The organism is Aquisalimonas lutea, assembly GCF_030409225.1.
GTDB lineage: Bacteria > Pseudomonadota > Gammaproteobacteria > Nitrococcales > Aquisalimonadaceae > Aquisalimonas > Aquisalimonas lutea.
This window is the reverse complement of sequence record NZ_JAUFPK010000001.1, coordinates 2,082,944-2,137,794: the sequence shown is the minus strand read 5'-3', so window position 1 is coordinate 2,137,794 and position 54,851 is coordinate 2,082,944. Positions and strand designations below refer to the sequence as shown.

At 69.9% G+C, this 54,851-nt stretch carries 57 protein-coding genes and 1 tRNA gene (2 of these 58 running past the window's edge); 21 read left to right on the top strand and 37 right to left on the bottom strand.

Going from position 1 to position 54,851, the window contains the following annotated elements:
* Positions 1-478, bottom strand: partial view of a TRAP transporter small permease subunit gene (locus QWY84_RS10050; RefSeq protein WP_290202452.1) — the 5' portion only. Its footprint begins 104 nt before the window's first position; 478 of the gene's 582 nt are visible here — the first part of the coding sequence; the start codon lies at positions 476-478; its stop codon lies beyond the left edge, outside the window.
* 154 nt (positions 479-632) lie between these two features.
* Between QWY84_RS10050 and QWY84_RS10045 the strand changes: the two genes are divergently transcribed.
* Together QWY84_RS10045 and QWY84_RS10040 are read left to right on the top strand one after the other, a co-directional pair.
* Positions 633-1,823: a lytic murein transglycosylase gene (locus QWY84_RS10045; RefSeq protein ID WP_290202451.1), complete on the top strand. Its 1,191-nt coding sequence runs from the start codon at positions 633-635 to the stop codon at positions 1,821-1,823.
* The gene (locus QWY84_RS10040; RefSeq protein WP_290202450.1) at positions 1,795-2,805 is read left to right on the top strand and encodes a hypothetical protein; all 1,011 of its coding nucleotides are present in this window, start codon (positions 1,795-1,797) and stop codon (positions 2,803-2,805) included. Before QWY84_RS10045 ends, QWY84_RS10040 begins: the two co-directional genes overlap by 29 nt.
* Here the strand turns inward: QWY84_RS10040 and QWY84_RS10035 are convergent.
* A complete protein-coding gene (locus QWY84_RS10035; RefSeq protein ID WP_290202449.1) occupies positions 2,775-3,548 on the bottom strand; it encodes a helix-turn-helix transcriptional regulator in 774 nt (257 codons plus the stop codon). The two genes, QWY84_RS10040 and QWY84_RS10035, sit on opposite strands and share 31 nt — an antisense overlap.
* Positions 3,549-3,598: 50 nt before the next feature.
* Entirely contained in the window at positions 3,599-4,012 is a 414-nt protein-coding gene (locus QWY84_RS10030; RefSeq protein WP_290202448.1) for a PA2779 family protein, read from the bottom strand.
* A gap of 149 nt (positions 4,013-4,161) precedes the next feature.
* On the opposite strand from QWY84_RS10030, the gene QWY84_RS10025 reads away from it, so the two are divergent.
* The 3 genes from QWY84_RS10025 to QWY84_RS10015 all read left to right on the top strand — a co-directional run bounded on the left by QWY84_RS10025 (position 4,162) and on the right by QWY84_RS10015 (position 5,993).
* Positions 4,162-4,923, top strand: coding sequence for an NUDIX hydrolase (locus tag QWY84_RS10025; protein ID WP_290202447.1), 762 nt, complete (start codon positions 4,162-4,164; stop codon positions 4,921-4,923).
* Positions 4,924-5,028: 105 nt separating this feature from the next.
* Positions 5,029-5,514, top strand: coding sequence for a cupin domain-containing protein (locus QWY84_RS10020; protein WP_290202446.1), 486 nt, complete (start codon positions 5,029-5,031; stop codon positions 5,512-5,514).
* Positions 5,511-5,993 (top strand): CDP-archaeol synthase, encoded by a 483-nt coding sequence (locus QWY84_RS10015; protein WP_290202445.1) that lies wholly within the window; start codon positions 5,511-5,513, stop codon positions 5,991-5,993. The genes QWY84_RS10020 and QWY84_RS10015 overlap by 4 nt, the downstream gene beginning before the upstream one ends.
* A 27-nt stretch (positions 5,994-6,020) precedes the next feature.
* On the opposite strand, the gene QWY84_RS10010 is transcribed toward QWY84_RS10015, so the two are convergent.
* The gene (locus QWY84_RS10010; RefSeq protein WP_290202444.1) at positions 6,021-6,977 is read right to left on the bottom strand and encodes a metallophosphoesterase; all 957 of its coding nucleotides are present in this window, start codon (positions 6,975-6,977) and stop codon (positions 6,021-6,023) included.
* Between the two features lie 100 nt (positions 6,978-7,077).
* The gene (locus tag QWY84_RS10005; RefSeq protein WP_290202443.1) at positions 7,078-7,557 is read right to left on the bottom strand and encodes a magnesium and cobalt transport protein CorA; all 480 of its coding nucleotides are present in this window, start codon (positions 7,555-7,557) and stop codon (positions 7,078-7,080) included.
* A 268-nt stretch (positions 7,558-7,825) separates the two neighbouring features.
* Between QWY84_RS10005 and QWY84_RS10000 the strand changes: the two genes are divergently transcribed.
* Positions 7,826-8,200: a fluoride efflux transporter FluC gene (locus tag QWY84_RS10000; protein ID WP_290202442.1), complete on the top strand. Its 375-nt coding sequence runs from the start codon at positions 7,826-7,828 to the stop codon at positions 8,198-8,200.
* Positions 8,201-8,608 carry a fluoride efflux transporter CrcB gene (crcB, locus tag QWY84_RS09995; RefSeq protein ID WP_290202441.1) on the top strand — a complete coding sequence of 136 codons (408 nt, stop codon included), beginning with the start codon at positions 8,201-8,203 and terminating at the stop codon, positions 8,606-8,608.
* 19 nt (positions 8,609-8,627) lie between these two features.
* Here crcB and QWY84_RS09990 read toward each other — a convergent pair whose 3' ends face one another.
* The 3 genes from QWY84_RS09990 to QWY84_RS09980 are packed head-to-tail and all read right to left on the bottom strand — an operon-like array spanning position 8,628 to position 10,127.
* Positions 8,628-8,792, bottom strand: coding sequence for a hypothetical protein (locus QWY84_RS09990; protein ID WP_290202440.1), 165 nt, complete (start codon positions 8,790-8,792; stop codon positions 8,628-8,630).
* Positions 8,782-9,216 (bottom strand): PAS domain S-box protein, encoded by a 435-nt coding sequence (locus QWY84_RS09985; protein WP_290202439.1) that lies wholly within the window; start codon positions 9,214-9,216, stop codon positions 8,782-8,784. The genes QWY84_RS09990 and QWY84_RS09985 overlap by 11 nt, the downstream gene beginning before the upstream one ends.
* Positions 9,217-9,263: 47 nt before the next feature.
* Positions 9,264-10,127: a DMT family transporter gene (locus QWY84_RS09980; protein WP_290202438.1), complete on the bottom strand. Its 864-nt coding sequence runs from the start codon at positions 10,125-10,127 to the stop codon at positions 9,264-9,266.
* A 111-nt stretch (positions 10,128-10,238) separates the two neighbouring features.
* Here QWY84_RS09980 and fadI point away from each other — a divergent pair, with 111 nt between their 5' ends.
* Positions 10,239-11,555 (top strand): acetyl-CoA C-acyltransferase FadI, encoded by a 1,317-nt coding sequence (fadI, locus tag QWY84_RS09975; protein ID WP_290202437.1) that lies wholly within the window; start codon positions 10,239-10,241, stop codon positions 11,553-11,555.
* Positions 11,555-13,723, top strand: a complete 2,169-nt coding sequence (gene fadJ / locus QWY84_RS09970) for a fatty acid oxidation complex subunit alpha FadJ (protein ID WP_290202436.1) — start codon at positions 11,555-11,557, stop codon at positions 13,721-13,723. Before fadI ends, fadJ begins: the two co-directional genes overlap by 1 nt.
* 203 nt (positions 13,724-13,926) lie before the next feature.
* Here fadJ and QWY84_RS09965 read toward each other — a convergent pair whose 3' ends face one another.
* On the bottom strand, positions 13,927-14,973 hold the full coding sequence (locus QWY84_RS09965; RefSeq protein WP_290202435.1) for a CobW family GTP-binding protein: 1,047 nt from the start codon (positions 14,971-14,973) through the stop codon (positions 13,927-13,929).
* Positions 14,974-15,190: 217 nt separating this feature from the next.
* On the opposite strand from QWY84_RS09965, the gene QWY84_RS09960 reads away from it, so the two are divergent.
* The gene (locus QWY84_RS09960; RefSeq protein WP_290202434.1) at positions 15,191-15,763 is read left to right on the top strand and encodes a hypothetical protein; all 573 of its coding nucleotides are present in this window, start codon (positions 15,191-15,193) and stop codon (positions 15,761-15,763) included.
* 99 nt (positions 15,764-15,862) lie between these two features.
* On the opposite strand, the gene QWY84_RS09955 is transcribed toward QWY84_RS09960, so the two are convergent.
* The 4 genes from QWY84_RS09955 to dctP are packed head-to-tail and all read right to left on the bottom strand — an operon-like array spanning position 15,863 to position 20,106.
* Positions 15,863-17,131 carry a hydroxymethylglutaryl-CoA reductase, degradative gene (locus QWY84_RS09955; RefSeq protein ID WP_290202433.1) on the bottom strand — a complete coding sequence of 423 codons (1,269 nt, stop codon included), beginning with the start codon at positions 17,129-17,131 and terminating at the stop codon, positions 15,863-15,865.
* A 19-nt stretch (positions 17,132-17,150) separates the two neighbouring features.
* Complete coding sequence (locus tag QWY84_RS09950; protein ID WP_290202432.1) at positions 17,151-18,473, bottom strand: TRAP transporter large permease; 1,323 nt, start codon at positions 18,471-18,473, stop codon at positions 17,151-17,153.
* Positions 18,470-18,997, bottom strand: a complete 528-nt coding sequence (locus QWY84_RS09945) for a TRAP transporter small permease subunit (RefSeq protein WP_290202431.1) — start codon at positions 18,995-18,997, stop codon at positions 18,470-18,472. Before QWY84_RS09945 ends, QWY84_RS09950 begins: the two co-directional genes overlap by 4 nt.
* A 53-nt stretch (positions 18,998-19,050) precedes the next feature.
* Positions 19,051-20,106 carry a TRAP transporter substrate-binding protein DctP gene (gene dctP, locus QWY84_RS09940; protein ID WP_290202430.1) on the bottom strand — a complete coding sequence of 352 codons (1,056 nt, stop codon included), beginning with the start codon at positions 20,104-20,106 and terminating at the stop codon, positions 19,051-19,053.
* Positions 20,107-20,316: 210 nt separating this feature from the next.
* On the opposite strand from dctP, the gene QWY84_RS09935 reads away from it, so the two are divergent.
* Positions 20,317-21,726, top strand: a complete 1,410-nt coding sequence (locus QWY84_RS09935; RefSeq protein WP_290202429.1) for an aminotransferase-like domain-containing protein — start codon at positions 20,317-20,319, stop codon at positions 21,724-21,726.
* Positions 21,727-21,927: 201 nt separating this feature from the next.
* Here the strand turns inward: QWY84_RS09935 and QWY84_RS09930 are convergent.
* Positions 21,928-22,015: transfer RNA gene (locus QWY84_RS09930), tRNA-Ser, on the bottom strand.
* A 95-nt stretch (positions 22,016-22,110) separates the two neighbouring features.
* On the opposite strand from QWY84_RS09930, the gene mltF reads away from it, so the two are divergent.
* On the top strand, positions 22,111-23,589 hold the full coding sequence (mltF, locus tag QWY84_RS09925) for a membrane-bound lytic murein transglycosylase MltF (RefSeq protein WP_290202428.1): 1,479 nt from the start codon (positions 22,111-22,113) through the stop codon (positions 23,587-23,589).
* Positions 23,590-23,605: 16 nt separating this feature from the next.
* Here the strand turns inward: mltF and tadA are convergent, their stop codons facing one another.
* The 3 genes from tadA to guaB form a co-directional block, all read right to left on the bottom strand.
* Positions 23,606-24,091, bottom strand: coding sequence for a tRNA adenosine(34) deaminase TadA (gene tadA, locus QWY84_RS09920; RefSeq protein ID WP_290202427.1), 486 nt, complete (start codon positions 24,089-24,091; stop codon positions 23,606-23,608).
* Positions 24,092-24,095: 4 nt separating this feature from the next.
* Positions 24,096-25,673, bottom strand: coding sequence for a glutamine-hydrolyzing GMP synthase (guaA, locus tag QWY84_RS09915; RefSeq protein ID WP_290202426.1), 1,578 nt, complete (start codon positions 25,671-25,673; stop codon positions 24,096-24,098).
* A gap of 73 nt (positions 25,674-25,746) precedes the next feature.
* Positions 25,747-27,210 carry an IMP dehydrogenase gene (guaB, locus tag QWY84_RS09910; RefSeq protein WP_290202425.1) on the bottom strand — a complete coding sequence of 488 codons (1,464 nt, stop codon included), beginning with the start codon at positions 27,208-27,210 and terminating at the stop codon, positions 25,747-25,749.
* Between the two features lie 185 nt (positions 27,211-27,395).
* Here guaB and xseA point away from each other — a divergent pair, with 185 nt between their 5' ends.
* Both xseA and QWY84_RS09900 read left to right on the top strand, forming a co-directional pair.
* Positions 27,396-28,775, top strand: coding sequence for an exodeoxyribonuclease VII large subunit (gene xseA, locus QWY84_RS09905; protein ID WP_290202424.1), 1,380 nt, complete (start codon positions 27,396-27,398; stop codon positions 28,773-28,775).
* Positions 28,772-29,608, top strand: a complete 837-nt coding sequence (locus QWY84_RS09900) for a peptidoglycan DD-metalloendopeptidase family protein (RefSeq protein WP_290202423.1) — start codon at positions 28,772-28,774, stop codon at positions 29,606-29,608. The genes xseA and QWY84_RS09900 overlap by 4 nt, the downstream gene beginning before the upstream one ends.
* Positions 29,609-29,630: 22 nt before the next feature.
* Here the strand turns inward: QWY84_RS09900 and QWY84_RS09895 are convergent, their stop codons facing one another.
* Both QWY84_RS09895 and QWY84_RS09890 read right to left on the bottom strand, forming a co-directional pair.
* The gene (locus tag QWY84_RS09895; protein ID WP_290202422.1) at positions 29,631-30,593 is read right to left on the bottom strand and encodes a glutathione S-transferase family protein; all 963 of its coding nucleotides are present in this window, start codon (positions 30,591-30,593) and stop codon (positions 29,631-29,633) included.
* A gap of 145 nt (positions 30,594-30,738) precedes the next feature.
* Positions 30,739-31,347, bottom strand: a complete 609-nt coding sequence (locus QWY84_RS09890) for a hypothetical protein (protein WP_435372976.1) — start codon at positions 31,345-31,347, stop codon at positions 30,739-30,741.
* Positions 31,348-31,930: 583 nt separating this feature from the next.
* On the opposite strand from QWY84_RS09890, the gene QWY84_RS09885 reads away from it, so the two are divergent.
* Positions 31,931-32,893, top strand: a complete 963-nt coding sequence (locus QWY84_RS09885; protein WP_290202421.1) for an ABC transporter ATP-binding protein — start codon at positions 31,931-31,933, stop codon at positions 32,891-32,893.
* Between the two features lie 93 nt (positions 32,894-32,986).
* Complete coding sequence (locus tag QWY84_RS09880) at positions 32,987-33,760, top strand: ABC transporter permease (RefSeq protein WP_290202420.1); 774 nt, start codon at positions 32,987-32,989, stop codon at positions 33,758-33,760.
* Between the two features lie 84 nt (positions 33,761-33,844).
* Here QWY84_RS09880 and QWY84_RS09875 read toward each other — a convergent pair whose 3' ends face one another.
* The gene (locus QWY84_RS09875; protein WP_290202419.1) at positions 33,845-34,159 is read right to left on the bottom strand and encodes an H-NS histone family protein; all 315 of its coding nucleotides are present in this window, start codon (positions 34,157-34,159) and stop codon (positions 33,845-33,847) included.
* Between the two features lie 300 nt (positions 34,160-34,459).
* On the opposite strand from QWY84_RS09875, the gene QWY84_RS09870 reads away from it, so the two are divergent.
* Both QWY84_RS09870 and QWY84_RS09865 read left to right on the top strand, forming a co-directional pair.
* Entirely contained in the window at positions 34,460-35,695 is a 1,236-nt protein-coding gene (locus QWY84_RS09870; protein ID WP_290202418.1) for a hypothetical protein, read from the top strand.
* A gap of 18 nt (positions 35,696-35,713) precedes the next feature.
* A complete protein-coding gene (locus QWY84_RS09865; protein WP_290202417.1) occupies positions 35,714-36,880 on the top strand; it encodes an MFS transporter in 1,167 nt (388 codons plus the stop codon).
* A 69-nt stretch (positions 36,881-36,949) separates the two neighbouring features.
* Here QWY84_RS09865 and pdxH read toward each other — a convergent pair whose 3' ends face one another.
* The 3 genes from pdxH to adk all read right to left on the bottom strand — a co-directional run bounded on the left by pdxH (position 36,950) and on the right by adk (position 39,778).
* Positions 36,950-37,540 (bottom strand): pyridoxamine 5'-phosphate oxidase, encoded by a 591-nt coding sequence (pdxH, locus tag QWY84_RS09860; protein ID WP_290202416.1) that lies wholly within the window; start codon positions 37,538-37,540, stop codon positions 36,950-36,952.
* Positions 37,524-39,017 carry an NfeD family protein gene (locus QWY84_RS09855; protein ID WP_290202415.1) on the bottom strand — a complete coding sequence of 498 codons (1,494 nt, stop codon included), beginning with the start codon at positions 39,015-39,017 and terminating at the stop codon, positions 37,524-37,526. The genes pdxH and QWY84_RS09855 overlap by 17 nt, the downstream gene beginning before the upstream one ends.
* Before the next feature lie 104 nt (positions 39,018-39,121).
* Positions 39,122-39,778, bottom strand: coding sequence for an adenylate kinase (gene adk / locus QWY84_RS09850; protein WP_290202414.1), 657 nt, complete (start codon positions 39,776-39,778; stop codon positions 39,122-39,124).
* A 259-nt stretch (positions 39,779-40,037) separates the two neighbouring features.
* Between adk and QWY84_RS09845 the strand changes: the two genes are divergently transcribed.
* On the top strand, positions 40,038-40,841 hold the full coding sequence (locus tag QWY84_RS09845) for a pentapeptide repeat-containing protein (protein ID WP_290202413.1): 804 nt from the start codon (positions 40,038-40,040) through the stop codon (positions 40,839-40,841).
* Between the two features lie 33 nt (positions 40,842-40,874).
* Here QWY84_RS09845 and QWY84_RS09840 read toward each other — a convergent pair whose 3' ends face one another.
* From QWY84_RS09840 to QWY84_RS09780, 13 genes are all read right to left on the bottom strand, one after another.
* Positions 40,875-41,636, bottom strand: coding sequence for an NRDE family protein (locus QWY84_RS09840; protein WP_290202412.1), 762 nt, complete (start codon positions 41,634-41,636; stop codon positions 40,875-40,877).
* 5 nt (positions 41,637-41,641) lie between these two features.
* Complete coding sequence (gene bamB, locus QWY84_RS09835) at positions 41,642-42,808, bottom strand: outer membrane protein assembly factor BamB (RefSeq protein WP_290202411.1); 1,167 nt, start codon at positions 42,806-42,808, stop codon at positions 41,642-41,644.
* A complete protein-coding gene (locus QWY84_RS09830; RefSeq protein ID WP_290202410.1) occupies positions 42,805-43,437 on the bottom strand; it encodes a YfgM family protein in 633 nt (210 codons plus the stop codon). The genes bamB and QWY84_RS09830 overlap by 4 nt, the downstream gene beginning before the upstream one ends.
* The gene (gene hisS, locus QWY84_RS09825) at positions 43,434-44,729 is read right to left on the bottom strand and encodes a histidine--tRNA ligase (RefSeq protein WP_290202409.1); all 1,296 of its coding nucleotides are present in this window, start codon (positions 44,727-44,729) and stop codon (positions 43,434-43,436) included. The genes QWY84_RS09830 and hisS overlap by 4 nt, the downstream gene beginning before the upstream one ends.
* A gap of 96 nt (positions 44,730-44,825) precedes the next feature.
* Positions 44,826-46,076 carry a RodZ domain-containing protein gene (locus tag QWY84_RS09820; RefSeq protein ID WP_290202408.1) on the bottom strand — a complete coding sequence of 417 codons (1,251 nt, stop codon included), beginning with the start codon at positions 46,074-46,076 and terminating at the stop codon, positions 44,826-44,828.
* Complete coding sequence (pilW, locus tag QWY84_RS09815) at positions 46,069-46,812, bottom strand: type IV pilus biogenesis/stability protein PilW (RefSeq protein ID WP_290202407.1); 744 nt, start codon at positions 46,810-46,812, stop codon at positions 46,069-46,071. The genes QWY84_RS09820 and pilW overlap by 8 nt, the downstream gene beginning before the upstream one ends.
* Positions 46,809-47,894: a dual-specificity RNA methyltransferase RlmN gene (gene rlmN / locus QWY84_RS09810; RefSeq protein WP_435372985.1), complete on the bottom strand. Its 1,086-nt coding sequence runs from the start codon at positions 47,892-47,894 to the stop codon at positions 46,809-46,811. Before rlmN ends, pilW begins: the two co-directional genes overlap by 4 nt.
* Before the next feature lie 46 nt (positions 47,895-47,940).
* A complete protein-coding gene (gene ndk / locus QWY84_RS09805) occupies positions 47,941-48,366 on the bottom strand; it encodes a nucleoside-diphosphate kinase (protein WP_290202405.1) in 426 nt (141 codons plus the stop codon).
* 187 nt (positions 48,367-48,553) lie between these two features.
* Complete coding sequence (locus QWY84_RS09800; RefSeq protein ID WP_290202404.1) at positions 48,554-48,877, bottom strand: HesB/IscA family protein; 324 nt, start codon at positions 48,875-48,877, stop codon at positions 48,554-48,556.
* 16 nt (positions 48,878-48,893) lie between these two features.
* Positions 48,894-49,271 (bottom strand): iron-sulfur cluster assembly scaffold protein, encoded by a 378-nt coding sequence (locus QWY84_RS09795; RefSeq protein ID WP_290202403.1) that lies wholly within the window; start codon positions 49,269-49,271, stop codon positions 48,894-48,896.
* 6 nt (positions 49,272-49,277) lie between these two features.
* On the bottom strand, positions 49,278-50,531 hold the full coding sequence (locus QWY84_RS09790) for an aminotransferase class V-fold PLP-dependent enzyme (protein ID WP_290202402.1): 1,254 nt from the start codon (positions 50,529-50,531) through the stop codon (positions 49,278-49,280).
* Entirely contained in the window at positions 50,515-51,339 is an 825-nt protein-coding gene (gene cysE / locus QWY84_RS09785) for a serine O-acetyltransferase (protein WP_290202401.1), read from the bottom strand. The genes QWY84_RS09790 and cysE overlap by 17 nt, the downstream gene beginning before the upstream one ends.
* A 168-nt stretch (positions 51,340-51,507) precedes the next feature.
* Complete coding sequence (locus QWY84_RS09780; RefSeq protein WP_290202400.1) at positions 51,508-52,248, bottom strand: RNA methyltransferase; 741 nt, start codon at positions 52,246-52,248, stop codon at positions 51,508-51,510.
* A gap of 238 nt (positions 52,249-52,486) precedes the next feature.
* Between QWY84_RS09780 and suhB the strand changes: the two genes are divergently transcribed.
* Positions 52,487-53,287 (top strand): inositol-1-monophosphatase, encoded by an 801-nt coding sequence (gene suhB, locus QWY84_RS09775; RefSeq protein ID WP_290202399.1) that lies wholly within the window; start codon positions 52,487-52,489, stop codon positions 53,285-53,287.
* Positions 53,288-53,367: 80 nt separating this feature from the next.
* On the top strand, positions 53,368-54,429 hold the full coding sequence (locus QWY84_RS09770; RefSeq protein WP_290202398.1) for a polysaccharide deacetylase family protein: 1,062 nt from the start codon (positions 53,368-53,370) through the stop codon (positions 54,427-54,429).
* A 42-nt stretch (positions 54,430-54,471) separates the two neighbouring features.
* On the opposite strand, the gene QWY84_RS09765 is transcribed toward QWY84_RS09770, so the two are convergent.
* Positions 54,472-54,851: the 3' end of a M48 family metalloprotease gene (locus QWY84_RS09765; protein ID WP_290202397.1), read on the bottom strand. It continues 913 nt past the right edge of the window; only the last 380 of its 1,293 coding nucleotides appear in the window; its start codon lies beyond the right edge, outside the window; the stop codon is at positions 54,472-54,474.

The window sequence follows — 54,851 nt, the reverse complement described above, 5'->3', positions numbered from 1 at the left end:
TGCCGGCCTGCAGCAGGAGCATGGCGAAGGCAACGAGAATCACCGTCTTGAGCGGATACCGCGGGAGCCCGCCCGGATTGGGGCTTGACTCCATCACCTCCCAGGAATGGGCCACGTAGTCGACGCTGAAGTACAGCGCGAAGACGCAGAACGGGATCAGCAGCAGGGCCGTGCCGATCAGGTCCACCCAGGCGCGCGTGCGCTGGCTGCAGGCGGCGTAGATGATATCCACGCGGATGTGGCCCTCGCGCCGCAGCACATACGCGGCGGCCAGCAGGAACACCAGCGAATAGGCGTAGGTCTGCGCTTCCAGCAGGCTGTTGCTGCTGAGCTGCATGCCCAGGTAGGCCCCCAGGTAACGGCCGACCACGTTGATCACGCCGATGGCCACCATGAGCAGGGCGACCCAGCCCATGGCGCGACCAACAAAGCTGTTGCACGCGTCGATGACGCGCGCGACCCGCAGCAAACCAAGCATGCCCATCCCCGAGGCTGTTCAAACCGACGGCAAAGCGGGGATCATAACGGTCGCACAACAGGGGTGCAAAAGTGCCGGGGCATGGCCCCCGGGATGTTTCCCGCGGACGATGGCAGGGTATGATCCATGCTGTCCCTACCGAGGAGTGCCACCGATGGCGTATTGGCGCAGTCTGCTGCTGGTCCTCCTGCTTGCGGCAAGCACCGCTCATGCAGATTTCAATGCCTGCCGCGACCGGCTGCGGGACCAGGCGCGCGAAGCAGGGATCACGTCCGAGGCCGCCATGCAGGCCGTGGCAGGGGTGCAGCAGCGGGAGCGCGTCATCGAGCTGGATCGCAGCCAGCCCGAGTTCCTCCGCACCTTCCGCGCCTACCTGGATCGCCGGGTCACCGACGAGCGCGTCGAGCGGGGGCGCCGCCTGCTCCGGGAGCATGAAGCGCTGCTACGGCGGGTCCACCGCGACTACGGCGTACCGCCCGCCTACCTGGTGGCGTTCTGGGGGCTGGAGACCAATTTCGGGGATCACTTCGGCGGCCTGCCGGTGCTGGATGCCCTGGCCACGCTGGCATGCGATCAGCGCCGCTCGGAATTCTTCACCGAGCAGTTCCTGGAGGCGCTGCGCATCGTCGACGCCGGCGACATGCAGCCCGAGCGCATGCGCGGCTCCTGGGCGGGCGCCATGGGCCACATGCAGTTCATGCCCTCCACCTTCGCCGCCCATGCCGTCGACTACGACGGCTCCGGGCGCATCGACATCTGGAACAGTCTCGCGGACGCCTTCGGCTCCGCGGGCAGCTACCTGCGGGCCGCCGGCTGGCAGCCCGGGGAGCGCTGGGGCCGGGAGGTGCAGCTGCCGGGCGACTTCGACTACAGCCAGGCGTCGCTGGACACCCGGCGCCCGATCCGGGCGTGGTCCGGGCTCGGGGTCCGCACCGCCGCCGGCGACGCGCTGCCCCGGGCCGACATGGACGGCAGCATCGTCCTGCCCGCCGGCCACGACGGCCCGGCCTTTCTCGTCTACGACAACTTCCGGGTCATCCTGCGCTGGAACCGCTCCGTTTCCTACGCCATCGCCGTGGGTCACCTGGCCGACCGCATCCGCGGGCTCGGCGGGCTGCACACACGCTGGCAGGAAGAGGCCCTGAGCGTCGACGCCGTCCGGGAAACCCAGGAGCTGCTCAACACCCTGGGTCATGACGCCGGCGAACCGGACGGCCTGCCCGGCCCCAGCACGCGGGCGGCCATCCGCTCCTTCCAGCAGGCGGCGGGCCGGCCGGCCGACGGCCACCCCGACCCGGCGCTCCTGGAGGCACTGCGTGAGGCGGTGGACACCGACGACGATTGACGACGACCAGGGGCTCGTCCCCCTGCGGGCGCCCCTGGTCGCGGCGCCGGCGGCACTGGCTGCCGGTATCGCTCTCGCCTGGCTCCTGCCCGCGGGCGCCGGGCGGCTGGAGCCCCTCCTGTTGCCGGTGCTGGCACTGCTGCTGTTCACCGTCTTCACACGCATCACCTGGCGGGACCTGCGCCCGGCGGCGGACGGCCGGCGGTTCCTGGGGGTGCTCGGCATCATCCACGGCGCGGCCATCCCCCTGCTGGTCGCCGCCCTGGTGCTGCCGCTGGCCACGGATGTCACCGCGCGCGTCACGCTGCTGCTCGTCCTCCTCGCGCCGTCGACGTGGTGGTTCGCCACCTTCGCCCACGGCGGCGGCGGCAGCGTCCAGCAGGCCACACTGGCCCTGCCCGTGCTGCTGGCCGGGCAGCTGCTCCTGGTCCCGCCCTGGCTGGTGGTGCTGGCAGGGGGAGCGGGGCGCGCCGCCGTCGCCACGGACGAGGTCCTGGTGATTCTGGCCGCGATCATCCTGGCGCCGCTGGCGCTGGCGATGCTGCTCGGCACCCTGGCGCGCACGGTGCGGGGCGTGGCCCCCGTGCACCGGTACGCCCCCCGCTGCACGGCGCCGCTGGCGATTGCCGCCGTGTTCCTGCTGGCGGCCGGCCACGGCCGGGCGTGGCTCGACCAGCTACCGCAACTGGCCATGGCCGCCGGCATTTGCGCCACCTACGCCGTTGCAGCGCCTCTGCTATCGGTGGCTGCCGCGCGCCCGCTCGGGCTGAGCGCCGTCGCCGGGCGAACCCTGCTGTTCAGCATCGCCGCCCGCAACGGCGTGGTGGCGCTGCCCTTCGCGCTGACCCTGCCCGAGCCGGCGCTTGCCACAGGCATCCTGGTGGTCCAGGCGTTCGTCGAGCTCGGCCTGCTGTGCCTGCACGCACGACTGGCGCCGGTGCTCCTGCCGGATCACCCGTCCGGCCCCTGGAACAGGGAATGAACCGCCAGCGGCTGGGCGTTGCGCAGGATGCTCGACGGATTGAGCCCGAACAGCATGCGGAAGTCCCGGGCCAGCTGCCCCGGATCCCGGAACCCCGCCTGCTGGGCCGCCTCGGTGATACTGCCGCTGCTGCCGATGGCCATGGCCAGCCGCTGGATCCGCGTCCAGAGCCGGTAGCGGCCCAGGGATACGCCGAGCTCGTCCCGGAACAGCTGCCCGAGCCGTTCCTGCGACACGCCCACGCGCCGCGCCAGGTGCTCCTGATCCAGGGGCGGCCCCGGGGCGTCCATCAGCAGCCGGACGGCCCGGCTGACCCGCGGGTGCAGGGGCTGCGGCTGGGGACCGGGGAGGTGCGCGTTGAGCCGCTCCAGCAGCTTCTCCGGGACCACGTCGCCCAGCGCGGCCCGGGCCATGATTTCGGGAAGCTCCGCGCTCAGGACCGCCGGAAGCCCGTCCATCGCGAGCGGGTCCGCGCCCAGCTGCCGGGCGTGACGCGCCACCGGATGGTGGGGCCCGAGCAGCAGCTGACCGATGCGTGTTCCCTGGTACCGGCTGGGCGGCACGGTCGCCCCGGGCAATGCCCACACGCTGCGCACGAGCCGGGCGCCGTCAGCGCCCATGGTGAACGGCCCGTCGATCCCCAGCAGCAGCGTGTGGGCCGGGTTCCGGTGCGCGTCCACCGCGTCCAGGCGGCCGGTGAACAGCGTCCAGTCATAACCGATGAACAGCTGGGCCGATTCCATGGGCTGCGCCACTCCATCCGTTACTGAACCGGCGCGCCCCGTCCCGGCAGCTAGCGCACCGTTCGCTCGACAAACGGGAACACGTTGGTAAACCCGAGAATATCGGTAATCAGCAGGACGAGAAAGACGAACACGGCCGCCCCAACGACCGAGCCGACCCCGGCGCCCGCCGGCTGCTCGTCCATGCGCGCGCTCAGCTCCTCCAGCTCCGCCGCGGTGAGCGCGTGCACGCGCGCCTCGGCGTCCTCGGGATCCACGCCCCAGCTCACGAGCCGGTCGCGTACCTCCTCGCGCTCGAGCAGTGCGAGCACCTCCTCCCGCGTTTGCTCCAGCTCCTCGGCGCCGGCCACCGAACGGGTGTCGATCATGCTCGCCTGAGCGGCGGGCAGCCAGACGGTGACGGCCAGAAACAGCCCGGCCAGCAGCGCCGCCAGCCCCCGGAAAGTCGTTCCTCGCTGCACCATAATAACCCCCTGTATCCCGTGGTATGCCTGTCCGGGCACTATTGCCGTGTGCAAGCCGTGACGCAAGCCCGGTTTCCGATTTCATCAAACCAGCTATGCTGTGCTCCGTCCACGTGTCACCGCTGGCAGACAGATCACTGCAGGAGCCCATGCCCGCCGAACCGCACCCCGCTGCCACGATCATCCTGCTCCGCGACGGCCGCCCGGCGCCCGAGGTGCTGCTGCTCAAGCGTACCGCCACCACGCGTTTCGGGCCGGGGGCATACGTGTTTCCGGGGGGAGCCGTCGACGCCCAGGACGCCGGCGACGGCCAGGCGCCCTGCGCTCTCGGGGACACCGTGGCCAGCAACGAGCTGGGGGTACGCTCGGGCGGCCTCGCCTACCGGCAGGCAGCGATCCGCGAGTGCTTCGAGGAGGCGGGCGTTCTGCTCGCCTGCTCCCGGCACGGGGTTCCGCTGGACATGCGCGAGCCAGACCTGGCACGGCGGTTCGCGGACCACCGGTATGCCCTGCGCCGGCAGCAGCTGACCTTCGCAGCGCTCTGCCACCGCGAGGACCTGCGGCTGTACGGGCCGTCCCTGCACTACGTCAGCCACTGGATCACACCGCCCCACTCGCCCCGGCGCTTCGATACCCGGTTCTTCCTGGCGGTGGCGCCGCCGGGCCAGGACGCCACGTGCTGCGGCGAGGAGACCGTGGCACACGCCTGGCTGACGCCCACCGCCGCGCTGGCGGCGCAGCGCGCCGGGGACATGGAGCTCATGACACCGACCCGTCACACCCTGGAGCGGCTGCGCCACTACGGCAGCGTCCCGGCCCTTCTGGAAGCCATCGCCGGCGCCGGCGGCCCCTCCGGCGAGCAGCTCCCGGGACACGGCCTGGTGGAGCAGCGCATTCCCGCCCCTGCCTGACACCCCCTGCCCAGGATCGACACGATCTCGTGCCCGCCGGCGGCGTTGTCGTGCACAATACCGGTAAGCGACGATAGCGAAGAACAATCAAGGGTGCGCACCGCCGTGAACGAACTCCCCCGCGACGCTGCGCGGCTGATCGACGAACTGGGACTCGCCCCGCACCCGGAGGGCGGCTGGTATCGGCGCCTGCACACGGGCACAGTGAGCGTCCGCCGCCCCGACGACGAGCAGCGCCCCGGTGTCACGCTGATCCACTATCTGTTGCCCGCGGGGGCACACAGCGCCTGGCACCGGGTCGACGGCGACGAGATCTGGCACTATCTCGGCGGCGATGCCCTGGAGCTGCTGCACCTGGATCAGCGCGGGCGCTACCGGGCGACGCGGCTGGGACCGATGCCGGAGGCTTCCCCGGTCACCGTCATTCCCGCGGGTGACTGGCAGGCGGCGCGCCCCCTGGGGCAGTGGACCCTGGCCGCCTGCGCCGTGGGCCCGGGATTCGCCTTCCACGGATTCGAGCTGCTGCGCGAGCGCGATGACGCGCCGGCATGGCTCGCGGGCCATGAGCAGCATCTCCGGGAGCTGCTGTGATCGGGGCCATCCACGTGCTGCTCGTCATCACCGCGGCCAACGCGGCGCCGGTCCTGCTCGGCCTGCTTCTCGGACAGCGCCCGGGCACGCCAGTGGACGCCGGGCGATACTGGCGGGATGGCCGGCGCGTGTTCGGTCACGCCAAGTCCGTCCGTGGCCTGCTGGTGGCGGTGGCGGCCGCCGGGCTCACGGCGGCGGTGCTGGGCCTGCCGCTGCTAGCGGGGCTTCTCGCCGGAGCGCTGGCGATGGCCGGCGATCTGCTGTCCAGCTTCGCCAAGCGCCGCATGGCCCTGCCGCCCAGCAGCCGTTTCCTGGGCCTGGACCAGACACCGGAAGCACTGCTGCCGCTGCTGGCGCTCATGCCACTCGCCAGCATCAGCGCCGCCAGTGCGGTCACGGGCGCGGCGCTGTTCATCATTCTCGGGCCGCCGGTCTCCTGGCTCCTGTTCCGGGCGGGCATCCGCCGGGAACCGCACTAGCTGAACAAGCTCGCGCGGCCGCCGCGCTCAGTCCTGCGGCCGATGATCCAGCCGGTGGATCACGGCTTCCGCCGGGCAGTTGAAGCGCACGTCCAGGACCGACGATCCCGCCCCCACGGACGTGTAGCCGCGCAGCTCCTGCCACGTCCAGGCGCCGCCGGTGAGCGCGCGCGGGCAGACCGCGTTGGTGACCAGCGGCAGCCCGCCGGGCAGCCGGATCTGGCCGCCGTGGGTGTGGCCGCAGAGCATGGCGTCGACGCCGGCATCCGCCGCCTCGCGGTAGGCTTCCGGCGAATGGGCGAGAAGGAGCACGGGCATGGACGCCGGGCGCTGCTCCAGGGCCCGGGCGATGTCGTGCTGGCGATAGTAGTGGGGATCGTCGATACCGGCCAGCCAGATGCCGCTGCCCTGGCCGTCGCCCAGCACGACCCCCTCGTTCAGCAGCACCCGGATACCGAGGGCCTCGATGGCCGGGACCATGCGGATACTGTCGTGGTTGCCCAGAATGGCGTAGACGGGGCCGTCGAGGACGCGGCGAACGCGCTCCAGCCCCGCCAGAGCGGGCGTCGGGTCGCCGTTAGTCTGGTAGCGGAAATCGCCGGTGATGACGCAGGCGTCCCACTCCAGGCCGACCAGCTGCCCTGCCAGCTCGTCGGCGAACGCGGCGTCGACGTCAATGTGCAGGTCGCTGAGATGCAGCAGCCGGAAGCCGCGCATGCCGGCGGGCAGATTCGGCAGGCGCAGGGCGTGATCGCGGACATGGAGACGGCGGGCGTTGCGCTGTCCGCGACGATACAGGCCGCTGACCCGGAGGAATAGCCGCAGCCCGGCGCGGCTCAGCGCGAGATTTTCCGGGTGCAGCGTCCCTGCTTCCCTGTCGAACACCGGCTCGCCGCCACCGTTTTCCCGCTCCAGCCTGGCGGTGAGATAGCCGTTCCGCACGCGCCCGTTGAGGTAGCGGCCCAGTGCATCGTTGTCCTGCATGCATGCCCCTGCAATCTGCGCAACCGCACCTTGTGCCGGTGTCGCTCTCCAACGTATCACGGTTCAGCGGGCGGTGCCGGCACCGCCGGGACAAGCGGCTTCAGGCCGCCGGCGTATGCCGCCGCCCACGCCGCCGGAGCATGCGGCCGACCGCGCCGCCCCAGGTCTTGCGCCGGCCCTTGCCCTGCTGGCCGGCCAGGGCGGCTTCCTGGGCCGCCAGGGCCTCGAGCCGCGCCTCCACCTCGCCCCTGCGGGTCTCGGGCAGTTCCGCCAGCACCGCGGTCCGGGTGGATGTGTCGGCATTGCGCAGCGTTTCCACCAGGCTGTCCACGCCGGACAATACGGCCAGTCGCCGCCGGTTGTCGCCGTTCAGGGCACCCAGCAGGGTCGCCCGATCCACGGCAGGCAGGGCCATGTACCCCATCGCCGCACGGTTGAACGGCAGTGCGCGGAATGCGCGGACCCGGTCGTCCAGGGGCAGGAGCTGCAGCCAGCCTGCCAGCTCCGAGGCGGACCAGTCCGCAATATCCGCCGGCAGCTGCAGGCGTCCGTTCCGATAGATCAACTGCTTCCCGTTCACGCCGACCCCCTTCCGACACGACCGCCGCGGTGATGGTCGCCAACCGCCATCACAACCTGCGTTATGCTACGCTGCACAACTTTATAAAGCAATGACGATGCGGGGATTTTCTGTGACGCACGTCACTTTCCGGCAACACGTCCGGGGCATCGGGTACCGGCTGCGGAATTCCCTCGCACGCGCGTTCCGGGTACGCTCGGGCGCGGTGCCGAGCGCAACCCGAAGGGCCGCCCCGCGCGGCGACTGCACGTAGCCGGGAGACCCATTCATGATGACGTACATGGCCGTGGCGGTCGGCGGCGCCCTCGGGGGTGCCCTGAGGCATGCGCTGGGAAGCTGGGCGGACCGCCGCGTACCGGGCACGTTCCCCTGGGGCACGCTTCTCGTGAACGTTACCGGGTGCCTTGCGGCGGGATTTCTCACGGGCATGCTCGCATCCCGCCAGGGCCCGCTGGTGACCGGGCTGCTGGTGGGGGTGTGCGGCAGCTACACCACCGTGTCGGCGTTCAGCCTCCAGACCCTGGCCCTGCTGCAGCAGGGACGCGGGCCGGCGGCCGCAGCTTATGCCGGCCTCTCCGTCGCCGGCTGCCTGGCAGCCGCAGCCATCGGGCTGGCCGCCGCACTGCCGGGCGGCAGCGCCTGAATGCGGAGCGGCGACACGCTCATGGTCGGCCTGGGCAGCGCCGCGGGCGCGGTGCTCCGGCAGCTCGTCGCCGATGCCTACGGCCCGGCGACGGCCGACGCCATGCTTCCCTGGGACACCCTGACCGTGAACGTCGTCGGCTGCCTGCTCATCGGCTGGCTCGCCGCATCATCCCGCCCCGGCGGCCGCGTGCCCCTGCCGCGGGCACGCGTGCTGTTGCTCACGAGCGGTTTCTGCGGCGGATTCACCACCTTCTCGCTGTTCAGCCTGGAATCCGTGACCAGGCTGTACGCCGGGGACGTCGTGTCGATGCTGGCGTATGCCGGGGCCACCGTCATTCTCTGTCTCGCCGGGGTCTGGACGGGCGACCGGCTGGCACAGCGAACGCGGCCGCGCCATCACCGATGAACGGCCCCGGCACATGCCTTCAGCGGCTCGCCTGGTAGCGGCGCGCCTCTCGCTGCAGCCGCGCCTCCACCCGGCGATTCTCCAGCTCCCGCTCCACGGCGGCGCGGAGCTCGCGCAGGGCATCACGATCCATCGCCGCGAGGTTCCATTCACTCGTGCCCGGGCCGGCGGTATCACCCGGCATCGGCGTTGCCTTCCAGCGCAGCCAGCCGCTGCTCCAGCTCCTTCTGCGCGGTGACGTCCTTCTGGATACCGATGTAGTAGGTCAGCTGGTCACGGTCGTTGTAGACGGGCGTGATACTCAGCTCGTTCCAGAACATGCTGCCGTCCTTGCGGTAGTTGCGCAGGACCTGGCGGCTGGAGCGGCCCTCCCGCAAGGCCGAGCGGATCTCGTCCAGCGGCTCCTGGTCCCGGTCGTCCGCCTGCAGGAAGCGGCAGTCCCGGTAGAGGATCTCGTCGGCGCTGTACCCCGTGAGCCGCTCGAACGCCGGATTCACGTAGATGATCACGTTGTCCGGCCCCTCCTGCTCGGCGATGACGATGCCGTCATTGGAGGCGTTCACCAGCATGCGCAGCAGGTCCGGGGGAATGGTTTCCAGATCATTCATCGACTGCGTACTGACCTTCTCAGAAGTAGTGTCATCCCGGCGGCGGATCACTTCCGGGCCGAGCGTACCGACTCGAACGCGGCGGCACCGACGATCAGTGCGCCTCCGATGATTGTGCGGGAGCCGGGCAGCTCGGACAAGACGAGGGCGGCGAAAACCGTGGCGTAGACCACCTGGAGGCAGTTGATCAGGCTCACGGACACGGCACTGTGGCGCAGCAGGGCATTGGCGAACAGCGTGTGGGGCACCGCCGTGAACACCACGCCCAGGAGCAGGAGCAGCGCCCAGCCCGTCGCGGGCAGCTGCCACGACGCCCGGGAGAGGAACGGCGCCGTCACCGCCAGCACGACGGCCACCTGGTAGAACAGCGCCGTTCCCCCGGAGTAGCGGTGGAAGTGGTGCCTCTGGATGACATTGCGCAGGGCGTACAGCAGGGCCGACAGCAGGCCCCACAGAACCCCCTGGGTCGTGGCGTCCTCCAGCGAGAACGCCGGGACCATCAGGTAGACGCCCAGGACCACGGCGCACCCCCCGAGAAGGTCCACGGAGCTCGGCGGGCGGCGGTTGAACAGCGGCTCGATCAGCACTGTCATGACCGGGAAGGTGAACATCGCCACGACCCCGACGGCAACGGTGGCGACCTGCATGGCGTGAAAGTAGGTCACCCAGTGGACCGCGAACAGCACGCCCAGGCCGACCACCAGCGCGTAGTCGCGGCCGGACCGCAGGCGGATGCTGGCGCGCGTGGCCAGGAACATCCCCGCCAGGGCCAGCGCGGCGAACAGGCTGCGCCAGCTGATGATGTCCAGCGCCGGCAGGGGAACCAGCTTCGAGAACAGCGGCGTGCCGCCGAGGAGCAGGATGCCGAAATGGAGCTGCAGCAGCGCTGCGTGCCTTGTCAGAAAACCCACTGCCCCTCCTCAGGTCGGCCATGGAGCGGCGGCGGTACAGCCCCACGGCAATAGTCGCGTAGTATAGGGCGCCGGAGCGCGTAGTCGCAGCCAGGAACCGGGAGGAAGATCGTGACCGCAGCCAGGGAGCACAGTGCCACGACGCCGGGCGAGCGCGTCGCCGTCGTAGCGGGGCTGCGTACCCCGTTCGCCCGCCAGCTCACCGCCTTCAGCGACCTCAACGCCATCCAGCTCGGCACCATGGTGACCACCGAGCTTCTGACGCGCCTGGACCTCGATCCGGCGCTGGTGGAGCGTTTCGTCTACGGCCAGGTCGGCATTCTTCCCGAGGCGCCCAACATGGCGCGGGAAGTCATGCTCGGCGCCGGCCTGCCGCCGGACACCGATGCCTACAGCATCTCGCGGGCCTGCGCCACCAGCTTTCAGACCACCGCCGACGTTGCGCAGGCGATCCGCCTGGGCGATATCGAGGTCGGCATGGCCGGCGGCGCGGACTCCACGTCGGTGCTGCCCATCCAGTTCAGCCGCAAGCTCTCCCGGGCGTTCATCCACTCCACCCGGGCCAGGGGCGTGCTGGCCAAGCTCAAGCTCTTCCGCGGCATCCGGCCGAAGGATTTCGCTCCCCGGCCACCGGCGGTGCGCGACTATACCACCAACCTCGGCATGGGCGAGATCGCCGAGCAGATGGCGAAGAACCACGGCATCTCCCGGCAGGCCCAGGACGAGCTCGCCCTGCGCTCGCACCAGCGCGGGGCGCGGGCGTGGCAGGAAGGCAAGCTCGCCGACGAGGTCATGACCGCCTTCGTGCCGCCCTTCGATGGCACGCCGCTGCAGCAGGACAACAACGTCCGCGCGGATTCCACCATGGATGCCCTGGCCCGGCTGCGGCCCGCCTTCGACCGCAGCCACGGCACCGTGACCGCCGCCAACAGCACACCGCTGACCGACGGCGCGTCCACGCTGGTGCTCATGAAGGAAAGCCGGGCGCGGGCGCTGGGCTACGAGCCCCTGGGCTTCATCCGCTCGTCGGCGTTCGCGGCCATCGACCCGTTCAACGACGCGCTCATGGGTCCGTCCCATGCAACGCCCATCGCCCTGGACCGGGCCGGGCTGAAGCTGCACGACATGACGCTGGTGGACATGCACGAGGCGTTCGCCTCGCAGACCCTCGCCAATATCAACAACTGGCCGTCGAAGCGGTTCGCCCGGGACGTGCTCGGCCGCGATGAGCCCATCGGCGAGATCGACTGGGAGCGCTTCAACGTCCTCGGCGGCTCCATCGCCTACGGCCATCCCTTCGCGGCCACCGGCGGCCGCATGATCATCCAGACCCTGAACGAGCTGCGGCGCCGCGGCGGCGGGGTGGCACTCACCACCGCCTGTGCCGCGGGCGGGCTCGGGGCCGCCATGGTCCTGGAGGTAGCGTAATGGCAGCAACGGACGCGGAGACGGGCAGCATGACGTCGCTTTCCCTCCACCGGCGCGATGACGGCATCGCCGTGGTCACCGTCGATCTGCCCGGCGAAAGCCACAACGTCCTCAACCGCACGCTGATGGCCGAGGCGGAGCAGTGCGCCGACACCCTGGAACGCGACGACAGCATCCAGGGCGTGGTGTTCATCAGCGGCAAGGCCGATTCGTTCATCGCCGGCGCCGACATCGAGATGCTCCACGCATGCGCCAGCGCGGCCGAGGTCACCGAGCTCTCGCGCGCGGGCCAGGCGTTCATGGACCGCATCGCCGGCTTCCGGGTGCCCGTGGTCGCCGCCGTCAACGGCGCCTGCCTCGGCGGCGGCCTGGAGCTGGCACTGGCCTGCCACGGCCGCGTGTGCACCGATGCCGACAGCACCGCCCTCGGCGTGCCCGAGGTGATGCTGGGCCTGCTTCCCGGCGGCGGCGGCACCCAGCGGCTGCCCCGCCGGGTGGGCATCCGGGCGGCCCTCGACATGGCGCTCACCGGCCGCCAGATCCGGCCGCACAAGGCCCGCCGCATGGGCCTGGTGGACGACGTGGTCCCCGCCCCGATCCTGGAGGATGCCGCCGTGCGGAGGCTGCAGCAGCTGCAGGGCAGCCGCGCCGGCGCGGGACGCCGCAGGAGCTGGCTGGAATGGCTCCTGGAGGGCAATCCGCTGGGACGGCGCATGGTGTTCGACCAGGCCCGCAAGCAGGCGCAGGGCCGCAGCCGGGGCAATTACCCCGCCCTGCCGCGGATCATCGAGTGCATGGAGACGGGGCTGCAACGGGGCCTGGAGGCCGGGCTGGAGCTGGAGGCCCGCCGCTTCGGCGAGCTCGCCATGACCCCGCAGGCCCGGCAGCTGATGAACATCTACTTCGCCACCACGGCCATGAAGAAGGATGCCGGAACGGACGCCCCGTCGGCGGCGCCGCGGACGATCCGCCGGACGGCCGTGCTGGGTGCGGGGCTCATGGGGGCCGGCATCGCCTTCGTGACCACGCACAAGGCCGGGCTTCCCGTGCGCCTCAAGGACATCGCCGCCGACAACCTGAACAAGGGCCTGCGGCACATCCACGAGCAGATCCGCGAGAGGCGCAGGCGGGGTGGCGTGACGCCGTTCCAGGCCGATCTGCAGCTCAATCGCGTCACGCCGGCCCTGGACTACTCCGGCTTCGCCGGCGTGGACGTGGCCATCGAGGCGGTGTTCGAGGACCTGGACCTGAAGCACCGGATGGTCCGGGACGTGGAGGCCCACGCCGGCGATCGGACCATCTTCGCCACCAACACGTCGTCCATCCCCATTACGCGGATCGCGGAAGGCGCCGCCCGGCCGGAGAACGTCGTCGGCATGCACTACTTCTCCCCTGTGGAGAAGATGCCCCTGCTCGAGGTCATCGCCACGGAGCACACGGCCCCCGAGGTGGTTGCCACCACCGTCGACCTGGGGCGGCGCCAGGGCAAGACGGTGATCGTGGTCCGCGACGGCGCCGGCTTCTACGTCAATCGCATCCTGGCGCCGTACATCAACGAGGCCTGCCATCTGCTGCGCGAGGGCGTGGCCATCGACCGGGTGGACGAGACGCTGAAGAACTTCGGCTTCCCGGTCGGGCCGTTCGCCCTCCTGGACGAGGTGGGCCTGGATGTCACAGCCAAGGTGGCGCCCATCCTTCACGAGGCGTTCGGCGAGCGCATGAAGCCCGTCGCCGAGGCCGATGCCATGCTCGCCGACGGCCGCTACGGCAAGAAGAGCCGCAAGGGCTTCTACCGCTACGACGGCAAACGCAGGAAAGGCGGCAAGCAGGTGGATGAGTCCGTCTACGAACTGCTCCAGGTCAAGCCCGACAACCGGGCCTCGGAAACGGAGATCGTCGACCGGACGGTGCTGCTCATGGTCAACGAGGCCGCACGCTGCCACGACGAGGGCGTCCTCCGCAGCCTGCGCGACGGCGACATCGGTGCCGTCTACGGTATCGGCTTTCCGCCGTTCCGCGGCGGCCCGTTCCGCTACATGGACGCCCGCGGCATACCGGCCATCGTCGAGCGCCTGCAGGCGCTGCGCGACCAGCACGGCGAGCGCTACGCCCCGGCGCCCGTCCTCGAGCGCATGGCGGCCAGCGGCGAAGGCTTCCACGCGGATTGAGACCGCCGTAGGAGCGAGCCGTAGGAGCGACATGAGTCGCGACCTCCCAGAGAACCTGATCTCTGGGAAGTCGCGGCTGAAGCCGCTCCTACACGGCTCCGGTGAAGCCCGCTGCGGAATCCTGTGGGAGGGGCTTTAGCCCCGACGCTCTGTAAACATCCTCATCTGCAATGTCGCGACTGACGTCGCTCCTACGGTTACTCCTACGGCGGGGTCGTCCGTGGCTCGCCGGGGTGCTGGGCCCGGTCGCGGCATGCCAGCAGGGCGCTCTCGACGGCGTCCCAGTCCGGTGCCCGGTCGGCGCGGGCGATGCACTCGACGCGGCTGTCGGAGCGCCAGGCGCTGGCGCGCACGCTCAGGGCGCCCTCGGCCCGGTCGAACAGCAGCCAGTCGTCGCCGCAGCGGAATACGCCCTTGACGCGATCCGCCGACTCGATCCCCCGCAGCGCCTCGGCCAGCCGATCGCGGTCGAAACCGTCCTGCGGATGGAACAGCCACCCGCAGGCATCCAGCCCCTGCCCCGTATTGCGGCGCCGAACCGGCTGTCCGGGCAGCGGCTGCGCGACCGCCGCCGGCTCGTGCCCGTGGTCGTGCCCGTGCTCGTGGGCCCCGGGGAACAGCGCCTTGCGCTCCGGGTCCGCCCGGGCATCGAGCCACGCCGGATCCAGGGCGCCGTCCCGGGTCGTTGCCACCCGTGCCTTGGGCGGGAACTGCTCCGCCGCCCAGCCCCGGAAATGCGCCAGCTCTGCCTCGCTGCACAGATCCGCCTTGTTGCCGATCAGCACGTCGGCGAGCTCGACCTGGTCCCGGAACGTCTCGTGCCGGGTCACCTTCGGCTCCTGCAGGCGCCGGGGATCGACCAGGCAGACCGTGGCCCGCACGTCCAGCGCCTCGGCGAACCCCTCCTCGCGCAGCACGTCCAGCACCCGCGCCGGATGGCCGACGCCCGTGGGCTCGATGAGCAGCCGGTCCGGGCGTGCCTCGCGCAGCAGCCGCGCCAGCGTCACGCGCAGGGGTGCGCCCAGGGTGCAGCACAGGCACCCGCCCGGGAGCTCGCGGACGGTGGCCGCGGCCGGATCCGCCACCGCCGCCTGGTCCACGGCGACCTCGCCGAACTCGTTGACCAGCACGGCCCAGCGCTGCCCGGCGGGCGCCCGCTCCAGGAGGCTGCGCACGGCGGTGGTCTTGCCGACCCCGAGAAACCCCGTGATCAGGTTCGTGGGTACGTTGGTGATCTTCGCGGGCGACATGGGCCCCTCTCGCTGGTCATTCGCAACGATTCGCGCTTGCCGGGCGATGCCCGGGCGTCCGGTACACCAGCCTACTGCATGAACGCCCGCGCGCCGAGGGCGCGGTAGTGCGGCACAGCGGTCCGCTTTCGTGAACGCGGTCTCATCGAACAGGCGGTCGAGTGCTCTAGGCTTGGATGCTCGGCATGTCTGACGGACCACGACAGGTGAAGCGACCATGACGCCCTTCGCGACCCTTTTCGCCGCCATCGCCGCCCTGCTGCTGCTGAGCCTCATCGCCGTACTGACGTGGAGCGTGGGGCGCGAGCAGCAGCATGAACGGCAGCTGCGGGAGAAGGACGCCGATTACGCCGAGGCGCTGCGTCGCCAGGGCGAGCTCAGGGCCGAGACGGAGCGCCTGCGGGGCGAGCAGGTCCGGAGTGCCCAGCGGGCCAAGCGCATGGAGGAGCACTTCCGCCGGCGCGGCGAGCTGATCCGGGAGCTGGGCCTCGACCCGGGCCGGCTCGAGCAGGGCTACGACAGTCTCCACGGCGTCACCGCCATCAGCCGCATCCGCATCGGTATCCTCCTGGCGGCGACGCTGCACCGCACGAGCCTCGAGGAGGTCGCCGCCACCGCCGGCGGCCGTACGGAGCGCGTCTTCCAGCAGATGACCGGCCGCCTGGCCCGGGGGGACAACGGCTACCAGCAGGACCAGCAGGCCCGCGATCTGCTCACCCGCATCATCGACGACCACACCATCGAGCGGCCGGTAGCCCCGCCGGCCGGGGACGACGAATACGTCGAATGACGGCGCAATCCGCGCGCACGGCCGCCGCTCACCCTGATCGTCCGCCCCGGCTCGACCGCGCGGCCCTCGAGCTCGAAGCCCTGCCCGCGTGCCGGGGCTTTACTGCCGCAGCCGCTGCAGGATTTCCTCGGCGACATCCACGCGCACGGTACCGGCCTTTACCAGCTCCGCCGACACGGCTTCCACCTCGTCGCCGGTGGCCCCGGCCATGACCGCGATGTTCTTGGCGTGCAGCGCCATGTGCCCCTTCTGGATGCCGGTGGTGGCCAGCGCCTTGAGGGCGGAGAAGTTCTGCGCCAGGCCGACAGCGGCAATGGTCCGGCTCAGACGTTCCGCTGTCCGCGCCCCCATGATCTCCAGGCACAGCTGCGCGGTGGGATGGGAGCGCGTCGCGCCGCCGATGAGCCCCACGGCCAGCGGCATCTCCAGCACCCCGGTGAGATTGCCGTCGGCATCCTGCTCCCAGCGGGTGAGCGGGCGGTACTGCCCGGACTGCGCGGCATAGGCGTGCGCCCCGGATTCCACGGCCCGGGTGTCGTTGCCGGTGGCCAGCGTCACGGCGCTGACGCCGTTCATGATGCCCTTGTTGTGCGTCGCCGCGCGGTAGGGATCGACGTCGGCGAAATCAAAGGCGGCCAGCATGCCGTCGCGCACGCCCTCGCCGCCGATGGCGTCCAGGGTCCATGTGGCCCGGGCGCGCACCAGGCGCCGGTCCGCCAGGTTGGAGAGGATGCGCAGGTACGTCTGCCCGCCGGTCCAGCTGGCGATGGAGGGCGCGACGGCCTCGGCCATGGAATTGACGGCGTTGGCGCCCATGGCGTCGCCGGTGTCGACGATCAGGTGCGTCACCACCATGGGCCCGCGCCGGCCCTCCAGAACGCGCACCTCCAGGTCGCGGAAGCCGCCGCCGTGGCGCAGCAGCACCGGGTCCGTGTCGTCGCAGATGGCCTTGATCTCGGCGCGGTGCTCGAGGATCTGCAGCCGGGCGTACTCCGGGTTGGCCACGTTCACCAGCTGGACCTGGGCGATCATCAGCGCTCCGGAGGTGCTCGTGGTGATACCGCCGCTGTCCCGGCACTGCCGGGCCGCGTTGCTCACCGCGGCGACCACGGAGGACTCCTCGGTGGCCATGGGTACCAGGGTCTCCTCGCCGTCGATGATCAGGTTGGTGGCCACGCCCAGGGGGATGTTCATGGTCCCGATCACGTTCTCGATCATGGCGTCGGCCGCAGCCGCATCGAGATTGCCGGTGTTGCGCAGATGGGCCTGCGCGGCCTCGTCCAGCCCCGCGATCTCGGCGACCCGGGCGACCCGCTCCTCCGGGGGCAGCTTGTAGAAGCCGGCGATGCGCGATGTCTTCTCGGCCATAGTCATTGTCTCCTCGTGGTCACGACCGCACGGACTGCGCCAGCTTGTCGGGCAGCCACGTGACGATTTCCGGGAATATCATGAACAGCGCCAGCGCCGCGGCCTGCAGCAGCAGGAACGGAATGATGGCGCGGTAGACCGTCTCCATGCCGATCTCCGGGGGCAGCACCCCCTTGAGATAGAACAGGGTGTAGCCGAACGGCGGCGTGATGTAGGCCATCTGCGCGGTGATCAGGAACAGCACGCCGAACCACAGGGCGTCGAAGTCGTACGCCTCGATCACCGGCAGGAACACCGGCACGCACAGCAGGATGATGCCGATCTCGTCCAGGAACAGGCCCAGCAGCACCAGCACGCCGATCATGGCCAGCAGGACCAGCCAGCGGTTGACCTCCAGGTCCTGGATGAACTCCAGCAGGAAGTCGCCGCCCCCGGTCCCGGTGAAGATGGACACGAACGCCTGGGCGCCCACGGTGATCCACATGATCATGGTGGTCACACGCAGGGTATCGAACGCCGCGCCGCGCAGGTTGGCGAAGGTCAGCTGCCGCTGCACGCCCGCCGACAGCATGGCCCCGACAACGCCGACGGCGGCCGCCTCCGTCGGCGTGGCGATGCCGCCGTAGATGCTGCCGAGCACGCCGACGATGATCAGCGTCGGCAGGATCAGCGAGCGCAGGGCCCGCAGGCGGTCCAGCATGGGCGGCGGCGGGCCCTCGCTGCGGGGTGCCCGCTCCGGGCGCAGCGTGGACAGGAGCACCGCGTAGCCCATGTACAGGCCGGCGAGAATGAGCCCGGGCACGATCCCGGCGGCGAACATCTTGCCCACCGAGATCTGCGCGGTCGCCGCGTAGACGATGGTGATCACCGACGGCGGGATGAGAATCCCCAGGGTGCCGCCGGCGCAGATACTGCCCAGCGCCAGGCGCCGGTCGTAGCCCCGGCGCAGCATGGACGGCAGGGCGAGTATGCCCATGGCGGCCACGGCGGCGCCGACAATGCCGGTCATGGCCGCCATCAGCGTGCAGATGGCCACGGTCCCCGCCGCCAGGCCGCCGGGCAGCCGGTGGAACCACAGCTCCATGGCCTCGTACAGCGACTCGATGATGCCGGAGCGTTGCAGGACGCTGGCCATGAGCACGTAGAGCGGGATGGCCAGCAGCACGTCCGAGGTCATGCTGTTGACCACCTGCAGCAGGGAGATCAGCAGCGCCTGCCCGCCCCACAGCGTGACCGTGAAGAACATCGCCAGCGACGCCAGCACGAACGCCAGGGGCATGCCGCTGAGCAGCAGCACCAGCAGGGCCAGGAACATGGCGCCGAAGACCAGCGGCGAGGTCATGGCGTCGCCTCCCCGGCCGGCTCCGCACCGCCCGTCGCCCGGTGCAGCGCCCGGACGGTCTCGGCCAGCGCCTGCAGGAGCAGCAGCGCGAACGCCGCCGGGATGACGAACTTGATCGGCCAGATGGGCGGATTCCAGGCGGAGAACGACGTCTCGCCGCTCTCGTAGGCGTTCATCGCCAGCGGCCAGCTCTGGTCGACCGCGATGACGCACATGGCGATGATCACCGGGTAGATCAGGCAGTCCATGATCGCCGCGCCGCGGCGCGGCAGGCGGTTGTAGAGGATATCCACGTTGACGTGGGCACCGATGTGGAGCATATACGGCCCGGCCAGCATGAAGTACGGGCCGAACAGCAGCGTCGACAGCTCCAGCGCCCAGACCGTGGGCGCGTTGAAGAAGTAGCGCGCCACCACCTCGTAGGCGATGACCGCAACCATGATGAACACCAGCACGGACACGGCGGATGCCAGCCACCGGTTCAACGCCGTGATCCCGCTGCAGCAGCGTTCCAGGATGGTCATGGGGTTCCTCCGGACAGCCCGCGCAGCCGTTGCTGCGCGGGCCACGGGGTCGCTCAGGTGATGAGGTTCAGCTGGCGCATGAACTCGACCTGGCTGTCCAGGATCCGGTTCGCCAGCTCGTCGTCGCCGGCCGCACTGCGCCAGGCCTCCATGGCCGTGGGGCGGCCGTTCTCCGGAATCTCCGGCCCGAGACGGATGATCTCGCAGCCGCGTTCCTCGAACTTGCGCAGGGCCACCGTGTCCTGGGCCAGCACGTGCTGCCGGTGCGCCTGGGACATCTCCCGGGCGGCCACTTCCAGGGCGGCCTTGTAGGAGTCCGGCAGCTGGTCATAGGCGTTCTGGTTGGCCACGTAGCTGGTCGCCGTGGTCGGCTGGTGGAAGCCGGGGACGATCACGTACTTGGCGACCTCGTCCAGCCCGGCCTCGAGATTGGCCGTGAGATCACCGCGGTCGGCGAAATCGATCACGCCCCGCTCCAGGGCCTGGTACACCTCACCCGTGGCCATGGGCGTGACCGAGACGTCGAAGGCCGCCATGACCGTGCTGGCCAGCCCCACGAACCGGCCCTTCTTGTTGGCCATGTCGTCCAGGGAACGCAGGGGGAACTTGGAGTGGATCGGCTCCTGGCCGTAGACCGTGGGCGCGATGTAGCGCATCCCCGCCTGGGCGTAGGCCTCCCGCGCCATCTCCAGGCCGCCGCGCTCGTAGAACCAGGCCTCGTACTGGTCCGGCTGCTCGAAGCCGAAGGGGATCGTGCTGGTGAAGGCGAACGCCGGCACCGAGCCGGCCTCGTAGCCGTCGAAGGTCTTCATCATCTCGAAGGCGCCGCCGCGTACCGCCTCGAAGGCCTCCGCCGCCGGCACCAGCTGCCCGCCGGCATAGAGATCGATGGAGAAGCGACCGTTGGTCAGCTCCGCGACGCGCTTGACGAAGCGGTCCTCGAATTCGTACGGGGTGGTGCCGGCATCCCAGAGCGCCTGCATGCGCCAGGAGATCTCCGGCCCGTCCTGGGCCCCGGCCAGCGACGGCAGGCCGAGGGTTGCCGCACCGATACCGGTGGCGGCCCCACCCTTGAGGAATGTACGGCGTGTCAGCGTTTTGTTACTCATCAGCTTCTCCTCTGTATCGACGCTGAAGTGATCGACTCAGGCGTCCATCTTTGTGTTGGCGGAATGCGGCGGGCAAACCCGGGCACCCGTCATCAATCCGTTATTCGGGCAGTCTCCGCGGCTCATGGGGGACAGAGCAAGGTACAGTTACCATGGTTGTACCACGTACTGTACCCTGCCAATAAAAGGTACAGCCGGAGAGGAGACGGAATGGGCGAGGAACGTTCCCGCGCCGCGCGGATTGCCGATCAGCTCGCCGAGCGCATCCAGGAAGGCACCCTCGCCCCGGGCACGCGGCTCGCCTCCATCCGGGCGGCGGCGCGCGAGTACGGGGTATCCAAGAACACCGTGGTGGACGCCTACGACCAGCTGGTGGCCACCGGTTACCTGGACCCGCGGCGGGGGTCGGGCTTCTACGTCGCCCCGGTGCGCCGCCGTCGCGCCAGCGCGCCGACGGAGCACTTCGCCGAGGCCATGGACCTCATCTCGCTGCTGCGCGAGCAGCTGAACAAGAACTACGCCGTACGCGCCGGCGACGGCCGCCCGCCGACCAGCTGGATGGGGCGCTCCGAGGTGGGACGCTACCTCAGCCGCGGCAACCGCCAGGGCCAGGACACCGACGACTTCGAGTACGGTCGCCCGGAGGGGTTTACGCCGTTGCGCGAGACCATCGCGCGCACGCTGTCGGAACGGGCGATTCCCGCCGGCGCCGAGCAGATCCTGCTCACGTTCGGGGCCAACCACGCCATGGATCTGCTGGTACGGCACCTGGTCGAGCCCGGCGATCCGGTGCTGGTGGAGACCCCCGGCTACTACCCGTTCTTCGGCAAGCTGCGCCTGCAGAAAGCGCGGATCATCGGCGTCACGCGCACCGGCGACGGACCCGATCTGGACGAGCTGGACCGCCTCGCGCGGCTGCACCGGCCGCGGCTGCTGTTCCTGCAGCCCATGGCGCACAATCCCACCGGCACGTCCATGTCGCTATCGGCCATGCACCGGCTGCTGCAGCTGGCGCAGAGCCACGACCTGCTCCTCATCGAGGACGACCCGTTCGCCGACATCCTGCCCCGCGCGACCCCCCACCTGGCGGCGCTGGACGCGCTGGAGCGGGTCATCTACCTGGGCACGTTCTCCAAGACCCTGTCCGCCGGGGTGCGCTGCGGCTACATCGCCGCCGGACAGCAGCTGATCGCCTCGCTCACCGACATCAAGATGCTCACCGTGGTGAACACCTCCGGGGCGACGGAACGGATGATCCACGACCTCATCGTGCGGGGCCGCTACCGGAGGCATCTCACGCGACTGCGGGACCGCGTCGCCCAGGCCTCGGCACAGGCGGTCACGGCCCTGGAGAGCATCGGCCTGACGGAGATCACGGCGCCGACCGGGGGATACTACCTCTGGTGCCCGCTGCCGGCCGGTGTCGACGACGTCGCCCTGGCCCAGCGGGCGTCGGAGGAAGGCATCTTCCTGGCTCCGGGGACCCTGTTCTCGCAGTCGGAAACCCCCGCCTCGCCCGGGATCCGCATCAACATCGCCCACGCCGACCATCCGAAGCTGCTGGACTTCCTGGCCCGGGAAGTCACGGGCGTCGGGCGGGCGGACAGGGAAACCGTGTAGCGGGCCGGAATCGCTCAGCCTTTCGGAGAGGGAGGGATTGCTGCGGCGCTCCGCGCCGCGCCCGTCGGGTGGTTGCCGCTGGCGCGCCAACCACCGGCTCCGCTGCGCTACGCCGTCGAACCAACTTGTCCGTCCGGGGGTTCGAATCCCCCGGGCTCATGATCTTCCCTGAGCAGGGCCTGCGGCCCTGCTCAGGGAAGATGGCGGAGAGGGAGGGATTCGAACCCCCGGGCCCTTGCGGGCCAACGCATTTCGAGTGCGCCCCGTTCGACCGCTCCGGCACCTCTCCGGGACCGCGGCTCGTTGGCCGCGAGCTGCGCAGTGTACAATAGATTTCCGGTCCGACTCCAACGAACGCGAAATCCGACACGGGACCTCCCCCGCATGGCGCATCACGTCCTCCGCATCCTGGTCGCCGTTCTGGCGCTGCTCCTGGGCGGTCTGGCGCTGACCGGGCAGCTGCGCGAGCACACCCTCGTGGAGCAGGTGCGCGCGGACGGCGCGCTGGTCGTGGTCACCCGGCTGGGGCCGACGACGCTGTACGAGACGAGCGAAGGGCCGGCCGGCATGGACTACGATCTGGCCCGCAGCTTCGCCCGGTCGCTGGGCGTGGAGCTGCGCCTGATCATCGCTGAGAGCAAGACGCAGATGTACCGGGTGCTGGCCGCGCGCCGGGCCCACCTGGCAGCCGGCGCACTGACCCTCGCCGACGAGCGCCGGGAGCACTTCCGCTTCAGCACCCCCTACGCCGAGGTCGACCAGCACCTGATCTACCGCCGCGGCGAGCCGTATCCGGAAACGCCCGAGGCGTTCGCGCAGGCGACGGATACGACGGTCCGCGTGGCCGCCAGCAGCCAGTCGGCGGACCGCCTCCGGGCGCTGGCCCCGGACGGGCTTCCGGCGGGCTGGGAGATCAGCACCGACGCCAACACCCGTGAGCTGCTCTACGAGGTCTGGACGCAGGCCATCGATTTCACCATCGTCGATTCCAACGAGCTGGCGGTGAACCAGAGCTACTACCCGGAGCTGCGCGTCGCCTTCACCTTCGAGCAGCCGCAACAGCTCGCCTGGGCCTTCCGCCGCGGAGGCGACGACAGCCTGTACCACGCGGCCGAGCGGTTTCTCGCCGGCGCGCGCGACGACGGCACTCTCGCCGAGATCCGGGAGCGCTACTACGGCCACCTCCGCGGCTTCGACTACGTGGGGGCACGAACCTTCCTGCGCCACGTCACGGAGCGCCTGCCGCGTTTCCGCGAGCTCTTCGTCCGGGCCGGCGAGGAGTACCAGGTGGACTGGCGCCTGCTCGCGGCAATGGGCTATCAGGAATCCCACTGGGACCCGGACGCCGTCTCGCCCACCGGCGTGCGGGGACTGATGATGCTCACCCGGCGGACCGCCGCGGAGCTGGGCCTCGACAACCGGATCGCTCCCGAGCAGAGCATCATGGGAGGCGCCCGCTATTTCAGCTCGCTGCGCCAGCGCCTGCCGGACGATATCGACGAGCCGGACCGGACCTGGCTTGCCCTGGCCGCCTACAACGTGGGCATGGGCCACCTGGAGGACGCCCGCGCCATTACCGAGGGCCAGGGACACGACCCGGACAGCTGGGCCGACGTGCGCGAGCATCTGCCCCTGCTCGCGCAGCAGGACTGGCACGAGCACACCGAGTACGGCCAGGCCCGGGGCGAGGAGCCGGTCCGGTACGTCCGCGGCATTCGCGGCTACTACACGTTGCTGACGCGGATCACCGACCCCGGCCGCTTCCGCCTCGATCCGGACGCCAGCCCGGACGACCGCCGCTCCCTGGTGGCGCGGGATACCGGGCTGGTCCGCCTGCCGCGGGTGCTGGAGGTCATGCAGTAGGTGGGGCTACAGGACACTAACGCCGGCTGCGGAAGAAGGCGCGCAGCAGCTCCGCGCTGGCTTCGGCGAGCAACCCTCCTTCCGGGGCCACATCGTGGTTGTGCAGGCCGGGCTCCAGCAGGCGGCAGGTGCTGTCCACGGCGCCCGTGCGGGGCTCGCGCGCGGCGTAGACGAGACGGGCGACGCGGGCGTGCACCAGCGCCCCGACGCACATCACGCACGGCTCCAGGGTGACGTACAGCGTGGTGCCGGTGAGGCGGTAGTTGCCTTCGGCGGCCGCCGCAGCCCGCAGGGCGTGGATCTCGGCATGCATGGTGGGATCGGCAGCGGCGATCGGGTGATTCCAGCCCTCGCCGAGACAGACGCCGTCGCGGACGACGACCGCGCCCACGGGCACCTCGCCCAGCTCGCCGGCGTGCCGCGCCAGTGCCAGCGCCCGCTGCATCCAGGCCGTATCCGGCGCATTGCCGCCGTCCGCCCGACCCGAGCCGCCGGCGCTCATGGGCTCATTCCCACTCGATGGTCGCCGGGGGCTTGCCGGAGATGTCGTAGACCACCCGGGAAATCCCCTCGATCTCGTTGATGATGCGCCGGCTGACATGGTCGAGGAACTCGTAGGGCAGGTGTGCCCAGCGGGCGGTCATGAAATCGATGGTCTCCACCGCGCGCAGGGCGATGACGTGCTCGTAGCGGCGGCCGTCGCCGGTCACGCCCACGGACTTCACCGGCATGTAGACGGCGAAGGCCTGGCTGACGCCGTTGTAGAGGTCGTGGTTCCACAGCTCCTCGATGAAGATGGCGTCCGCCTTGCGCAGGGCGTCGGTGTAGGCCTTGCGCACCTCGCCCAGCACCCGCACGCCCAGCCCGGGCCCCGGGAACGGGTGGCGGTACACCATGTCGTAGGGCAACCCCAGCTCCACGCCGATGCGGCGCACCTCGTCCTTGAACAGCTCCCGCAGGGGCTCGACCAGCTTGAGGTTCATGCGGTCCGGAAGGCCGCCGACGTTGTGGTGGGACTTGATCACCTGGGCCTTGCCCGTGGCGGACCCCGCGGACTCGATCACGTCCGGGTAGATGGTCCCCTGGGCCAGCCAGTGGACGTCCTGGAGCTTCTCCGCCTCGTCGTCGAAGACGTCGATGAACAGGTTGCCGATGATCTTGCGCTTCTGCTCCGGGTCGGAGACGCCGGCAAGGGCCTTGAGGAAGCGCTGCTCGGCGTCCACGCGGATGACGTTCACGCCCATGTGGCGGGCGAATGTCGCCATGACGTGGTCCCCCTCGCCCTGGCGCAGCAGGCCGTTGTCCACGAACACGCAGGTGAGCTGGTCGCCGATGGCCCGGTGCAGCAGGGCGGCGACCACCGACGAATCCACGCCGCCGGACAGCCCCAGCAGCACCTTGTCGCCGCCGACCTGCTCGCGGATGCGGCGGATGCTGTCGTCGATGATGTTGCCCGGGGTCCAGCTGCCGCTGCAGCCGCAGATCTCGCGCACGAAGCGCTCGAGGATGCGCTTGCCCTGGACGGTGTGGGTAACCTCGGGGTGGAACTGTACGCCGTACCAGCCGCGCTCGTCGTCGCCGATGCCGGCCACCGGCGCCGCGTCGTTGCTGGCGATGCACCTGAAGCCCTCCGGGGGCTCGGTGACCCGGTCGCCGTGGCTCATCCACACGTCCAGGGTGCCGTAACCCTCCGGCGTGGTGTGGTCCTCGATATCGCGCAGCAGACGCGAGTGGCCGCGGGCACGCACCCGGGCGAAGCCGAACTCCTTGTGCGACGAGGGCTCCACGGCGCCGCCGAGCTGCGCGGCCATGGCCTGCATGCCGTAGCAGATGCCCAGGATCGGCACGCCCAGCTCGAACACGGCGGCGGGAATGCGCGGGGTCTCCCGGAAGGTCACGGACTCGGGGCCGCCGGAGAGGATCACGCCCTGCGGGGCGAAGGCGCGGATGGTCGCCTCGTCCCGGTCGCAGGGGTGAATCTCGCAGTACACGCCGACCTCGCGGACCCGGCGGGCGATGAGCTGGGTGTACTGCGATCCGAAATCCAGGATGAGAATGCGCTCGGCGTGAATATCCTCGGCCATGACGGCTTCCAACAGTGATGGGTCGGTAAACGGAAACGCCGCCGGAACGGCGGCGCCACGGTCCGGTACGGGGTCAGTCCGTCCGGTAGTTGGGTGCTTCCTTGGTAATGGTCACGTCGTGGACGTGGGACTCGCGCACCCCGGCGTTGGTAATGCGGACGAACTGCGGGCGGGTGCGCATGGCGTCGATGTCGTGGCAGCCGGTGTAGCCCATGCTCGCCCGCAGCCCGCCCAGGAGCTGGTGGACGATGGCGATCAGGCTGCCCTTGTACGGCACGCGGCCCTCGATGCCCTCGGGGACGAGCTTCTCCACCTCTTCCGCCGGATCCTGGAAATAGCGATCGCTGGAGCCCTGGGCCATGGCGCCCAGGGAGCCCATGCCGCGATAGGCCTTGTAGGAACGCCCCTGGTAGAGCTCCACTTCCCCCGGTGCCTCCTCGGTACCGGCGAACAGGCTGCCCACCATGACCGCGTGGGCTCCGGCGGCGATGGCCTTGGACAGGTCGCCGGAGAAGCGCACGCCGCCGTCGGCGATCAGCGGCACGTCGGAGCCCGCCAGGGCCTCGGCGACGTTGGCCACCGCCGAGATCTGCGGCACGCCGACCCCGGCCACGATCCGCGTGGTACAGATGGAGCCCGGGCCGATGCCCACCTTCACCGCGTCGGCGCCGGCCTCGGCCAGGGCGAGCGCGGCGTCACCGGTGGCGATGTTGCCGCCGATGACCTGCACGTCCGGGTAGTGGTGCTTGAGCCAGCGGACCCGCTCCAGCACGCCGCTGGAGTGGCCGTGGGCGGTATCCACCACGAGCACGTCCACCCCGGCGCGCACCAGGGCCTCGATGCGCTCCTCGGTGTCGCCGCCAGTGCCCACGGCGGCCCCCACCCGCAGGCGACCGTGCTCGTCCTTGCAGGCGTTGGGGTAGTCCTGGGCCTTCTGGATGTCCTTCACCGTGATCAGGCCGCGGAGCCGGAAATCATCGTCCACCACCAGCACCTTCTCGATGCGGTAGGTATGCATGAGCTCCAGGATCTCCTCCCGGGAGGCGCCCTCGCGCACCGTGACGAGCCGGTCGCGGCCGGTCATGATCTCGCTCACCGCGGCGTCCGTGCGGGTCTCGAAGCGCAGGTCGCGGCTGGTCACGATGCCGGTGAGCCGGTCCCCGGCGTCGACCACCGGCACGCCGGAGATGGTGTGCCGGCGGGTGAGCTCCAGCACCTCGCCGATGGACATCTCCGGGCGCACGGTGATCGGCTCCTTGATCACGCCGCTCTCGAACTTCTTGACCCGCCGCACGTGCTCGGCCTGTTGCTCGGCGGTCATGTTCTTGTGCACGACGCCGAGCCCGCCCTGCTCCGCCAGGGTGATGGCCAGGCCGGCCTCGGTGACGGTGTCCATGGCGGCGGAGACGATGGGGATGTTCACGCGGATGCCCCGGGTCAGGGGCGAGGACAGATCCGCCTCCCGCGGCAGGACGTCGGAGTAGGAAGGCAGCAGAAGCACGTCATCGAAGGTAAGGGCTTCCTGGGCAATTCGCATGGGCGGGCACCTTGACTCGGAGAAACAACGCAGCAGGATAGCCGGGTATTATAGAAAGCGCGGTGCAACACCGTAAAGCACGTCTGCCTTCCGGCCCGCTGTCGCCCGCCCGTGCCGTGTACCGGCCTGCCCCGGACCGATGGTTTGCTTTACCATGGCTTGCCGGATCGCAATCGACACGAGCCATGACCACCACACCACGCACAGGCGATTCCACCGAGCGCCCCGTCCTCACGGTATCGCGGCTGAACCGGGAGGTCCGCGAGCTGCTGGAAAGCGGACTCCCCGCGGTCTGGGTGGAGGGCGAGATCTCCAATCTGGCGCGCCCGGCGTCCGGGCACCTGTACTTCAGCCTCAAGGACGAGCACGCGCAGGTGCGCTGCGCCATGTTCCGCACCCGCAACCAGCTGGTGCGGTTCCGCCCGGACAACGGCCAGCAGGTGCTGGTGCGGGGACGCATCGGGCTGTACGAGCCCCGGGGCGAGTACCAGCTCATCGTCGAGAGCATGGAGGAGGCCGGCTCCGGCGCCCTGCGCCGGCAGTTCGAGGAGCTCCGCCGGAAGCTGGAGGCCGAGGGGCTGTTCGCGCCGGAGCGCAAGCGCGCCCTGCCGGCCCTGCCCCGCCGCATCGGCGTAATCACCTCCCCAAGCGGCGCCGCCATCCGCGACGTCCTGCAGGTGCTCGCGCGCCGCTTCCCGGCCATCGCGGTGATCATCTACCCCGTTCCGGTGCAGGGGCGGGAGGCGGCGGCGGAGATCCAGCGCATGCTGGCCACCGCGATCCAGCGGGACGAGGCCGACGTCCTGCTGATCACCCGCGGCGGCGGCTCCCTGGAAGACCTCTGGCCGTTCAACGACGAGGCCCTGGCCCGGGCCATCGCCGCCAGCCCCCTGCCCGTGGTCAGCGCCGTGGGCCACGAGGTGGATGTCACCATCGCCGACCTGGTGGCGGATCATCGCGCGCCGACCCCCTCGGCGGCCGCGGAGATGCTCAGCCCCGACGGTGATCGCTGGCTGCGTCAGTTCCGGGCGTGGGCCGAGCGGCTGGCCTTCGTACAGCAGCGCCGGCTGCGCACGGACCGCCAGCGCCTGGACGGGCTGCTGCGGCGCCTGCACTCCCAGCACCCGGGCCGCCGGCTGCGCGACCACGCCCAGCGTCTGGACGAGCTCGACACCCGCCTGCGCCAGGCCTGGCAGACCCAGCAGCGATTCCGGCGAGCCACCCTGGAGCAGCTGCGCCGCCGCTTGCAGGCGGCGACGCCGCGGCGCACCCTGCAGCAGGGCCGGGAGCGCACCCGGGAGCTGCGCCGCCGCCTGGAGGCGGCGCAGCGCCGGGGACTGCAGCAGCGGCGCGAGCGCCTGGCCGCCGTGACCCGCACCCTGGAGACGGTGAGCCCGCTGGCCACCGTGCGGCGCGGCTACGCCATCGTTCAGCGCAGCGACGACGGCTCCCTGATCCGGAGCGCGGCAACACTGCAGGCCGGCGACGCGGTCACGGCGCGGCTGGCCCGGGGCCGTGCCGAGCTGCGTGTCGAATCCACCCGCACCGAGGATGACTGGCCATGAAACGCTTCCTGCTTGCTGTTGCACTGCTGGCCGCGGCTGCCGCCGCCCACGGCAGCCTCCCAGAGCATCGCCCGGCGCCGGGCGGTGTCGCCGTCATCGAGCTGGGCGACGCCGGGCAGCCGCGGCCGCAAGCCCTCTACCAGGACGAACCGGTGCTGGTGGTACAGGCGCACGGGCAATGGCACGCCATCGTCGGCATCGGCCTCGACGCCGAGCCGGGCGAAGCAGCGGTGACCGTCGACGGCGAGCGCCACGGCTTTACCATCCGGGACCGCACGTACGCCGAGCAGCGCATCACCCTGGAAAACGACGAATACGTCAGCCCCGGCGAGGAGACCCTGGAGCGCATCCGCAGCGACCACCGCCGCATCCACGCCGCCCGCGACACCCGCAGCGCGCGCACGCCGGACGATCTGGCGTTCCGGCTGCCGCTGGAAGGCACGTTCACCAGTCCGTTCGGGCTGCGGCGGTTCTTCAACGACCAGCCGCGCAACCCGCACAGCGGGCTCGACATCGCCGCCGAGGCCGGCACGCCCGTCCGGGCCCCGGCCGCCGGCGAGGTGATCGAGACGGGGGACTACTTCTTCAACGGCCGCACCGTGTTCGTGGACCACGGCAGCGGCCTGGTGACCATGTACTGCCACCTGCAGGACATCCGGGTGGCGACCGGCGACACGGTGGCTCCCGGGGACACGCTCGGCACGGTGGGAGCCACCGGCCGCGTCACCGGCCCCCATCTGCACTGGACCGTCTACCTCAACAGCCAGGCCGTGGACCCGCTGCTGTTCGTCGCCGGCGAGGATGCCACCTACAACGACGCCGACGACGACTGACCGGCGCGCCGCAGGAGCGCGCTCAGCCGAAGCGTTCGCGGCCGTGGGGCGCGTCCAGGTCCACGTCCGGCCGGCGGGCCACGATCCCCGTGGGGTTGATGAACGCGTGGCTGCGGTAGTAGTGCTGCCGGATGTGGTCCATGTTGGTGGTCTCGCGGAATGCCGGGCGCTGGTAGAGATCCCGCAGGTAGTTCAGCAGGTTGGGATAGTCCGCGATACGCCGCTGGGAACACTTGAAGTGCACCGAGTAGACCGGATCGAACCGGATCAGCGTGGTGAACAGGCAGACATCCGCCTCGGTAAGCCTTGAGCCGCACAGGAAGCGCTGCTCGCCGAGGACGTCGTCCCAGTGGTCCAGCGCCGCATACAGGGCGTCCGCAGCCTCCTCGTAGGCATCCTGGGACTGCGCGAAGCCGCACTTGTAGACGCCGTTGTTCACCGGCTCGTAGATGGCGTCGATCACCTCGTCCACCACGGAGGCGAGCTCCGGCGGCGCATAGTCGGTGGCGTCGGCACCCAGCGGGCGCCAGTCGCGGTCGAGCATGCGCAGCAGTTCCCGGGATTCGTTGTTGACGATGGTGCCTTCCCTGGTGTCCCACAGCGCCGGAACGGTCACGCGCCCGGTGAAACGGGGCTCGGCGGCCAGGTAGACCTCGCGCAGGTAGCGACTGCCATGGACGCCGTCCGGCGTGCTGCCCGGGTAGTCGCGGAACTCCCAGCCGTCGTCCAGCATCAGCGGGTGCACCACCGACACCGGCAGCGCCTCCTCGAGCCCGCGCAGACGGCGCATGATCAGCGTGCGGTGCGCCCACGGACAGGCATAGGAGACGTGCAGGTGATAGCGCCCGGCCTCGGGCCGGAAGCGCGCACCCTCGGCGTCCACGGTCCAGTCCCGGAACGCGGACTCCTGGCGGACGAACCGCCCCTCGCTGTCCGGCTCATAGCCTTGCGCGTACCATACTCCGTCGATCAGACGACCACCCACGTCACTGCCTCCCGGGTTTGCGGCGAATCTGCTGGTTCAGGATAGTCCGAAATCGTACTTTTATCAAGCAACCCGTCATGCATGAAAAAGGCCCGGGGGACGATGTCCACCCGGGCCTTGACGGCGTTTGCCTGTCAGGCAGGAGTTACTGCTGCTGCGCGCCGCCGCCGCCCTGGCCCGGGGCACCACCCTGTCCCTGGCCCATGCGGCCCCGCATTTCCTGCTGGATGCTGCGGAATTCCTCGATCAGCTGGTCGGTCTCGGGATCCTGCTCCCGCATGGCCTCCATGAGGTCATTCTGGAACGCCTCCTGGGCCTCGACCACTTCCTCGTCCTGCATGGCGGCCTGCTGGGCTTCCTGCAGCTGCTGCTGCGCCTGCCGCGCGTCCTGCAGCATCTGCTGCCGCTCCTCGTTGGAGAGATCCTCGTTCTGGATCTGGCTCTGGGCGTTCTCCAGGGTTTCCATGTTGGCGTTCGGGTCGTAACCCTCTTCTTCCATCTTCTGGATCACGAGCTCTTCCAGCTCTTCACGCTGGGACTGAAGCCCGGGGTTCTCGTCCAGCGCCTTCTGCTGGGCCTCCGCCAGGCGCTGCTGGATCTGCTGCAGCCGCATCTGGGGGTTGCTATCCTGCCCTTGGCCTTGGCCCTGACCCTGGCCCTGACTCGACTGCGCAGCCACGCTCCCGGCGAACGCCAGTGCAAAAGCGGCCACCAGCACCCGCAGTGCTCCCTTACCAGTCATCTGAAATCGCATAATCGGCTCTTCTCCTGTACACGGCCTCAATACGGGCCATTGTCGCGCTCTATCAGTCAGTGCCCGGTCCACAGGCTGCGCCGCAATCGGCGCCGGGCCATCAGGCCAGCGTTCGTGAACCAAGGCACTAGCCTAGCAGCCCTTTTCCGAAACCTGTCAATCTGACCAGCCTCCGGCTAGCGGCCTCATGGGCTCTGACGAGCAGATGCGGCACAGGTTCCGCGGAATCGATCAATTTTCTCACCGGACTCGGTAAAGGAAACGCTGAACCAGTCCCGCGTGCCGCTGCGCGCCGCAGCGGTGCTCTGGCAAGGCAGCGTTCGCCGTGAATGGCCGCCGCCCTTTACAAGAACGCCAACGCCGTCCGGAGCGCCGCTGCGGCGCGCCCTGCGGGGCCGAGCGGGGCGAACGGTTCAGCGTTTCCTAAACGCCGGAGACTTGCCGCCGGACCGCAACCGGGCGTATGCTCCCGCGGCCCGGCTGCACCGGGACGAGCCCCACGTTCAGCCTCTTCAGTCACCGCCGCGTCCAGCCACCGGGGCATCCGCCCGCCGACCGGCAGCCCAAGCAGGAAACGCGCGCCATGACCGCATTGTCTCTGCAGAACGTCACCAAGACCTACAAGGGCGGCGTGACCGCCCTGCGGGACGTCAGCCTGGACGTCCCCGAAGGCGACTTCTTCGGCCTGCTCGGCCCCAACGGCGCCGGCAAGTCCACCATGATCGGCATCATCAGCTCCCTGGTCGAGCGCTCCTCCGGCCGGGTCCAGGTATTCGGATACGACCTGCACGCCCAGCCCTGGGAGGCCAAGACCCGGCTCGGCCTGGTACCCCAGGAGTTCAATTTCAACGGCTTCGAGACCGTCGAGCAGATCGTGCTCAACCAGGCCGGCTACTACGGCATCCCGCGCCGCCGGGCACGCCAGCGCACCGAGCGCTACCTGCGTCAGCTCGGCCTCTGGGATAAGCGCCGGGATGCCGCGCGGACGCTCTCCGGGGGCATGAAGCGGCGCCTGATGATCGCCCGCGCCCTCGTCCACGAGCCGCCCCTGCTGATCCTGGACGAGCCGACGGCCGGCGTGGACATCGAGCTGCGACGCTCCATGTGGCAGTTCCTGCGGGAGATCAACGCCCGCGGCACCACCATCATCCTGACCACGCACTACCTGGAGGAAGCGGAGACGCTGTGCCGCCAGATCGCCATTATCGACGAGGGCCAGATCATCGAGAACACCGGCACGCAGGCACTGCTCAACCGGCTCAGCAGCCATGCCTTCATTCTCGACACCACCGGCGATCTCGAGCGGGCTCCCGGCATCCCCGACTACAGCATCGAGCAGCTCGACGGTGGACGGCTCGAGGTCGAGATCCACGACCACCAGTCGCTCACCGATCTGTTCCGGGTGCTCGCCGAGCACGGCATCACCGTGGTCAGCATGCGCAACAAGGCCAATCGCCTGGAGGAGCTGTTCCTGCGGCTGGTCGAGGACAACGGCTCCGGCGACGGCCGCGACCGCACGGATGAACCGCCGCGGGAAACCGCCTGACCATCCGTCCCGAACTGCGCCCGCGCGCCCTGTCGGCAAGCCGCGCAGCGGCGCCGAAACCTGACACCATTCCCTGAAAGGTTCGTAGCAAGCATGTACTGGAGACAATCACTGGTCGCCCTTCAGACCATTGCCCACAAAGAGGTGCACCGCTTCCTGCGGATCTGGGCGCAAACCCTCCTGCCGCCGGCGATCACCATGTCGCTGTACTTCGTCATCTTCGGCAATCTGATCGGGCCGCGCATCGGACCCATGGAAGGCTATACCTACATGGACTTCATCGTGCCCGGCGTCATCATGATCGCCGTGATCACCAATTCCTACGGCAACGTGGTGTCGTCGTTCTTCGGGGCCAAGTTTCAGCGCCATATCGAAGAGCTCATGGTCTCCCCGACGCCGAGTCTCGTCATTCTTGCCGGCTACGTTTCCGGCGGGGTCGGCCGGGGGCTTCTGACCGGCCTCATTGTTACCATCGTTGCGGCGTTCTTTACCGATCTGAAGATCTACAGCGTAGGGGTTCTCATTTCGGTGGTCTTCCTGACCTCGGTGCTCTTTTCGCTGGCCGGATTCGTCAACGCCATCTTCGCGCGCAAGTTCGACGACATCGCGATCATCCCGACGTTCGTTCTCACGCCGCTGACCTACCTGGGCGGGGTGTTCTACTCCATTTCCCTGCTGCCGGATTTCTGGCGGGCCGTCTCCATGGCCAACCCGGTTCTCTATATGGTCAACGCTTTCCGCTACGGATTTCTCGGCACGTCGGATATCGACATCTGGATTGCCTACGGGATTATCGGCGTGTTCATTATCCTGCTGGGAACGCTCAGCCTGGTGCTCCTGCACCGCGGCGTCGGGCTGCGGGGATAGCCGGCAGCCCTTGGTGCGCACCGTGTTCCGGGAAACACTGACCAGCGCGCTCAGTGTTTCCCTTGAGCCGCAACGCGGGCGGGCTCAGCCTACCCGGAGCTCGTCCAGGGAGCGCCCTTTGGCTTCCCATTCCTTGACCCAGGCGGGCTTGCGTCCACGGCCGGACCAGCCCTTGTTCGGGTCCTCCGGATGACGGAAACGGACGGTTCCGGAACCGCTGCTGGGCTTGGCGGCACCGGCGGGTACCAGATCGGAAACGGAAAGACCGTACTTCTCGGCCACCTGTTTCAGCTCTTTCTGCGCTTCCTTGACATCCTGCCGACGGCGCTTCTTGAGTTCCTTGTCGATATCCTTTTTCAGCTGATTCAGATCCGGGGTACTGTATTTGGTCAAGTCCATTGTTGCTCCTTTTACACACTAGGTGGTTGATTGAGGTATCGCATCGGCAGCAGCCCGATCCTTCCGGAAAAGACAGCCTCGCCGCGCGTGGACAAAGACAATAATTGAAAGTTTCGATTTCTTCAAATGCAACAAATTCCCCGATGTTTTCCTGAACGAACCGTTTGGAGAAACACTGAGCAATTCGCGCATGCTTCTGCGCGCCGAAGCAGCGTTCCTGCAAGGCAGGTCGCAGCGAACTCGGCCCCCATCCTTGTCTGGTATAGTGCCCGCCCGCGCAACGAATAACGGAGGCCGCCCATGGAAAACCAGGTTTCATCCGTTCCCGCCGTACTGACCGTGGAGCTGGACCTGGAATCCGCGGCACAGGGTGAGCCGCCTCCCGGCCCTCTCGCCTGGGAGGAGGCCGATCGCCTGTGCTGGGCGCTCGCGGAAGACCTCCAGCGCATCCTGGGCCCGCTGAACGAGTACGGCTTCGTCGTCCTGGGCGGGCTCTACGACCTCACGGAGATCCTGCGCCCGGGGCTGCCCATGGTGGACATCCTGTCCGAGCTGTACCGGCGCAGCCTCCCGGATACACGCTTCCAGCCCCAGGTCATGGCCATCGGCACCCGGGGAGAGGAGTTCCCCATTCCCGCGATCGCCCCGCAATGCCGACCGGGCTCGGGACCGTTGCTGGCCATTCCGTTCCTGCTCCTGGGCGAACCGGAGGCCATGGACCGGCTGAGCACGCGGCTGGAGAAGGACCTCCTGGAGAAGGGGCGGGCATCGTTGCGCACGGGACAGCTTGTCCAGGACAGCTTCGGCATTACGGCGCTGAACCTGTCTTTCGCCACCTTCAACGACCTCTGTGCCCTGATGAAGGTCCAGCTGGACAACGCCGGCTTCGGCCCGTTGTGGGAGCTGCTGGAAGCGGCGCTGTTCACCGACCGGCCGCCGGCGCGGGCGCAATTGCCGGAGGGCAACCTGTTCCTGGTGGAGGGCACCGAGGCCTTCACCCGGTTCCTCACCTTCAGCCAGTGGCGGCGTCACTGCCCGAACAGCCAGGACCCGGCGGCGGACTACGCCCGTTTTCACCAGTTGCAGCGCCAGTACAGCGCGGGGCTGGCAGCCCATGGCCTGTCCGTGGCCATCGTCGAGGACAGCGACGAGCTCGCCGGCGAGGACATCCACCAGGCCCTGGCGGCCGCGCGCATGCACGCCATGCCGGCGGACACCGAAGAGGTCAACGAGGTGGTGGTCGACGCCGGCTCGTGGGAGCAGCTGGCCGGCATCAGCCTCACCGAGCACAGCCGGCCCGGCCTGGGTCCGGTGGCCTACACGGTGGTGGCGCGGTCGGGGACCGACCAGGTCCTGTACTACGCCAACCAGTACCCGCTGACCCCCGAGGCCATCCCGCGGATCCGCGGGCACTGGCAGGAGGCTGCGGCCGAGCAAGGCCTCGAGCTGGAGCTCATCCAGCCCGGCGACATTCTCCACGGGCCCGATGCCGCCCAGCTGGTTCCTTGGCCGGAGGCCGTGGGCGCCGGCCACTGACCCGCCGGAGCCCCCGGCATGGCACGCACGATCCGGCAGGCCCTGCTCGCCGTCATCGTTGCCGGCGTGTGCCTGGACACCCTGGTCTACAGCCTGGTCGTCCCCATGCTGCCCCGCCTGGGGACGGAGCTGGGCTTCGGCCAGACGGGCGCGGGCGTTCTCCTGGGCAGCTATGCCGCGGGCCTGTGCGTCGCCACGCCGGCCATCGGCCTGGGGATCCGGCGCTGGGGCTATCGGCTGCCCCTGATCGGGGGCATTGGCGGCCTGGCCCTGGTCATGGTGCTGTTCCTGGTGGCGGACACCTTCGGCGTGATGGTCCTGGCGCGCACGCTCCAGGGCGCCACCTCGGGGGCCACCTGGACCGCGGGCCTGGCGGTCATCGCCGACCAGTGGCCGGCCCGCGAGCGCGGCCGCCTCATGGGACTGGTCATGACCGGTTTCTCCGTGGGGCTGATGGCCGGACCGCCCCTGGGCGGGTTCATGAGCGACTGGCTCGGCGTCACCGCCGCCTTCGTCCTCCCGGCCCTGGCGGCCCTCGCGATCACGGTGGCCGCCGCCGCGGTGCTGGTCCGGGTTCATCCCGGCGATACGGCCCCGGATGCGCCTGTCGCGCAGCTGGTCACGGATCCGGGCATTCTCGGCCTGGCGGCGGTGGTGGCCGCCGTCGCCGCCGTCATGGGCCTGCTGGAGCCGACGCTGCCGCTGTACCTGGAGGCACGCTTCGACGCCAGCGCCGGCACCATCGGTATTCTGTTCGGCCTGATCGCCGTTGCCTTCGGTCTCGGCTCGCCGCTGGCCGGCTACAGCGCGGATCGCTGGGGCACTGTTGCCACCATCCGCCGCGGGGCGCTGCCCCTGGTGATACTGCTGCCCCTGTTCGCGCTCGCGCCCGGGGCATGGTGGACGGCCCCGCTGTTCGCCGGCACGGGCCTGGCCTGCGCCGTGGCCATGGGGCCGGCCCTGCCCGGACTGGCCGCCCGCGTGGACCAGCATGACGGCCAGTCCTACGCGGTCGCCTATGCCATCTTCAACCTGGCCTTCGCCATCGGTCTGCTCATCGGCCCGGTCGCCGGCGCGGGCATCACGGCGCTCGCGGGATTGCTGCCCACGCTGCTACTGACCGCGGCCCTCATCGCCATCAGCCTTCCGGCGCTGCGCCGCCTGGGCTGGCTCGAGGGGCTCTAGCAACCCACTCGCGCCCTGCTTGGCGCGACATCGGGCAGCACGGCGATCAAGGCGCGTGCCAACCGCACCCTAGGGATTGACGAAGCAGTGGCTCCAGGCGCCGCCGGCGTCCGCCTCGTAGCGCTCGCGCCGGTGGAGCCGGCCGTCGCCGGCGGACCAGAACTCCATGAACTGCGGGTCCACCCGGTAGCCGGACCAATGCGGCGGCCGCGGTACCGTGACGCCCTCGTACTCGCGCTCCAGCTCGGCCACGCGTTCCGCCAGCACCTCCGGGCTCTCCAGCGGCCGCGACTGCTCCGAGGCCCAGGCGCCGATCTGGCTCAGCCGGGGACGCGAGGCAAAATAGGCGTCCGCCTCCTCGTCGCCGACATCGGTCACCGTTCCTTCCACCAGGACCTGCAGCCCCAGCGGCGGCCAGTAGAAGCACAGCGCCGCCCGCGGGTTCGCTGCCAGATGCTGGCCCTTGCGGCTGCGGCGATTGGTATAGAAGACGAACCCGCGCTCATCGACCTGCTTGAGAAGCACCGTACGCGCGGCCGGCTGCCCGTGCGGGCTGACCGTCGACAGGGTCATGGCGGTGGCGTCGGCGATGGACTCGCAGTCACGCGCCTGGTCGAACCAGTCGCGGAAACGCTGGATGGCTTCATTGCGCAGATTCATCATCGCTCCTCTCGTCCCCCGCACGGGCTGTCACGCGAACCTTCAGGCCTTCCACCGAGAGCACATCCACCCGGTCTCCCCGGCGGATCTCGCCGCCGCCCTCCTGCACGGCGTTCCAGAGCTCGCCCAGGATGCGTACCTTGCCCTGGCTGTCGCGGAAGTCCATCGCCGCGACGGCCGGCTCCTGGGTCATCTGCTCGGCCCCGGAGGCAATGCGCCGGCGGTGCGCCCGCAGGGCCATGGTAGCGATGCCGAAGATCACGAAGAAGCTGATCACGGACACGCCGAGCACCACCTCCAGGGACAGCTCGTAGGCCTCGACCCCGGTGTCCACCAGCAGCAGCGACCCCAGGACGAAGGCGATCACGCCGCCGATGCCCAGGATCCCGAAGCTGGGCATGAACGCCTCGCCCACCATGAACGCCGCGCCCAGCAGCATCAGCGCCAGGCCTGCGTAGTTGATGGGCAGCGCCTGGAACGCGAACAGCGCCATAAGGAGGCAGATGCTGCCGATCACGCCGGGCACCACGGCCCCCGGGTTGGCCAGCTCGAAGATGATGCCGTAGATGCCCACCAGCATCAGGATGTAGGCGACGTTGGGATTGGTGATGATGGCCAGGAGCTCAGTGCGCCAGTCGGGCTCCATCACCTCCAGCGACAGCCCTTCCGTCCGCAGGGTGATGCTGCCGGCACCGGTCTCCACCTCGCGGCCGTCGCTGCGGCTGAGCAGCTCGTCCTCGTCCGCCGCAATGAAATCGATGACGTTGCGCTCCTGCGCCTCCCGGGAGGTGATGCTGGCGGCACGCCGGACCGCCTCTTCCGCCCAGTCCGCATTGCGGCCCCGCATCTCCGCCAGCGAGCGGATGTAGGACACGGCGTCGTTGATCATCTTGCGTTCCATGGCCGACGACGGTTGCGGCACGTCGTCGCCGCCCCCGGCCTCATCGCCGCTGCCGGCACTGTCGCCGCCGGCGTCACCGCTGCCGCCGCCCCCGCCGCCGTCGCCTTCATCTTCGTTGCCGCCGTTGCCGTCCTGTTCGCCGGCGCTCTCGTCCCCGGTGTCCCCCGGATCATCCGTGCCCGGCATGCCGCCCCCCATCCGCACGGGCGTGGCCGCGCCGATGGTGGTCCCCGGCGCCATGGCGGCGACGTGGGAGGCGTAGACGATGTAGGTGCCGGCGCTCGTCGCCCGTGAGCCGCTCGGGGAGACGTACGTGGCCACGGGCACGGGCGACTCGATGATGGCCTGGATGATCTCCCGCATGGAGCTGTCCAGCCCGCCGGGGGTATTCATGCGCAGCACGACGATGCGCGCCCCGCGCTCGGCGGCACGATCCATGCCGCGGGTCACGTAGTCCACCGTCGCGGGGCCGATCACGCCCTCCACCTCCAGGATGTAGCCGCCCGGCTCATCCTGGGCGCGCCCCGCGGTCACCGCGAGGAACGTGATCAACACCAGTGCAAGAAGTCGCTTCATGGATACGGGCGCACCTGCGGCAGCCAGGGTGTGTAACCCAACATACCGCAGGTGCCCCGATGACACCACGCACGCGGCGCAGTGCGGCAGGGCCCCGGCCGGGACTACCCGGTCAGGGCGGAAATGATGCGGTCGCGGACCTCGTCGACCTCGCCGAGGCCGTCCACGGCCACGTACCGCGGCGCGTCCGGCTCGCCGCTGTCGGCGAGCTTGCGGTAGTACTCCACCAGCGGCCGGGTCTGCTCGTGGTAGACGTCGAGGCGCTTGCGCACGGTCTCTTCCCGGTCATCCTCACGCTGCACCAGGTCCTCGCCGGTGTCGTCATCCTTGCCCGGCACCCGGGGCGGATTGTGGTCCACGTGATACACGCGACCCGAGCCCGGGTGGACCCGGCGCCCCGCCATGCGCTGGACGATCTCCTCGTCGTCGACGCGGATCTCCACCACGAAGTCCAGCGGAATCGCTTCCTCACGGACGGCCTCGGCCTGGCCGATGGTGCGCGGGAAGCCGTCGAACAGGAAGCCGTTGGCGCAATCGGGCTTGGCGATGCGCTCCTTGACGACGCCAAGGATGATATCGTCGGAGACCAGGCCGCCGGAGCTCATGATCTTCTCCGCTTCCTTGCCCAGCGGCGTACCCTCTTTCACCGCGGCGCGCAGCATGTCGCCCGTGGAGATCTGCGGGATGCCGAAATGCTCGCAGATGAAGCCGGCCTGGGTTCCTTTGCCCGCGCCCGGCGGGCCCAATAGAATGATGCGCATGAATCAAGTGCCTCCTCACTCCAATTTTAGAAAAGAATTCTTCCCGGCGCCGATCCATGCATCCAGGCTCGCACTCGACGACGGCATCACCCGACGGAGGCACCCGAACACGATGGCTCACCGACGCCCTGCAGTGGCCGCGAGCACTACGAACCGGGCCCGCAGCGTGCCTGTCCGATCGGTATGCCGGGCGGTTTGCCCGCCCGAATGGTTTCTGTGGCGGTGGGCGCTGCGCGCAGTGGCTGCCCGGAACCGGGCCGTGATCACGGCCCTGGGCCTGCTGGTTTTGTCGGCAGTGAGCGTATCACCGGCCCATGCCGACTGCAACGCGGACCCCGGCGCGGGCGTCAACTGGGCCGGCTGCGACAAGCGCAACGCCGAGCTCAGTGATGCCGACCTGCGGCGCGCCCTGCTCCAGCGCATCGACCTCTCCGGCGCGAACCTGGAGGGCGCGATCATGGAGAACGCGGTGGTCACGGATGCAACGCTGGAAGGCGTGACCCTGACCCGCGGGCGCCTGCGCGGAGCGGATTTCGGCGCCTCGCGGATGCCCCGGGCGCGCATGGACGACGCCAACCTCCACGGCGCCCGGTTCGTATCGGCGACGCTGCCGGAGGCGAACTTCTCCGGGGCCGATCTGAGCGACGCGCGCCTGGACTCCGCGGACCTCACGGCTGCCCTGTTCCAGGCAACCGATCTCTCGGGGAGCAGCTTCTACAACGCCGAGCTCCAGGGCGCCGATTTCACGGATGCGGTGGCGCCGAAAGCCCGGTTCGGCCGCGCCAACCTGGTGGGGGCGCGTTTCCGCGGCGCCGACCTGACCGGCGTGAACCTCGCGCACGCCAACCTCGAGAACGCGGACTTCCGCAACGCCGACCTGCAGGAGGCCAACCTCGAAGGTGCCGCGCTTGCCGATGCCGATTTCACCGGCGCCAATCTCAAGGAAGCAACACTGGAGAACGCGGCTACCCAGGGCACCATCTTCGACGACGCCGAGCTGGGCGGCAGCACCTGGATCGACGGCAGCTACTGCCGGCGGGGCAGTATCGGCACCTGCGAATGACCTAATGGCCTGCAATCCGCGGGTTACAGCACGCTAGGGGGCCGTCCACCGGAAGGTCTGGTCGGTCACCCGGCCGCCGGCGGCGTCGAAGGTCTGCTCGCGGACCTCCACGGCCCCGTCCACGCCCAGCAGCACGGCCGTGGACGCGCGGGTACCGTACTCGGGGCTGACGATGAAGGGGCTGGAGAGCAGGCGCTCCCAGTCCCGGGGCACGCCGGTATCCGGGAGGTCCTCGTCGGCGGCCGGGCGGCGGTCCATGAACGGCGCCAGCAGGGCGTCCGTGGTCAACGGCCCGGAGGCGGACAGAATCCCCTCCACGGCCCGCCGCACCCGCACCAGCTTGGGCCAGGGCGTGTCCAGCAGCCCGTTGCTCAGGCCGTGGAGGCCGGGGGCGAGTCGCTCGGCCGGGCCGTGCCGGTTGGAGTAGTAGTACCAGGCACGGCGATCCCCCCAGAGCAGGTTGAAGCCGTTGTACCTCGCACCACCGGCCTCGATGTCGCGACCGAACCCTTCCATGTCCGCCGCGGCAAGGGCGTCCAGCACCAGCGCACCGCGGGACAGGGCATCCGTGCGGTGCAGCTCCGGATCCCGGTAGTTGGTCACCGTGGCCGCCCGCCCCGCCGGGGTCACCCCCAGCCATGTCCCGCCGGCGGACCGGTCGCGGCCGGCCAGCACCCGGGGCGACGGCCACCAGTGCATGGCATCCGCGGGGCGGGCGTGGAACTCGTCCCGGTTGCCCACCAGGATGACCGGGTACGCCGGGTGGGCATCCAGGGCCAGCACGACCAGGCACATGGCGGCTACTCCGCGTCGGACCCCGAGTCCAGCGCCCGGAGCCGGTAGCGTGTCAGGTGGCCGTCGTCGGTGAGCACGTAGACGGCCTCGCCGTCACTGACCGGCGCCTCGCTGATAGGGGTGTCGTCGCGCACGGCGACGCGGCCGAGGATCCGGCCGTCCTTCCGGGAGAGCACCGTCAGGCGCCCGCGATCGTCGCCGAAGACCACGAAGTCCCCGTGGACCGCCGGCGGTGAGGCCTCCAGGCCCTCGGTATCGTTCTGGCGCCAGATGGCCGCGCCCGTGCGTCGATCCACGGCCCATATGCGGCCGCGCTCGCCGGCCACGTAGACCCGCTCGTCATCGACGGCGAGGCCGGCATGGGATGACAGCTCCCGGTCCCAGGCCGTCTCGCCGCTCCGCAGGTCCACCGCAGCGAGCACACCACGGTAGGCGACGGCGTACACGACACCGTCGCGAACCACGGGGGTAGCGTCCACGTCCCGCATGCGATCCAGGTCGGCGCTGCCCCGGGGATCGGACAGGGTTACCTCCCAGGCCGCCTCACCGGTGGTCACGTCCAGTGCCTTGAGCACGCCGTTGTCGAAGCCGACCAGCACGCGGCCGCCGCCGCGCACCGGATCGCCGGTCCCGCGCAGGGTCAGCGACGGCACGCTGGTGTCGTGCACCCAGCGCTGGGCGCCCGTATCCGCGTCGAATCCGTAGACACGGCCGTCGGCGCTGCGCACCACGACCCGGTTGTCGCCCACGGACGGCACCGCCAGGACCTCGCTGCTGACCCGGGCCTGCCAGCGCTGCTCGCCGTCCGGGGCCTCCATCGCGATCACGCGCCCCGAGCGCGTACCGACAACCACCAGGTCGCCGTGGATCCCCGGGCCGCCGCTGACGACGCCCTCCTCGACGCGCATGCGCCACTCACGGCGCCCGTCGTCCGGGGCGTGGGCACGGATCCAGCCGCGGTGATCCGCCACCAGGATACGGCCGTCGACCAGCACCGGCGGCAGGGCGTCCCCGGCCGTCGCCTGGCCGTAGCTGACGTGGCGTTGCCAGGACCTGCTCACGGAGACCTCGGGCGTCGTATCGCGCAGCTCGTCAGCGGGCTGGGGCGCCTCCGGCGTCGAGCCGCACCCGGCCAGGACCAGCGCCACCGCGACAACGACCAGCCACCTCACGCCGGCACCTCCCCGCCGACCTCACGGAGCTTGCGCTCGATGAGCGTCCTGCGCATCTGCGGCACGCCGTCGGCGCCAAGCGCCGCCTCGTAGGCACTGCGTGCCTGCTCGGCCTCTCCGCGAGCCGCGTAGATATCGCCGCGGAGCTCGTGGTACCGGCCCTCGTAGGGACCCTGATCGGCATCCTCGAGAACCGCCAGGGCTTCGTCCAGACGGTCCTGGCCATAGAGCACCTGGGCGCGGCGCAGCCGGGCAAGGTCGCGGAACGCCTTGTCGGCGGCGTTCTCGGTAACCCAGGCAAGCGTCTCCGCCGCCGCATCGGGATCATCCTGGCTGATGTGGTAGTCCGCCAGCTGCAGGCCGGCCATGGCGGCATAGGCGGAGTCGGCGTGATTCTCCATCACGCGCTCGCCGCGGCGCGCCACGGTTTCCGCATCCGTGTCCGTGTCCCGGGCCTCCATGAACTGCATGTAGGCGGAGGCGGCCGCCTCGGCCTGGCGTTCCTGGTAGGCGCCCCACTGCTGCCAGCCCACCACGCCGCCGACCGCGATGATCACGCCGGCGATGACCGCGCGCCCATTCTCGCGCCACCAGTTCTGCAGCTTCTCGAGTTGTTCCTCGTCACTCATATCGTGGTCCCCGGGGCCGTTCCCATATCCAGCTCCTGCAGTGTCGTCACCAGCTCGGCCCGCGGCAGCGTTCGCTGCTCGCCGCCCGAGCGCAGATCCTTCAGGCCCACCTCGCCGCGTGCCGCCTCCTCCTCGCCGAGGATCACCGCGAAGCGGGCCCCCGCCCGGTCCGCCCGGCGGAACTGGCTCTTGAAGCCGCCGCCGCCGCAGTGGGTCATCACACGCAGACCCGGCAGGGCGTCCCGAAGTTCCTCGGCGATGATCAGGGCCTCGCGGCCGGCGGCCTCCCCCGCCACCACGAGGTAGACATCGGGGGCCGGCGCCGCCGGCGCCGCGCCGGCATCCTGGAGCAGCGCCACCAGCCGCTCGATGCCCAGGGCGAAACCGATGGCCGGCGTCGGGCGCCCGCCGATCTGCTCCACCAGACCGTCGTAGCGACCGCCGGCGCAGACGGTCCCCTGGGCGCCGAGCCGGTCGGTCACCCACTCGAAGACGGTACGGCCATAGTAGTCCAGACCCCGGACCAGCTGCGGGTTGACGGTATAGGAAACGCCGGCCCGGTCCAGCATGGCGCAGAGCTCCCGGAAATGGGCGCGGCTGTCGTCATCGATCCAGTCCGCCAGCGCCGGAGCATCGGCCAGCAGGGCGCGGGTATCCGGATCCTTGGTGTCGAGAATGCGCAGAGGGTTGGTGGCGAGCCGCCGGCGGCTGTCGTCGTCCAGGCGATCCTCGTAGCCCCGTAGGTAGGCCACCAGGGCCTCGCGGTACGCTGCACGCGCTTCCGGCGTTCCCAGGGTATTGAGCTCCAGGCGGATATCCTCCAGGCCGATGTCGCGCAGCATGCGCGCGGCCAGCAGGATGACCTCGGCATCGATATCCGGCCCGGGGAGGCCGAACACTTCCACGCCCACCTGGTTGAACTGGCGGTAGCGGCCCTTCTGCGGACGCTCGTGGCGGAACATGCTGCCGGCGTACCACAGCCGGGGCTGGCGGTTGTGCAGCAGGCCGTGCTGGATACCGGCGCGGACGCAGCCGGCCGTGCCCTCGGGCCGCAGGCTCAGGCTCTCGCCGTTGCGGTCCTCGAAGGTGTACATCTCCTTTTCGACGATATCCGTCACTTCGCCGATGGAGCGCGAGAACAGCTCCGTCTTCTCCAGCAGCGGCAGGCGGATCTCCTCGTAGCCGTAGCGCTCCAGCGTGGCGCGCAGGCGATCCTCCACGAACTGCCATACGGGTGTGTCCACCGGCAGGACGTCGCCAAAGCCGCGCACGGACTGAATGGAATTGGCCAATCAACCTCCCTTGCCCGGCCTGTACGCGGGCGACCTCGATTCGCGGAAAGGCGCCGGCATCCGGACACGGCTGCCCGACGATGCGGAGCGCCGGGTTCAGGGCACCTCGACCCGGACGACCCGGCCGGGATCCTCGCTGCCCAGATCCACTTCGCTGCCGTCGAAGAAGACGTCCACCTGGGTGACATCACCGATGACCACCGAGAACGGCGCCTCCCCTTCCAGGGTCTGCCGTCCTTCCTCCCGGATGAGGCCGTACAGGAGCCGCTCGCCCCGGGCATCCGTGATCTCCACCCAGGACGGGCCCGAGAAATCGAGCTCCAGCTCCTGCGGCTCCGCCGGCGGCGGTTCGGACCCTGATTCGCCGGTCTCTTCCGCCGCCGAGGCCATGGACTCCCCGGCAGCGGAGCCGGCCTCCTCCAGCTCTTCGGCCGGACTCCCGACATCCGGCGCATCCGGACCGGTTTCCAGGCTCTCCGGTGTCAGGTCGTCCGGGCTCGCCAGGCCGTCCGCGGGGGCGTCGAGCGTCCCACCGCCCGGCGCCGTCAGGCCCTCACCGGCACCGGCCTCGGAATCGGGTTCGGATTCGTCCGCTGCGCCGTCGTCCCCCGGCCCGCCTTCCAGCGCCAGGTCGTCGGACCGGGCCGGATCGCCCTCTTCCTGGTCCGGCGCCGGTGCTTGTTCCACGGTGCCGGTGGCCGCTTCGGCGGGCTCGCCGGCAACATCACCGGTATCCCGCTCACCGCCCGCCTCGCGACGCTCATCCCCGGGCTGATCGTCGTCACCCGGCCCATCGGCGATCTCCCCGGGCGCCGGCCCGGTGTCACCGCCTTCGGGCTCCGCCGGGGCGGCCTCGTCGGCGGTGATGTCCCGGGACTCCCCGGTCTCCTCGGACGACCAGAAGGACAGCCCGGCCACGGACGACGGCAGCGCGCGATCGGCCAGCCACCAGCCGGCCCCGGCGACGAGCGCCACAACGACCACGGCGATGCCGGTGCGGGCAAGGAGGCGCGGCATCTGGGGGGCGGTCTGCACCGGCCCGGATACCCGCAGGGGCGGATCCTTCTCGCGGGTACTCTGGAGAGCCCCGAGATGCTGATCGATGATGGCCGGGTCGACTTCCACCAGGCGCGCGTATGTACGCACGTAGCCGGTGGTGAAGGGGGCGGGCGGCAGGGCGTCCCAGTCCTCCGCCTCCATCGCGGTAATGGTCGACTCCGACAGATGCAGCGCCTCCGCGGCATCGCGCGGGCTCATGCCCTTGTCCACGCGCGCTGCATGCAACGCGGCCCCGAGGCCGGGGCCGGAAGGACGCTGGGTTGCCTCCTCGGGAGCGTCTTCAGTCATCGCGGTCCAGCCGCTGCAGGGTCCGGTTCTGTTCGGAGTCGGGATACTGGGAGCGCAGTCTCAGCGCATAGCTGGCCGCCTCGTCCTGGTTGCCCAGTGCCCGGGCAATACGCACCCCCAGGAGCAGGCTCGCGGCGTTCTGTCTGCCGTTGTCGGCGAAGCGCTGGTAGTAACCGCGCGCCGAGGTGTACTCGCCCTGCTCGTAGCGCAGCTGCGCAAGCCGGCGCAGGGCCGGCGCGAAGTTCGGCCGCTGCTCCACCGCGCGGCGCAGGTACTCGTCGGCCTTGTCCGTACGACCCGCACGCAGCGCACACAGGCCGGCGTTGGACAGCGCCAGGTGCTTGCGCTCGTAGAGCGGATCGTTGATGGCCTTGCGGAACTGCTCGTCCGCCTCCTCGTAGCGCTCCTGGTTGCACAGGAAACGCCCGTAGTTGTTGTGCACGGACGGCTGCTCGTCGCCCAGGCGCAGCGCCCGGCGGAAGTGGCGGTCCGCCTTGTCGTGGTCGTCCAGGCGCTCGGACAGGACCGCCATGGCGGCGTGGGCCTCGGCATTGCGGCTGTCCTGCTCCAGCGCCTTGTTCAGCGCCTGGCTGGCCTGGTTCAGGTTGTCCTGCTGCAGATAGTTGATGCCGAGCTGGGTGTTGATCCGCGCCGCTTCCTGGCGCTCGCCCCCGGTCGCGCAACCGGTGAGCACGGCGGCGGCCATCACCAGTGTCAGCAAAAGCCTGGGAGTCATGCCCCGGTCACCTGCTCGCGTCGTGCCCGCTTCTCCTGGCGGCGCGTTCGGTCGGCCACCTTGCCCACCAGCTGCCCGCAGGCCCCGTCGATATCGTCGCCGCGGGTCTTGCGGGTGGTGGCCACCAGCCCGGCATCGCTGAGAATGCGGGCGAAGGCGCGGATCCGGGCATCGCTGGAACGCCGGTACGGCGCCTCCGGGAACGGATTGAACGGGATCAGGTTGACCTTGGAGGGGATGTCCCCGAGCAGGTCCACCAGCTCCCGTGCATGTGCGTCCGTGTCGTTGACACCGTCCAGCATCACGTACTCCCAGGTGATGCTGCGATGGGGCTTGTCGGCGATGTAGCGCCGGCACGCGGCCAGCAGCTCGGCAATGGGGTACTTGCGATTGATCGGCACCAGCTCGTTGCGCAGCTCGTCATTGGGCGCGTGCAGCGACACCGCGAGGCTGACGTCGCTGACCTCGGTCAGCCGGTCCAGATAGGGGATCACACCGGAAGTACTCAGGGTCACGCGGCGCTTGGACAGCCCGTACGCGTGGTCGTCCTTCATGAGCTCGGAGGCGGGCACCACGTTCTTGAAGTTGAGCAGGGGCTCGCCCATGCCCATGAACACCACGTTGGTAACCTGCCGCCCCTCGCCCTCGCGCTCGAGGATGCGGTTGACGTACCACAGCTGGCCGATGATCTCCGCGGTGGACAGATTGCGGTTGAAGCCCTGGTAGCCGGTGGAGCAGAAGCTGCACTCCAGGGCGCACCCGACCTGGGAGGAGATGCACAGGGTCTCCCGGTTCTTCTCGGGGATGAGCACGGCCTCGATGGCGTTGGAGCCGTCCAGCCGCAGCAGCCACTTGCGCGTGCCGTCCTCGGAGTTCTGGTCCATCACCGCCTCGGGCACGCGCACCTCGGCCTCGTCCGCCAGCCGGGCCCGCAGGGCCTTGCTGAGGTCGGTCATGGCTTCGAAATCGGTCACGCCCCGGCCGTGGACCCACTTGAGAATCTGGGACGCACGGAAGGGCTTTTCGCCCATTTCGGCGAAAAACCCTTCCAGCCCCTTGCGGTCGAGGCCCAGCAGATTCAGCTTCTGCGGAGCCTCACCCGCCGCCGGGGCGTTCTCGGCGACAACCTTAACGGGAACAGATTTCATCGGCCTGGAAGAAGAACTCGATTTCCTGCGCCGCTGTCTCGGGGGAATCCGAGCCGTGGGCGGCGTTGGCGTCGATGCTCTCCGCGTAGTCGTGGCGAATGGTCCCGGCCAGGGCTTCCTGGGGGTTGGTGGCGCCCATGATCTCGCGATTCTTGCGGATGGCGTCCTCGCCCTCGAGCACCTGCACCATGATCGGCCCGGACGTCATGAACTCCACCAGGGCATTGAAAAAGGGGCGGTCCTTGTGCACCGCGTAGAACCCTTCGGCCTGCTCGCGGCCGAGGTGCATCATGCGCGCGGCGACGACGCGCAGGCCGGCCTTCTCGAAACGGGTATAGAGCTCGCCGATCACGTTCTTGGCAACGGCATCGGGCTTGACAATGGACAGGGTGCGTTCAACGGCCATCCGGCAACTCCGTGGATCTGGGTAAGTGTGACTGTCATGGTGCGGCGACCGCCGGCGTCTCTGCATCAGCCATGCTGCCGCCGAAAAACGGCGCTTAGTCTAACGCCTGCAGCATGGAGCGGCAATTTACCCGTACCGCCGGGTCGTCCCATCGCACACCGCCGCCACCTTCCCCGCCGGGGCCGCGTCACACCGTGAAACTCTCGCCGCACCCGCACATGTCGCGGACGTTGGGGTTGCGGAAGTCGAAGCGCTGGTTCAGCCCGTCGCGCACGAAGTCCACCTCCATGCCTTCCAGGAACGGCAGGCTCTTGCGGCTGATCACCACGCGGACGCCGTGCTGCTCGTAGACGAGATCGCTCTCGCCGACCTCGTCCGCATAGTCGACGATGTACATGAAGCCGGAGCACCCGCTGGTGCGCACCCCCACACGCAGGCTGTGGTCACGCCCTTCCCGCTCGGCGTTGGCCTTGACATGTCGTGCCGCCGCTTCCGTCAACTGGATCGTCATGGACCGCTACCTCCGATCACCCGTGTCGTTCCAGATCCGCCAGGGCCGCCTTGCAGGCATCCTCCACCAGCAACACCCCGGAGACCGACTCCGCCGGCAACTCCAGGGTTTCACTGATGGCCAGGGCCGTCCAGCCGCGAGCGTCATCGACCGGCGCCCCGGTCAGCTGCTCGGACAGCCAGCTCGCCGCGGCAATCACCGCCGGCGGGCCGAGGCATTCCCAGCACGCCTGCCGGATACGCCCCTGATCATCGCTGATGATCTGAAACACGACTTCTATCCCGGATTGTACATCACCGGCGGTGCCCGTGCCGACCGATGCACCGACGCCCCGAAGCCCGGAGGCGTTGCGCGGCGCGCGGTAGTGCTCCCTTGCCGTGCCCTGCAGTTCCACGGTTTACTAACCTTCCCGGTTGGACGGCTGCGCCGGCTCGGGGTTCCGCCGGTAGAGGGCTTCCAGCGACGTTCCCGACCGATAGCGCCGCCACGCCGGCGAGAACGCGCGCAGCCGCCGCACGGCGTCCTCGACCCGGTCCGCGGCCCGGTCCACGTCCGCCTCCGTGGTCCAGCGGCCCAGGCTGAAGCGCAGGCTGCTGTGCGCCAGGGCATCCGGAACCCCGAGTGCGCGCAGGACATGGGACGGGCCGCGCGCCGACGAGCTGCAGGCCGAGCCGGCCGATACCCCCAGCCCCTCCAGCTCCGCCTGCAGCGCATCGCCGTGGACGCAGCCGAAGCTCATGTTGAGTATGTGCGGGCTGCCATCGTCCTGGCCGTTCACCACCACCCCGTCCAGCGCCAGGAGCCGGTCGCGCAGGGATCGTCGCAGCGTTCGCAGCCCAGGGGCCTCGGTTTCGGGGCCGTCCTGCGCCAGCTCGCACGCCCGGCCCATGCCGGCGATCAGGTGCGGGGCGAGGGTTCCCGGGCGCCGGCCGCCCTGCTGGCCGCCCCCGTGCAGCAGCGGCGCCAGCCGCACCCGCGGCCGGCGGCGTACCCAGAGCGCGCCCACGCCCTTGGGGCCGTAGATCTTGTGGGCGGACAGCGAAAGCAGGTCTACGCCCCAGGCATCGACCCGGATGGGCAGGCGGCCGGCGCTCTGGGCGGCATCGACGTGGAAGCGCGCGGGGTGATCCGCCAGAGCCGCGCCGATGCCGGCGATATCCTGCACCGTGCCGATCTCGTTGTTCACGTGCATGACCGACACCAGCACGGTGTCCTCGGTCACTGCGGCGCGCACCGCCTCCGGCGTCACGCGGCCATCCGCCTCCGGGGTGAGCAGCGTCACGTGCATGCCCTCGCGGCGCAGTTGCTCCAGGGGCTCGAGCACCGCGGCATGCTCGGTGCGCACGCTCACCACGTGATCGCCGCGGCCCCGCTCTCGGGCGAACCGGGCGCACCCCAGGATGGCCAGGTTGTCCGCCTCGGTGGCGCCGGAGGTCCACACGACACCGGCCGGATCGCCGCCGATGAGCGCGCCCACCTGCCCGGCGGCATCCGCGACCAGGGCCTCGGCGGCCCGCCCCCATGGGTGCCGGGAGGAGGGATTGCCGAATACGCCCTCGCGGCCGAGGCAGTCCGTCATCGCCGCCATCACCCGGTGGTCCACCGGCGTGGTGGCGGCGTAGTCGAGATACGGCAGCTCAGCGGGCGTGGTCACCGGTGCCGTCGCCCTCCCCCGCCTGCTCCGTGACGGTTTCCCGGCCCGGCTCCTGCTCCGGCTCCTGGCCGTTCTCGAACGGCGTGCAGTCCAGGTCGGGGATGCGGGCATCCGGCAGGCGCCCGCCCAGCTCCTGGACCGCCCGGCACATCTCCACCAGGCGCTCGTCGGTCACGTGGATATGGTCGAGAATGGAGTTGATGGCCTGGCTGACCGGGTCCGGCATGTCGGTGGTGCCGTAGGCATCGAAGCCGATCTTGCGCGCCGTGGCCTGGCGCTGCGGCGTCTTCTCCTCCCGCTGGCCGGCCATGCGCGCCGGAATGCCCACCATGGTGGCGCCCTCGGGCACATCCTTGATGACCACGGCGTTGGAGCCCACCCGCGCTCCGCTGCCGACGTGCACCGGCCCGAGCACCTTGGCGCCGGCGCCCACCACCACGTCGTCGCCCAGGCTGGGGTGGCGCTTGCCCGGCTCCAGGGTCGTGCCGCCCAGGGTCACGCCGTGGTAGAGGGTGCAGTCGTCACCGATCTCCGCGGTCTCGCCGATGACCACGCCCATGCCGTGGTCGATGAAGAACCGCCGGCCGATCCGCGCCCCGGGATGGATCTCGATGCCGGTGATCCAGCGTGCGAACAGGGAGACGAACCGAGCCAGCCAGCGCAGCCGCCAGCCCCACAAGCGATGGCAGAGCCGGTGCCACAGCAACGCGTGCAGGCCCGGGTAGCAGGTGAGCACCTCGAAGGCGTTGCGGGCCGCGGGGTCACGCTCGAAGACGCAACGGATATCCTCTCGAATACGCGCAAACATGGGGTATGTCCTTGTCCGGAATAAGCGGGATCGAGCCTGTCGTGACGATTGACACGACTTCAGCGACAGCGACGACAGTCGCAGCTACAGGAGGGGCGGCAACAGAGCCAGTGCGTGAATCCGGTCATGGGACTGGATATATTAGCCAATTCCGTGCACCGGGGACAATCAGTAACGTCCCGGATCCGCCAGCGACTTCTCCACGTGCGCCAGGATCCCCCGCAGGATCTGGACCTCGTTGTGGTCGAGCGCAGCCCGGCCGAAGAGCAGGCGCAGCCGTCGCATGAGCGCCCGGGGGTTGTCCGGGTCGAGGAAATCGATGCGCATCAGTACGCGTTCCAGGTGCTCGTAGAGGCGCTCCATGTCGTCGGCGGCCGCCGGCGGCCACTCCGAGCGCGCCGCCTGCGGGCGGACCCCGGCGCGGTCCGCCATGCGCAGCTCGTAGGCCATGACCTGCACGGAGGCCGCCAGGTTCAGGGAGCTGTAGCCGGGATTCGCGGGAATGTTGACCAGGCGCTGGCAGCGGTCCAGCTCGGCGTTGGTCAGCCCGGTGCGCTCACGCCCGAACAGGATGGCCACAGGCCGCTCGCCGGCCTCCGCCAGCAGCTCTTCGGCCGCCTCCCGCGGGTCCTGCACCGGGCAGGACAGCGATCGCTGCCGGGCGGACAGCCCCACCACCAGGGTGGCACCGGCGAGCGCCTCGTCCAGGGTCGCGTGCACCCGCGCGGCCGCCACCACGTCATCGGCGCCGGAGGCCATGGTGGCGGCATCCTCGTGGGGGAACTGCCGGGGCGCGACCAGGTGCAGGTCGGTCAGCCCCATGGTCTTCATGGCCCGCGCAGCGGCGCCGACGTTCGCCGCCAGCGACGGCGCCACCAGGACCACGCGGATGTTCTCGGGGTGCATCATCTCTCCCAGGCCAGGCTCAAAGCCCCACAGTGTAATCGAGAATCCGGGGGCAGCGGTGCAGGTGCAGGGCATCGGGGCCGGGGGCGGATCATGATTGGGGCGACTAGCGGAGCCCCGCCGCGCAGGCCGTCCGGCCCCGATGCCCTGCAACCCCCCGCCGGCCGGCGACGCGCAGTTCAACGCCGCCCGCAGACCTGTTATTCTCCCGCACCACTTCGTACCCGGCGGACCTGTCACCATGAACCCGATGCTCAATATCGCCGTGCGCGCCGCCCGCAGCGCCGGCAACGTGATTGTTCGCTCCCTGGACAGGCTGGACCGCGTGCGGGTCGAGTCCAAGGGCCTGAACGACTACGTCAGCGACGTCGACCGCACCGCCGAGCAGGAGATCATCGGCACGCTCCGGCAGGCCTATCCCGACCACGAGTTCCTCGGCGAGGAAGGCGGCAGCCAGGGCAAGTCCGACTACGTGTGGATCATCGACCCCCTGGACGGGACCACCAACTTCATCTACGGCCTGCCGCATTTCGCCGTATCCATCGCCCTCCAGCACCGGGGACGGCTGGAGGTGGGCGTCATCTACGACCCCGTCCGCCAGGAGCTTTTTACCGCCACCCGCGGCAACGGCGCCACCCTGGATGATCACCGCATCCGGGTTCGCAACCACAAGAGCATCGAGGGCCGGCTCCTGGCCACCGGCTTCCCCTTCCGCCAGCCCCGGCACATGGACGCGTACATGAACCAGTTCCAGGCCGTGATCCGCCGGGCCGGGGACCTGCGCCGCGCCGGCTCCGCCGCACTGGATCTCGCCTACGTCGCCGCCGGGCGCCTGGACGGCTACTGGGAGCTCGGCCTCAAGCCGTGGGACATCGCCGCCGGCGCCCTGATCGTGCGCGAGGCCGGGGGCGTGGTCGCCGACTTCAACGGCGAGGAACGGTACATGGACAACGGCAACGTCGTCGCCGGCAACCCCAAGCTCTTCCACGACCTCCTCCAGGAAATCCGGCCCCACTGCACCGAACCCCTGCTCAAGGGCTAAGTGTCCCGGGGTGTCCGCGGCCGGCGGCATCGGGCTATGCTGTGCCGGTCCGAATCCAGCCCCGAGGAGGAGCCACCATCATGTGGAGAGCACTCGCCCTGGCCGGGCTTATCCTGGCCGCGGAAGCCGCCGTCGCCGAGGCCGGCGGCGGGCACGCCGTCACCTTCATGTACCACCGCTTCGGGGAAAGCGACTACTCCGCCACCAATGTCACGCTGGAGCAGTTCCGGGCGCACCTGGACTACCTGGACGAGAAGGACTACAACGTCTGGCCCCTGCGGCGGATCGTCGAGCATGTCGACAACGGCGAGCCCCTGCCCGAGCGCACCGTGGCCATCACCATCGACGACGCCTACCGCTCCGTCTACGAGGAAGCCTATCCGCTGCTGGAGGACAAGGGGTTTCCGTACACGGTGTTCGTCGCCACCGAGCCGGTGGACATCGGCCTGTCCGGGTACATGACCTGGGACCAGATGCGCGAGATGCAGCAGGACGGCAACGCCACCTTCGCCAATCACACCGCCAGTCACGACTACCTGGTCCGCCGGGGCGAGGACGAATCCGACGCCGCCTACCGCGAGCGCCTGCGCGACGACATCACCAAGGCCCGCGAGCGGCTGGAGGACGAGCTCGGCAGTGAGGGGACGATTCCCGACCTGTTCGCCTATCCCTACGGCGAGTACAACCGCACCGTCGCCGAGGTCGTGCGGGAGCTGGGCTATGTCGGCGTCGGTCAGCACAGCGGCGCCATCGGTCGCCACAGCGACCTGCGCGCCCTGCCCCGCTATCCCATGGCCGAGATGTACGCCGACATGGAAGGCTTCCGCGAGAAGGCACGGACACTGGCGTTGCCGGTGACCGAGCTGGAGCCGTGGGATCCGGTGGCGGCGAACAAGTCGAACCCGCCGCGCCTGCGCGTGACCCTGGCGGAAAGCGATGCCCGGCTGGATCAGCTGGCCTGCTTCGTGGGCCTCCAGGGCCAGGTCGACGTCGAGTGGGTCGACCGCGACGCGCGCATCTTCGAGGTGCAGCCGCCGGAGGCGCTCTCCGAGGGCCGCACCCGGTACAACTGCACGGCGCCGTCGCCGGAGCGCGGCCGGTTCTACTGGTTCAGCCAGCAGTGGGTGATCCTGCCCGACTGAACCGCACGGCCCGGGCGGGCGGCGGCGCAGCACCAGGGGCTATTACTTGCCCCCTGTGGCCCCCATGTCCGCCAGGGCCTGCCGGGCGCGGCGCCCGGCCTCGGAATCCGACTGTGCCGCGGCCCGGTAGTGCCGGACCGCTTCCTGCCGGTTGCCGAGCTGGCGCTCGGCGTTGCCCAGGTAGTAGTGGGCGTCGGCGGTGGGCAGCAGCTCCAGGCTGCGCCGCAGGTCCTCCCGGGCGCCGGCGGCGTTGCCCAGCTGCTCCCGCATCATGCCGCGCCGCAGGTGGTGATAGAACCAGCCGTCATCCCGCGCCAGGGCATTCCCGTACGCCTCCTCGGCGGCCTTCATGTCACCGTCCGTCGCGCGCACGTCGCCGAGCAGCGCATGGAAGATCGCCTCGCCCGACTCCATTTCCAGCG

Bases quoted from the DNA above. Each gene is read 5' to 3' on its own strand.
- QWY84_RS10045 (WP_290202451.1), top strand. From the start codon at position 633: ATGGCGTATTGGCGCAGTCTGCTGCTGGTCCTCCTGCTTGCGGCAAGC.
- QWY84_RS10035 (WP_290202449.1), bottom strand. From the start codon at position 3,548: ATGGAATCGGCCCAGCTGTTCATCGGTTATGACTGGACGCTGTTCACC.
- QWY84_RS10030 (WP_290202448.1), bottom strand. From the start codon at position 4,012: ATGGTGCAGCGAGGAACGACTTTCCGGGGGCTGGCGGCGCTGCTGGCC.
- QWY84_RS10025 (WP_290202447.1), top strand. From the start codon at position 4,162: ATGCCCGCCGAACCGCACCCCGCTGCCACGATCATCCTGCTCCGCGAC.
- QWY84_RS10010 (WP_290202444.1), bottom strand. From the start codon at position 6,977: ATGCAGGACAACGATGCACTGGGCCGCTACCTCAACGGGCGCGTGCGG.
- QWY84_RS10000 (WP_290202442.1), top strand. From the start codon at position 7,826: ATGATGACGTACATGGCCGTGGCGGTCGGCGGCGCCCTCGGGGGTGCC.
- crcB (WP_290202441.1), top strand. From the start codon at position 8,201: ATGCGGAGCGGCGACACGCTCATGGTCGGCCTGGGCAGCGCCGCGGGC.
- QWY84_RS09990 (WP_290202440.1), bottom strand. From the start codon at position 8,792: ATGCCGGGTGATACCGCCGGCCCGGGCACGAGTGAATGGAACCTCGCG.
- QWY84_RS09985 (WP_290202439.1), bottom strand. From the start codon at position 9,216: ATGAATGATCTGGAAACCATTCCCCCGGACCTGCTGCGCATGCTGGTG.
- fadJ (WP_290202436.1), top strand. From the start codon at position 11,555: ATGGCAGCAACGGACGCGGAGACGGGCAGCATGACGTCGCTTTCCCTC.
- QWY84_RS09965 (WP_290202435.1), bottom strand. From the start codon at position 14,973: ATGTCGCCCGCGAAGATCACCAACGTACCCACGAACCTGATCACGGGG.
- QWY84_RS09960 (WP_290202434.1), top strand. From the start codon at position 15,191: ATGACGCCCTTCGCGACCCTTTTCGCCGCCATCGCCGCCCTGCTGCTG.
- QWY84_RS09955 (WP_290202433.1), bottom strand. From the start codon at position 17,131: ATGGCCGAGAAGACATCGCGCATCGCCGGCTTCTACAAGCTGCCCCCG.
- QWY84_RS09950 (WP_290202432.1), bottom strand. From the start codon at position 18,473: ATGACCTCGCCGCTGGTCTTCGGCGCCATGTTCCTGGCCCTGCTGGTG.
- QWY84_RS09945 (WP_290202431.1), bottom strand. From the start codon at position 18,997: ATGACCATCCTGGAACGCTGCTGCAGCGGGATCACGGCGTTGAACCGG.
- dctP (WP_290202430.1), bottom strand. From the start codon at position 20,106: ATGAGTAACAAAACGCTGACACGCCGTACATTCCTCAAGGGTGGGGCC.
- QWY84_RS09935 (WP_290202429.1), top strand. From the start codon at position 20,317: ATGGGCGAGGAACGTTCCCGCGCCGCGCGGATTGCCGATCAGCTCGCC.
- mltF (WP_290202428.1), top strand. From the start codon at position 22,111: ATGGCGCATCACGTCCTCCGCATCCTGGTCGCCGTTCTGGCGCTGCTC.
- tadA (WP_290202427.1), bottom strand. From the start codon at position 24,091: ATGAGCGCCGGCGGCTCGGGTCGGGCGGACGGCGGCAATGCGCCGGAT.
- guaA (WP_290202426.1), bottom strand. From the start codon at position 25,673: ATGGCCGAGGATATTCACGCCGAGCGCATTCTCATCCTGGATTTCGGA.
- guaB (WP_290202425.1), bottom strand. From the start codon at position 27,210: ATGCGAATTGCCCAGGAAGCCCTTACCTTCGATGACGTGCTTCTGCTG.
- xseA (WP_290202424.1), top strand. From the start codon at position 27,396: ATGACCACCACACCACGCACAGGCGATTCCACCGAGCGCCCCGTCCTC.
- QWY84_RS09900 (WP_290202423.1), top strand. From the start codon at position 28,772: ATGAAACGCTTCCTGCTTGCTGTTGCACTGCTGGCCGCGGCTGCCGCC.
- QWY84_RS09890 (WP_435372976.1), bottom strand. From the start codon at position 31,347: ATGCGATTTCAGATGACTGGTAAGGGAGCACTGCGGGTGCTGGTGGCC.
- QWY84_RS09885 (WP_290202421.1), top strand. From the start codon at position 31,931: ATGACCGCATTGTCTCTGCAGAACGTCACCAAGACCTACAAGGGCGGC.
- QWY84_RS09880 (WP_290202420.1), top strand. From the start codon at position 32,987: ATGTACTGGAGACAATCACTGGTCGCCCTTCAGACCATTGCCCACAAA.
- QWY84_RS09875 (WP_290202419.1), bottom strand. From the start codon at position 34,159: ATGGACTTGACCAAATACAGTACCCCGGATCTGAATCAGCTGAAAAAG.
- QWY84_RS09870 (WP_290202418.1), top strand. From the start codon at position 34,460: ATGGAAAACCAGGTTTCATCCGTTCCCGCCGTACTGACCGTGGAGCTG.
- QWY84_RS09865 (WP_290202417.1), top strand. From the start codon at position 35,714: ATGGCACGCACGATCCGGCAGGCCCTGCTCGCCGTCATCGTTGCCGGC.
- pdxH (WP_290202416.1), bottom strand. From the start codon at position 37,540: ATGAATCTGCGCAATGAAGCCATCCAGCGTTTCCGCGACTGGTTCGAC.
- QWY84_RS09855 (WP_290202415.1), bottom strand. From the start codon at position 39,017: ATGAAGCGACTTCTTGCACTGGTGTTGATCACGTTCCTCGCGGTGACC.
- adk (WP_290202414.1), bottom strand. From the start codon at position 39,778: ATGCGCATCATTCTATTGGGCCCGCCGGGCGCGGGCAAAGGAACCCAG.
- QWY84_RS09840 (WP_290202412.1), bottom strand. From the start codon at position 41,636: ATGTGCCTGGTCGTGCTGGCCCTGGATGCCCACCCGGCGTACCCGGTC.
- QWY84_RS09830 (WP_290202410.1), bottom strand. From the start codon at position 43,437: ATGAGTGACGAGGAACAACTCGAGAAGCTGCAGAACTGGTGGCGCGAG.
- QWY84_RS09820 (WP_290202408.1), bottom strand. From the start codon at position 46,076: ATGACTGAAGACGCTCCCGAGGAGGCAACCCAGCGTCCTTCCGGCCCC.
- pilW (WP_290202407.1), bottom strand. From the start codon at position 46,812: ATGACTCCCAGGCTTTTGCTGACACTGGTGATGGCCGCCGCCGTGCTC.
- ndk (WP_290202405.1), bottom strand. From the start codon at position 48,366: ATGGCCGTTGAACGCACCCTGTCCATTGTCAAGCCCGATGCCGTTGCC.
- QWY84_RS09800 (WP_290202404.1), bottom strand. From the start codon at position 48,877: ATGACGATCCAGTTGACGGAAGCGGCGGCACGACATGTCAAGGCCAAC.
- cysE (WP_290202401.1), bottom strand. From the start codon at position 51,339: ATGTTTGCGCGTATTCGAGAGGATATCCGTTGCGTCTTCGAGCGTGAC.
- QWY84_RS09780 (WP_290202400.1), bottom strand. From the start codon at position 52,248: ATGATGCACCCCGAGAACATCCGCGTGGTCCTGGTGGCGCCGTCGCTG.
- suhB (WP_290202399.1), top strand. From the start codon at position 52,487: ATGAACCCGATGCTCAATATCGCCGTGCGCGCCGCCCGCAGCGCCGGC.
- QWY84_RS09770 (WP_290202398.1), top strand. From the start codon at position 53,368: ATGTGGAGAGCACTCGCCCTGGCCGGGCTTATCCTGGCCGCGGAAGCC.